This window comes from Pseudomonas sp. FDAARGOS_380, from assembly GCF_002591235.1.
Taxonomy (GTDB): domain Bacteria; phylum Pseudomonadota; class Gammaproteobacteria; order Pseudomonadales; family Pseudomonadaceae; genus Aquipseudomonas; species Aquipseudomonas salmasensis.
Genome location: NZ_CP023969.1, coordinates 1311174 through 1368844, shown reverse-complemented (window position 1 = coordinate 1368844; position 57671 = coordinate 1311174). Strand labels below are relative to the sequence as shown.

Below are 57671 nucleotides of genomic sequence, written 5' to 3'. Positions count from 1 at the left end.
CACCGCGTTGGGCCTGGGTGATACCCATGGTTCCCTGGAAGTGGGCAAGGTCGCGGACTTTGTCGCCTGGCAGATCGACCGCCCCGCCGACCTGGCCTACTGGCTGGGTGGCGAACTGGATAAACGCGTCGTGCGCCACGGCGTCGACGTCACTGTTTGAGAGGATGCTGTTGTGGATAAGGTTCTGACGTTCAAACAAGGCCGTGTACCGCTGCTGATCAGCATGCCCCACGCCGGCCTGCGCCTCACCCCTGCGGTCGAGGCCGGGTTGATCCCCGAGGCGCAAAGCCTGCCGGACACCGACTGGCATATCCCCCTGTTGTATGACTTTGCCGAAGAACTGGGCGCCAGCACCCTGGCTGCGCAGTACTCGCGGTTTGTCATCGACCTCAACCGGCCTTCCGACAACACGCCGCTGTATGCCGGCGCTACGACCGGCCTGTACCCCGAGACGCTGTTCGACGGCGTGCCGTTGTTCCGTGAAGGGCAAACGCCCTCCGACGAAGAACGGGCCAGCTACCTGCAAAAAATCTGGGGGCCGTACCACCGTCAACTGCAAGAAGAACTGGCACGCCTCAAGGCCGAGTTCGGTTATGCGTTGCTGTTCGACGCGCACTCGATCCGCTCGGTGATCCCGCACCTGTTTGACGGCAAATTGCCGGACTTCAATTTGGGTACCTTCAACGGCGCTGCGTGCGACCCGCAGCTGGCCAGCCAGCTGGAAGCCATCTGCGCCCAGCATCCGCAATACACCCATGTGCTGAATGGGCGCTTCAAGGGCGGCCATATCACCCGTCACTACGGCAACCCGGCGCAGGATATCCATGCGGTGCAGCTGGAGTTGTGCCAGAGCACCTATATGGAGGAGTTCGAGCCGTTCCGTTATCGCCATGATTTGGCCGAGCCGACGCAGGTGGTGTTGAGGCAGTTGCTGGAAGGGCTGTTGGCTTGGGGGCAGAAGCACTACCGGTAATTGTTGGTGCTGCTGCAATAGCTTTCGCGAGCAAGCCCGCTCCCACGCTTGACCGCGCTCTATCATGAGAATGCGCTCCAAATGTGGGAGCTGGCTTGCCTGCGATAACGGTGGTTCAGCAACACTTTTATCAACTGACACACCGCCATCCCGGCAAAGGGCTGGCCCACGGTTGTTTGCGGGCTCGCGGCCAGGTGCCGGAGGTGGATCGGCTGTATGACTATCTGCTTGGTTACCTGAGGCGCGAACTGCTGACACAGGTCTAAGTGCTCAAGGACATGCTCATTGCACAATTCGGGTTTATGATGCCAAACGGCAAAATAATAGACGTCCCCCCAGGGATGAACCCGACACCCTACGGAGCACGCAATGCAGACTTGGTACCCGCAGATCAAACCCTACGCCCGGCACGATCTGGCTGTCGATGACACCCACACCCTGTATGTCGATGAAAGTGGCTCCCCCGAAGGCTTGCCTGTCGTGTTCATCCATGGCGGCCCCGGCTCCGGTTGCGACGCCCAGAGCCGCTGCTATTTCGACCCGAACCTCTACCATATTGTCACCTTCGACCAGCGTGGCTGCGGCCGCTCCACGCCAAGGGCGAGCCTGGAGAACAACACCACTTGGGATCTGGTCGCCGACCTTGAACGCATCCGCGAGCACCTGGGCATCGACAAGTGGGTGCTGTTCGGCGGCTCCTGGGGCTCGACCCTGGCCCTGGCCTACGCGCAAACCCATCCCGAGCGTGTGCTCGGCCTGATCGTGCGCGGCATCTTCCTCGCCCGCCCCCAGGATATTCGCTGGTTCTACCAGGAGGGCGCGAGCCGCCTGTTCCCGGATTACTGGCAGGACTACGTGGCCCCGATCCCGGTGGAGGAGCGCCACGACATGATCGCCGCTTACCACAAGCGCCTGACCGGCAATGACCAGATCGCCCAGATGCACGCGGCCAAAGCCTGGTCGGGCTGGGAAGGCCGCATGTTGGGCCTGTGCCCGAGCCCACAGCATGTGGAGCGGTTTTCCGAGCCGCAGCGCGCCTTGTCCATCGCACGTATCGAATGCCATTACTTCACTAACAACTCCTTCCTGGAGCCCAACCAGCTGATTCGCGATATGCACAAGATCGCCCATCTGCCTGGCGTCATCATCCATGGCCGCTACGATATGATCTGCACGCTGGATAACGCCTGGGAACTGCATCAGGCCTGGCCCAACAGCGAGTTGCAGGTGATCCGCGAGGCCGGGCATGCGGCATCCGAGCCGGGTATCACCGACGCACTGGTACGTGCGACCGGCGAAATGGCCCGGCGCTTGCTCGACCTGCCGCCTGAAGAAGCATGAAGGGCCTGTTGCAGCGGGTGCGTGGCGCCCGGGTCGAGGTCGCGGGTGAGGTGGTAGGCTCGATCGACCAGGGTTTGCTGGTACTGGTGGCCGTCGAGCCTTCAGATACGCCCGAAAGCGCCGACAAACTGCTGCACAAGCTGCTTAACTATCGGGTGTTCAGTGACGAGGACGGCAAGATGAACCTGTCCCTCAAGGACATCGGCGGCGGTTTGCTGCTGGTGTCGCAGTTCACCCTGGCGGCGGATACCAAAAGCGGGCTGCGGCCCAGCTTCTCCACGGCGGCTCCACCGGCCCTGGGAGCGGCGCTTTTTGATCACTTGTTGTTACAAGCGCAACAATTGCATGGCAAGGTGGCGTCAGGGCGTTTTGGCGCGGATATGCAGGTGCACTTGGTCAATGATGGCCCTGTGACCTTCCTCTTACAGACATGAATGTATGAAAAACGACGTTAATGCCTAAAAACGCAGGGTTTCGCTACAAATACTTCGCTGCCCCTGATGCGTTGTCTCGCGGGCTACTAGATAATCGCGCGCTACGGGGATCAGCGTTGTTTGGTCCATTTTTGACTTAGGTAGAGCCTTGTCCGACAACCGCGTGGGGAATCATTTTGCCCCAGAGGAGTCGGAACATTGCTCGCCAACCTGGCATATAGATAGCTGGCAGTTGGTTTTTTGATCTGTTTTCGGCGAGGGTTGCTCGTGATTGTTAGTCCCTGTAATGCACCAAAATTGTCTGCCAAACGGTTACGAAACGCACTGGTGACGGGCTCCGCCCTGTTTTGCCTGTTCGGCGCGGGTCAACTGTGGGCGTTCAGTCTGGATGATGTGTCGGCCAAGGCAAAAGAGCTGGCTGGGCAGAAATACGAAGCTCCGCGCAGCAATTTGCCGAACGAATTCCGCGAAATGAAATTCGCTGACTACCAGAAAATTCGTTTCCGCAATGAAAAAGCCGAGTGGGCCGATCAGAACACCCCGTTCAAGCTGTCCTTCTATCACCAGGGGATGCATTTCGACACCCCGGTGAAAATCAACGAAGTCACCGCCGACAGCGTGCATGAAATCAAGTACGACCCGACGCGTTTCGATTTCGGCGATGTGAAATTTGATCCTAAAGCCACCGAACAGCTGGGTTACGCCGGTTTCCGTGTGCTTTTCCCGATCAACAAGGCCGACAAGCAAGACGAAATCATGACCATGCTCGGCGCCAGCTATTTCCGCGTCGTGGGCAAGGACCAGGTATATGGCCTGTCTGCCCGTGGCATGGCGATCGACACCGCATTGCCGTCTGGCGAAGAATTCCCGCGTTTCACCGAGTTCTGGATCGAGCGTCCAAAGCCGGGTGACAAGCACCTGGTGATCTTTGCACTGCTGGATTCGCCACGCGCCACTGGCGCTTATCGTCTGATCCTGCGCCCTGGCACCGACACCGTGGTGGACGTCAAATCCCAGATGTTCCTGCGTGACAAGGTCAGCAAGCTGGGCGTTGCGCCGTTGACCTCGATGTTCCTGTTCGGCGCCAACCAGCCGTCCAAGGTCCTCAACTACCGTCGCGAGCTCCACGATTCCAGCGGCCTGTCGATCCACGCCGGCAATGGCGAGTGGATCTGGCGCCCGCTGAACAACCCTAAACACTTGTCTGTCAGCAACTTCAGCGTCGAGAACCCGCGTGGGTTCGGCCTGTTGCAGCGTGGTCGCAACTTCAGCCACTACGAAGACCTGGACGACAACTACGACAAGCGCCCAAGCGCCTGGATCGAACCTGAAGGCGACTGGGGCAAAGGCTCTGTCGACCTGGTCGAGATCCCGACTGCCGATGAGACCAACGACAACATCGTGGCCTTCTGGAGCCCGGCCGAACTGCCGGAAGTCGGCAAGCCGCTGGACGTAGCCTACCGCCTGCACTGGACATTGGACGACGCGGCTTTCCATTCGCCGGACAGTGCCTGGGTCAAGCAGACCCTGCGTTCTACCGGTGACGTGAAGCAATCGAACCTGATCCGTCAGCCCGACGGCAGCGTGGCCTACCTGGTGGACTTCGAGGGCCCGTCCCTGAAGAAACTGCTGCCGGACGCGCCGGTACGTAGCCAGGTGAGCGTGGGCGATAACGCCGAACTGGTTGAAAACAGCGTGCGTTACAACGAACACACCAAAGGCTGGCGCCTGACCCTGCGTATGAAGATCAAGGACGCAAGCAAGCCGACCGAAATGCGTGCGGCCCTGGTGCAGGATATCGTGCAGCCTGAGCCTGAGTCGGTTTCCAACCATGTGCTCAAGGCCGACAAAGTCGTGGCCAAGCAGCATGAGAAACAGGCCAAGAAAGACGCCAAGGACAAGGAAGCCAAACAGCCTGAGGCTGCCCCAGCCACACCGGAGCCGATCAAGACCGAGCAAGTCCTGACCGAAACCTGGAGCTATCAGTTGCCTGCCGATGAGTAATTCTCAAGTCAAGCCAGAGACTCTGTCCGAGTACCTGGCGCATCTACCCATGACGGCTGAGCAGCGCGCCGAGCTGGCGGGCTGCACGTCCTTCAGCGAGTTGCACGAGCGCCTGTCATCCAAGACCTTCGACGCACCGACCGATGCTGCCCAAGCGTCGGTTGGCCGCCGCTTGACCCTCAACAGCGCCGAAGAACTGGAAGACGCCGAGATGCTGGCGCTCGATGCCAGCGGTCGCGTGTGCCTGAAGGCCACGCCGCCGATCCGTCGGACCAAAGTGGTGCCCGAGCCTTGGCGCACCAACATCCTGGTGCGCGGTTGGCGCCGGATGACCGGTCGCACCAACCCGCCCAAGCCACCCAAAGATGAGCGGGTACTGCCGGCTGCGCGCTGGCGTACCGTGGGTTCGATCCGTCGTTACATCCTGTTGGTGCTGATGCTGGGCCAGACCATCGTGGCCGGCTGGTACATGAAAGGCATCATGCCGTACCAGGGCTGGTCGCTGGTGGACTTCGACGAAATTCGCAACCAGACCCTGCTGCAAACCGCTACCCAGGTACTGCCTTACGCGCTGCAAACCAGCATCCTGATCATGTTCGGGATTCTGTTCTGCTGGGTGTCGGCCGGTTTCTGGACCGCGCTCATGGGCTTCTTGGAACTGCTGACTGGTCACGATAAGTACCGTATCTCCGGTAAAAGCGCCGGCGACGAGCCGATTCCCAAGGATGCGCGCACCGCGCTTGTGATGCCGATCTGCAACGAAGACGTGCCGCGTGTATTCGCCGGCTTGCGTGCAACGTTCGAATCGGTGGCCGCGACCGGTGACCTGGATCGCTTCGACTTCTTCGTGCTCAGCGACAGTAACGACGCCGACATCTGCATCGCCGAACAGCAAGCCTGGCTCGACGTCTGTCGCGAAGCCGGTGGTTTCGGCAAGATCTTCTATCGCCGTCGTCGCCGTCGCGTTAAGCGCAAGAGCGGCAACCTCGACGACTTCTGCCGTCGTTGGGGCGGTGACTACAAGTACATGGTCGTTCTCGACGCCGACAGCGTGATGAGCGGCGAGTGCCTGACCAGCCTGGTGCGCCTGATGGAAGCCACGCCGGATGCCGGGATTATCCAGACCGCGCCGCGTGCGTCGGGCATGGATACCCTGTATGCGCGCATGCAGCAGTTCGCTACCCGCGTATACGGCCCGCTGTTTACCGCCGGCCTGCACTTCTGGCAGTTGGGTGAATCCCACTACTGGGGCCACAACGCCATTATCCGTATGAAGCCGTTTATCGAGCACTGCGCCCTGGCGCCGTTGCCAGGTAAGGGCGCGTTTGCCGGTGCGATTCTTTCCCACGACTTCGTTGAAGCCGCGCTGATGCGCCGTGCCGGCTGGGGCGTGTGGATTGCCTACGACCTGCCGGGCAGCTACGAAGAACTGCCGCCGAACCTGCTGGATGAACTCAAGCGTGACCGCCGCTGGTGCCACGGTAACCTGATGAACTTCCGCCTGTTCCTGGTTAAAGGCATGCACCCGGTGCACCGTGCGGTGTTCCTCACCGGCGTGATGTCCTACCTGTCGGCGCCGTTGTGGTTCTTCTTTTTGGTGCTGTCCACGGCGTTGCTGGCGGTGAATACGCTGATGGAGCCGCAGTACTTCATGGCTCCGCGCCAGTTGTACCCGCTGTGGCCACAATGGCACCCGGACAAGGCGGTAGCGCTGTTCTCCACCACCATCGTGCTGTTGTTCCTGCCTAAACTGCTGAGCATCATCCTGATCTGGGCCAAAGGCGCGAAAGAGTTTGGTGGCAAGTTCAAGGTGACCCTGTCGATGCTGCTGGAGATGCTGTTCTCCATGCTGCTGGCGCCGGTGCGGATGATTTTCCACACCCGTTTCGTCCTCGCTGCGTTCCTTGGCTGGGCCGCTACCTGGAACTCGCCACAACGTGACGACGACTCCACGCCATGGAGCGAGGCGGTCAAGCGCCACGGTCCGCAAACCGTGCTGGGCTTTTTATGGGCGCTGCTGGTGGTGTGGTTGAACCCAAGCTTCCTGTGGTGGCTGGTGCCGATCGTCGGTTCGCTGATGCTGTCGATCCCGGTGTCGGTGATTTCCAGCCGGGTCAAGCTGGGCCTCAAGTCCCGCGACGAGAGCCTGTTCCTGATCCCTGAGGAATACAATCCGCCGCAAGCCCTGCTGTCGACCGAGCAGTACACCCACGAAAACCGTTGGCATGCCCTCAACGACGGCTTTGTGCGTTCGGTGGTCGACCCGCAGCAGAACGCCCTGGCCTGCGCCTTGGCGACCTCGCGGCACCGGGAGGCCGAGCCCATCGAGTACCTGCGCATGGAGCGTGTTCGCCACGCGTTGAAAGTTGGCCCGGCCGGCCTCAACAACAGCGAACGCCTGGCGCTGCTCAGCGACCCGGTGGCCTTGGCTCGCCTGCATGAGCAGGTGTGGAGCGAAGGTCATGCCGAGTGGCTCGGCGCTTGGCGTGCCTCGATCAAGGCCGATCCGCACGCGCCATTGCTGCCCCTGCAACCACAGTCGCCCCAGGCCCAACCGGCCTGATTCAGGCACCCCCGAAGGCTCACTTCGGGGGTGTTTCAAACGTTGGTCCTACAGCGTTTTTAGCCCCTTCCTTTTTATTCCTAACTCCTTGTTATTTCGAAACAAAAGACCTTTGTTCGAAGCGTATTGCCGTGCCTGCGGCTGGGTTAGGATCGCCCCCCACATTGGACTCGCCACGGGGGCATTCATGATCAAAAGGTATTGTTTGGCATTGCTGATGGGCTTTTTGCTGGGGGGACACGCGGGCCTGCTTTACGCGGGCGCGCTGGACAACGCTGTGCGCCGTGGCGTACTTAAAGTCGGCACCACCCCCAATAACGTGCCGTTCGAAATGCTCGATAGGCAGGGACGCATCGTCGGCTTTGAAATTGACTTGCTCCACGCCATGAGTCGCGCGCTGGGTGTAGAGCTGGAGTTGGTGGCGGTGCCCTACACGGAGTTGCTGCCAGGGCTGACGGCAAACAAATTTGATCTGATTGGCAGCGGCATGACGGTCACCCAGGAGCGCAACCTCAAGCTCAACTTCAGTGACTCGTTTATCGTGGTGGGCCAGACGGTGCTGCTGCATCCGCGCCTGGGCGCGAAGGTGTCCAGTATTGAAGAGCTGGACGACGCCAGTTACCGCGTCGTTACCACCCAAGGCACCACCGGTGAAGCCGCTGCGCAGCGCTTTCTCGTATCCGCTCGGCTCAGCAGTGTGGCTGACCCGGAAGAGGGCGTGCGGCAGGTGGTGGAAGGCAAGGCCGATGCTTTTATCCATGATGCGCCTTACAACCTGATCGCGATGAGTCGGCCACAGAACAGTGCCTTGTTGGCACTGGAGCAACCCTTTACCTTTGAGCCCTTGGCGTTTGGCCTGAAAAAAGGTGATTACGACAGCCTCAATTGGATCAACCACTTTCTCAATCAGATCGCCCAGGACGGCACCTACGATCGCCTGCATGACAAGTGGTTAAGGGACACGGCCTGGATCGCCGAGATCGACTGATCGTCATAACTGCTTACACATCAACCCCTGATCGAGAGGCCGCGCTGAAGCGTCTGCGCCTGCGCTTCTGCGCGCCGCTGTCAGTGTTTTCCGACACACACCGATAACATTTACCGGTGAAACCTTTGTGGCGGACAACGAGTGGGTTAGGATCGCTCCCCGAAATGGCGCAGCCCTCTCGTGCGCCCACCTTATAAGAATCGTTCAGGGGTCTTGATGATGAAAAAGTATCTTTCGATGCTGATGCTTGGCGTCACCGCGCTGGTCGCTGCCACCGTGGCACAGGCCGGCGCCATTGATGAGGCGGTCAAGCGCGGCACGTTGAAAGTCGGCATGGACCCCACCTACATGCCGTTCGAAATGACCGACAAGCGCGGTGAAATCATCGGTTTCGAAGTCGATATCCTCAAGGCCATGGCCAAGTCCATGGGCGTCAAGCTGGAGCTGGTGTCCACCGGCTACGACGGCATCATCCCGGCCTTCCTGACCGGCAAGTTCGACATGATCGGCAGCGGCATGACCCTGACCCAGGAACGCAACCTGCGTCTGAACTTCAGCGAACCCTTCATCGTGGTCGGCCAGACGCTGCTGATCCGCAAGGAACTGGAAGGGACCATCAAGTCCTACAAAGACCTGAACGACGAGAAATACCGCCTGACCTCCAAGCTCGGCACCACTGGTGAGATGGTGGCCAAGAAGTTGATCTCCAAAGCCAAGTACCACGGCTACGACAACGAGCAGGAAGGCGTGCTCGACGTGGTCAACGGCAAGGCTGATGCGTTCGTCTACGACGCACCGTACAACGTGGTGGCCGAGAAGAAAGTCGGTAACGGCAAGCTGGTGTTCCTGGACGAACCCTTCACCTTTGAACCCCTGGCGTTCGGTTTGAAGAAAGGCGATTACGACAGCATCAACTTCATCAACAACTTCCTGCACCAGATCCGTAACGACGGCACCTACGATCGCATCCATGACAAGTGGTTCAAGAGCTCCGAGTGGCTCAAGGACATGGAATAAAAGCTTGATGGTGTAGGAGCGAGCTTGCTCGCGAAAATCGTCAACGGTAACGCGGCAATCCTGACACCCAGAGGGGTTCTCGGGTTTTTCGCGAGCAAGCTCGCTCCTACAAGAGCAATACATTCGGAAAGTGAAATGAAACAGAAAAAAGCCCAATGGCCCTGGCACCTGCTGACGGTGGTCGTGCTGGTCGGCCTGGCGGGTGCCTTGTATTACGCCACCTCGTTGATGTCCTACGAATGGCGCTGGAACCGCGTCCCGCAGTACTTCGCTTATCAAGCCGAAACTTCCCAGCGCGCCGCGGATATTTCCACCGTGGTCGAGTTGGTGCGCAAAGGCGATACGGCCGAAGTCACCCTGCGCAACGACGCCGGTGTCGAGCAAAAGCTCACGGTTGCCGATAACAGCCTGCAAGTGGCGCGCGGCGACGACGTGGCTGAAGGCGATGTGGTCGGCGTGACCCGGCAATGGGCACTGGGGCCATTGATGTGGGGCTTGTGGACCACATTGTGGCTGTCGGTGGTGTCCGGCATCCTGGGTTTGGCGATTGGCTTGGCGACCGGGCTGTGCCGGCTGTCGAAAAACCCCACCTTGCGCGACCTGTCGACGATCTACGTCGAATTGGTGCGGGGTACGCCGCTGCTGGTGCAGATCTTCATTTTCTATTTCTTTATCGGCACGGTGCTCAACCTGTCCCGGGAGTTCGCCGGGATCGCCGCGCTGTCGTTGTTCACCGGTGCCTACGTGGCGGAAATCGTGCGCGCTGGCGTGCAGTCCATCACCCGTGGCCAGGACGAAGCGGCGCGCTCCCTGGGCTTGAGCGCCAGCCAGTCGATGCGCCACGTGGTACTGCCGCAGGCGTTCAAGCGCGTGCTGCCGCCCCTGGCCGGGCAATTTATCAGCCTGGTCAAGGACACCTCCCTGGTGTCGGTGATCGCGATTACCGAGTTGCTCAAGAGCGGCCGCGAAGTGATCACCACCTCGTTCTCGCCGTTTGAAATCCTGTTCTGTGTGGCGGGCTTGTACCTGCTGATCAACCTGCCGCTGTCGAAGATGGCCAGCCGGCTTGAGCGGAGGCTCGCCCAAAGTGATTGAAGTGCGCGATCTGGTAAAAGTCTTCGATACCCGTGGGCAGGTGGTGCGCGCGGTGGATCACGTCACTACCCAAGTGGCCAAGGGCGAGGTACTGGTGGTGATCGGCCCTTCGGGTTCGGGCAAGTCCACTTTCCTGCGCTGCCTTAACGGCTTGGAGGAGTTCGACTCAGGTTCGGTGAGCATCGACGGCCTGCAACTGGCCGACCCCAAGACCGATGTGAATGCCTACCGCCGTGAAGTCGGCATGGTGTTCCAGCACTTCAACCTCTTCCCCCATATGACCGTGCTGGAAAACCTGTGCCTGGCGCAAAAGGTCGTGCGCAAGCGCGGCAAGCCAGAGCGCGAGGCCAAGGCCCTGGCGCTGCTGGAAAAGGTCGGTATCGCGCAGAAGGCCCACGAGTTTCCATCGCGCCTGTCTGGCGGCCAGCAGCAGCGTGTCGCCATTGCCCGGGCCCTGGCGATGGAGCCCAAGGTGATGCTGTTTGACGAGCCCACCTCGGCCCTCGACCCGGAAATGGTCGGTGAAGTGCTGGACGTGATGAAGACCCTGGCCCTGGAAGGCATGACCATGGTGTGTGTCACCCACGAGATGGGTTTTGCCCGGGAAGTGGCAGACCGGGTGTTGTTTTTCGACCACGGCAAATTGCTGGAAGACGCCGCCCCGGCCGAGTTCTTCAATGCGCCAAAAGACCCCCGCGCCCAAGCCTTCCTGCGCCAGGTCCTATGACTGTAGGAGCGAGCTTGCTCGCGAAAAACGTCAACGATAACGCCACGCACCCTGAATGAACGCAGCGGCCTTGGGTTTTTCGCGAGCAAGCTCGCTCCTACAGGGGTGGTGTTTCAGAGCTTGAATTTGTCGACCAGGGTCTGCAAATCCAGGCTCAACCTGGTCAACTGAACACTCGCCGCCGCCGTTTCCTCGCTGGCGGCGGCGGTCTGTTCCGACACGTCCCGTACCTTCAACACACTGCGGTTGATCTCCTCGGCCACGGCGCTTTGCTGTTCGGCTGCGGCGGCGATCTGCGGGTTCATTTCCTGGATAATCGTCACCGTGCGGGCAATGGCAATCAGGGCATCACCGGCGTCGCGGGTCAGGGCGACGCTGTTGTCGGTCAGGCTGCGGCTGCTGTCCATGATGTCCGCCACCTGTTGGGTGCCGTTATGCAGGCCGAGGATCAGCCCTTCGATCTCCTCGGCCGATTCCTGAGTGCGTTGGGCCAGGCTGCGCACTTCGTCGGCGACCACCGCAAAGCCTTGGCCGGCAGTGCCCGCACGCGCCGCTTCAATGGCGGCGTTCAGGGCTAGCAGGTTGGTCTGCTGAGACACGGACTTGATCACGTCCAGCACACTGGCGATCTTCTGGCTCTCCTGTTGCAACGCGAGCATCGCGCGTCCCGACAGCGCCATTTCACTGGCCAGGTTGCCAATCTGCTCCACGGCCTGGGTGACCACTTGTTCTCCGGCGCCGGCCTGCTGGTCGGCTTCATTGGCTGCCACCGAGGCGCGTTCGGCATGGCGCGCCACTTCCTGGGCAGTGGCGAGCATTTCATTCATTGCCGTCGCCACCTGGTCGGTTTCGTCTTTCTGCTCGTTGAGACCGCTGCGAGTTTGCTCGGTGACCGTGGATAACTGTGTAGCCGCCCCGGCGATCTGCCGGGCGCTGTCGCCGATACTGCTGATCAGGCTACGCAGGCTGCGGGTCATTTGCCCGATGCTTTGCTGCAACTGGCCAAGTTCGTCACGACGGTCGACCGCCATGTCATGGCTGAGGTCGCCCTCGGCAACGCGGTGCGCGGCGCTAAGGATCTCCCGCAATGGCGCCGCAATCTGCCGGGCGATCCACCAGGCGGCCAGCGCGCCGAGTGCCAGGGCGGCCACTGTCACGCTGATCAGCAATGTACGGGTGTGGTCTGCCTCGTCGTTTCGCTTGGTGTTTTGGCTTTGGCTCAACTGGTTGCTGTTTTCGCGCAGGTCATTGAGTTGCTGTTCGAAGCGGTTTTGCACCGTCTCCACATTGATCTGGGCCTCCTTGAGCTTGACCAACTGCTCGCGATAGTTAGCCAGGTCGGTCTTGAGCAGTGCTGAGTCCACCGGCAGTGCTGTGACGGCCAGCTGCGCGATCTCCAGAGCGTCCAGCGCCTTGCCGATGGCCTCTGCATACATCGCCAGCGATTGCGCGGCCCAGGCGGGGCTCTGGGCGCGATCTTCGGCCAGCTCCATGGCCTGGCGCAGTTGCTCGATGGCATCGAGGGCCTTCTCGTCGTTCTGGTCAGGCAGGTCACTGGCAAATTGGGCGAGGGTATCGCTGGCTTGCAGAGCGATTTTTTTCAGCGCCGGGCGGATGCGCTCGCGCTGTTCGATCAAGGGTGGCAGTTGCGCCAGTGCCGCCTTGAAGTTGCTTGCAAGGCGCTTGGCTTCTTCAAGTCGCTGCAGGTCAGCTGGCTCTTTCAGGCGGTTTGAAAGGTCGGCCAGGTGCTGGTCGATCCGCTCGATTTTCGCGGCCATTTTGCCCAGGCTATCGCTGTCTGTCAGCGTGCGGTACACGATGCGGTCGGCGCGCATGGCCTCGGCGTCGACGGCCAGTTGCCCCAGGGTCGTCAGGCTGTTGGATCGGTAAAGCACGGCGTTCAAGGCTTGCCAGCCGGTGGCGGCGATCAGGAAACTGAGGATCAGCACTTGGCCAAAACCCAGGGCGAGCTTGAGGCGGACGCTGGCATTGACCAGCACGCGGGTCAGCCGAGGAAACATGGTGAACCTCCGAATCAGAAAAAGCGTTTGGCGACACCTGAAACGCTAATTCGATTCGGGCCCGTGGAGGGCTGATAACTGTGTAGGAAATTTCACAAGATGCGGCGGCTTTGGTAAGCCGCCGCGTAGGGTAATTCAGACTCGGAAGCGCCCGACCAAGGTCTGCAGGTAGATCCCCAGGCGCGCCAGTTCGGCACTGGAGGACGCGGTTTCTTCACTGGCCGACGAAGTTTGCTCGGAGATATCGCGCACATTCAACACGCTGCGGTTGATCTCTTCAGCCACGGCGCTTTGCTGCTCGGCGGCGGTGGCGATCTGCGAGTTCATCGCCTGGATGGTCGAGACGGTGCGGGTGATATTGCCCAGCGCGTGACCGGCGCGGCGCGTCAGCTCAACACTGCTCTCGGTCAGCCCGCGGCTGTTGTCCATGATGGTTGCCACCTGCTGGGTACCACTTTGCAGGCCGACGATCAGCTCTTCAATCTCTTCGGTGGACTTCTGCGTGCGCTGGGCCAGGCTGCGCACCTCGTCGGCCACCACGGCGAAGCCACGCCCGGCTTCACCGGCACGCGCGGCCTCGATGGCGGCGTTAAGGGCCAGCAGGTTGGTTTGCTGGGCCACGGATTTGATCACGTCGAGCACGCTGCCGATCTTGTCGCTTTCACGCTTGAGCTCACCCATGGCCACTGTGGAATTCCCCACTTCGGTGGCCAGGCGCTCGATCTGGGCGATGGCTTCACCCACCACCTGGTCGCCTTCACGGGCTTGCTGGTCGGCGGCCACGGCGGCTTCCGAGGCCTCTTCGGCGTTGCGCGCCACTTCCTGCACGGTGGCGGCCATCTCGTTCATGGCGGTGGCCACCTGGTCGGTCTCGACCTTCTGGCTGTTGACCCCGGCGCTGGTTTGTTCGGTCACGGCCGACAACTGTTCGGCGGCACTGGCGATCTGGGTGACACCGTCGCTGATCCCGCCGATCAACTCGCGCAGGCCCACGGTCATGCTTTGCATGGCGCGCTGCAATTGGCCCAGTTCGTCCTGGCGGCCCGATTCCAGGTTGTGGCTCAGGTCGCCGGAGGCCACGCGCTCGGCGACTGTGAGGGTCTGGTTCAGCGGGATGACGATCTGGCGGGTAATGGCCCAGGCTGCGAAGACGCCGACGATCAGCGCCAGCACGGTGGCAAGCAGCAACAGGTATTTGGCCTGCGCGGCATCTGCGTCACGCACGGCGGTCTGGGAGACGGTGAGTTTTTCACTGTGGCCCAGCAGGATGTCGCCTTGGGCGATCATGGTTTTCAGCGCTGCGGCGCTGGCGACCTGGGAATCGCGATACTGGCTGACGGCGGCACGGTAGGCTTGCAGTGATGCCCCGGCTTCTTGCAGGTTGGCCTGGTATTGCGCAGGCAACTGGCCTTGCAGCTCAGTGATTTTCTTCAGGGCGTTGTCGATGGCATCCAGGGCCGGTTGCTCGGCTTCGACCTTGCCGCTGTAGGTGTAGCCGCGTACCTGGAAGCGCGACTGCTGGATCAGCTTGCTCTGCTCGACCACGCTGTTGAACTGGGCAACGCTGTCACCTTGCAGCAGGGCTTTTTCGATTTCGTTGATCTTGGCGACGGCATTGTCGGCAGTGTCGCCGAGTTTGCTGCGCGCGCCCTCACGCTTGAGGCCCGCCTGGACCATGGCGGCGAAGGCCTTTTTGTATTGGTTCAGGGCTTCCTGCTGTTGCTCGACCAGGGCTTTATCGTCAGGTTGTTCGATCAGCTCGGCAGCGGTCTTCAGGCCACTGTCGAGGTGGGCGAGCAGGCCGTCGACCTTGTCCGTGCCTTGCTCGCCACGGCGCATGTCGAAGTCCAGGCGTGCCAGGCGCAGGTCTTTGGTCAGGCCATTGAGGCTGGAAATAAAGCCTAGCTTGTCACCGCGACTGATCACATCCCCCAGGCCGGTCCAGCCGGTAAAGGTGATCAACAGCGTCAGGAGCAACACCAGGCCAAAGCCCACGCTCAGCTTGCGGTTGACGCTTACATTCCCCAGTTTCTCGGCTAACCAACGATACATGCTGCGAACTCCCCTGGAACAAGGCTTGGACTTATTCACAGGCTATCGGCAACGCACGGGGATACTTGATCGTTCCCACGCTCTGGTGATCATTCCCACGCAGAGCGTGGGAACGATCAGTCGGGGGGTTAGAACAGGCGGGCGAGCAGGGCGGTTACGGCGGTTTCGACGCGCAAAATACGTGCACCCAACTGCACCGGCTGCAAACCGGCCTTGGCCAGCAGGTCCACTTCATAGGGAATCCAGCCGCCTTCCGGGCCGATCGCCAGGGTCACCGGTTCTTCCAGGGCTCGGGGGCAAGCCGGGTAATCGCCCGGATGGCCGATCAGGCCCAGGGTGCCAGTCGCCATGGCCGGCAGCCGGTCTTCGACAAACGGCTTGAAGCGTTTCTCGATAATGATCTCGGGCAGCACCGTGTCCCGCGCTTGCTCCAGGCCGAGGATCAGTTGCTCGCGCACCGCTTCAGGCTCCAGGAACGGGGTTTGCCAGAAGCTTTTTTCCACCCGGTAGCTGTTGACCAGTACCACCTTGGGCACGCCCATGGCCGCCACTGTTTGCAGCACCCGGCGCAGCATCTTCGGGCGGGGCAGGGCCAGCAGCAAGGTCACGGGCAGTTTGCTCGGCGGCGGCTGGTCGAAGCTCACTTGCAGTTCGGCTTCGGCGGCTTCCAGGCGCAGCAGTTGGGCATTGCCCATCAGCCCGCCAATGCGGCCCACGCGCAGGGTGTCACCGACGGCGGCGCGGTGAACCTCCTGCATATGCACCAGGCGCCGATCACGCAGCACCACGCGGTCGGCCGCGATAAAGTCGGCCTCTTCGAGCAGCAGCAGGTTCACGGCTGGGTCGCTGGTGGCTGGTCGTCGTCGGCAGGCGCGTCATCCGGGTGTTCGCCGCGCTTGCTGATCAAGCCGCTGAACAGGATGCCCACTTCGAACAGCATCCACATCGGCACCGCCAACAAGGTCTGGGAGAAGATGTCCGGCGGTGTGAGGATCATGCCAACCACGAAGCAGCCGATGATCACGTACGGGCGGATCTTCTTCAGGTACTTGACGTCGACCACGCCGATCCACACCAGCAACACCACCGCCACCGGGATTTCGAATGCCACGCCGAAAGCGAAGAACAGCGTCATCACGAAATCGAGGTAGCTGGTGATATCGGTCATCATTTCCACGCCGGCTGGGGTGGCAGCGGCAAAGAACTTGAAGATCAGCGGGAACACCAGGAAGTAGGCGAAGGCCATGCCGGTGTAGAACAGCAGGATGCTCGACACCAGCAATGGCACGGCGATGCGCTTCTCGTGCTTGTACAGGCCCGGCGCGATAAAGCCCCAGATCTGATGCAGGATCACCGGGATCGCCAGGAACAGCGAGACCATCATGGTCAGCTTCAACGGCGTCAGGAACGGCGACGACACATCGGTGGCAATCATCGTCGCGCCGGCCGGCAGGTACTGGCGCAGGGGCGTCGAGACGAAGGTGTAGATCTGCTGGGTAAAGGCGAACAGCCCGGCAAAGATGATGAAGATCGCCGCCACGCAACGCAGCAGGCGGGTACGCAGCTCGGTGAGGTGCGAGACCAGCGGCATGTGCTGGTCGTTTTCCGGTTTATCAGCGCTCATGGGGCTCGCGGCGGCAATGTAGGGTCATGGGGCGCGGGCGACGCAACGGGCGTCGGCGCAGGCGTTGTAGGGGCGGGCGCTGCCGGTGCGGCGTCGGCCACAGGGGCTGGCGCGATGCTGTGCTCGGCCACCGGCGTTACCGGCTTGGCCGGCTCTTGCACCGGGGAAAGAATCTTGCGGGCTTCCTGCTCCAACGAGAGGATATGTTCGTTGTGCAATTGCCGACGGATTTCGTCGGCACCGATTTCCCGTTCAACTTCCTGTTTGATCGCGTTGAAACTGCGTTTTAGGCGCCCGATCCACAAGCCGGCGGTGCGTGCGGCACCGGGCAGGCGTTCCGGCCCCAGTACCAGCAAGGCCACCAGGCCGACGAGCAGCAGTTCAGAGAAGCTGATACCAAACATTAGTCAGTGCTCACGAGTCTTTGCGGGTCGGCTCTTGGACCTTTTCAGCCTGCACGTCGAAGGTACGGCGCTCGGTGATCGGCTGGGTGGCCTGCGGGTGAACAGGCTGGGCCGGTGGCACCGGGTTGGCGCTTGGCTCGGCTGGCTTTTCATCATCGTTCATGGCTTTGCGAAAGCCCTTGATCGACTCGCCCACATCGGTGCCCAGGTTCTTGAGTTTCTTGGTACCGAACACCAATACCACCACCACCAGAATGACGATCCAGTGTTTCCAGTCAAAAATGCCCATGCTTCAAATCCTCAAGTCTTAGTTATTCAGGCGGACGGGCGCGAGGCCTTCTCGGCGTGCCCGGACAAGCCGAAGCGACGGTCCAGTTCATCCAGCACGGCCTGCGGGTGCTGCCCCAGTTGGGCGAGCATCACCAGGCTATGGAACCACAAGTCTGCGGTCTCATAGATTACATCGCTGTAATCACCGCTGATTTGCGCGTCCTTGGCCGCAATGATGGTCTCGACGGATTCTTCGCCGAGTTTTTCCAGAATCTTGTTCAGACCCTTGTGGTACAGGCTGGCGACGTAGGAGCTGTCGGCGTCCGCGCCTTTGCGGTCTTCCAGCACCTGGGCCACACGGTTCAGGGTATCGCTCATGTTCAGTGTCCTGCTGGGTAGATGGCGTGCGGGTCTTTGAGCACCGGCTCCACAATCTTCCATTCGCCATTCTCGAACACGCGATAGAAGCAACTGTGGCGGCCAGTGTGGCAGGCGATGCCGCCGATCTGTTCGACCTTGAGGATCACCACGTCGGCATCGCAGTCCAGGCGCAGCTCGTGCAGGGTTTGCACGTGCCCGGACTCTTCGCCCTTGCGCCACAGTTTGCCACGCGAACGTGACCAGTAGATGGCGCGCTGCTCGGCGGCGGTGAGGCTCAGGGCCTCGCGGTTCATCCAGGCCATCATCAGCACGCGCCCGGTCTTGTAGTCCTGGGCAATGGCCGGCACCAGGCCGTCACTGTCCCATTTGATCTCATCCAGCCAGTCTTTCATGTTCGGCTCCGGCAATTTGCGACAGTGTATAACCGGATTGGCTATCGACGCACGATCAGATAAACACCCACGGCGACCATAATGCCGGCTGGCCAGTGGCCCAGTTGGTTCAATGGCCCACCGATCGCCAGCATCACCCCGCCCACCAGGTGCGCGGCGCCGAGCAGGCGCAGGAACCAATCGTCCTTGCGCTTGCGCCACGGTGGCTCAGGGTCCTTGGCGTGGGGCTGGGACATGCGCTCCAGCAGGTCGCGGGTCATGTTGGCCAGGTGCGGCAGCTGTTCGAACTGGCTGTGCAGGTTGCCCAGCATGGTTTTGGGGCTCATGCGCTCGCGCATCCAGCGTTCCAGGAAGGGTTGTGCGGTGTTCCACAAATCGAGGTCCGGGTACAGCTGGCGGCCCAGGCCTTCGATGTTCAGCAGGGTTTTTTGCAACAGCACCAGTTGCGGCTGCACTTCCATATTGAAGCGCCGCGCGGTCTGGAACAGGCGCATCAGCACCTGGCCGAAGGAAATATCTTTTAACGGTTTTTCAAAGATCGGCTCACACACCGTGCGGATCGCCGCTTCGAATTCATTGAGTTTGGTTTCCGCCGGCACCCAACCCGAATCAATGTGCAACTGCGCCACACGACGGTAGTCGCGCTTGAAGAAGGCAAACAGGTTGCGCGCCAGGTAATCCTGGTCTTCGGGGGTGAGGCTGCCGACGATGCCGCAGTCGATGGCGATGTATTGCGGGCTCCACGGGTTAACGGTGCTGACGAAGATATTGCCCGGGTGCATGTCGGCGTGGAAGAAACTGTCGCGGAACACCTGGGTGAAGAAAATCTCCACACCGCGCTCGGCCAGCATCTTCATGTCGGTGCGCTGGTCGGCCAGGGTCGCAAGGTCGGTGACCTGCACGCCGTAGATACGCTCCATCACCAGCACTTTGGGCCGGCACCAGTCCCAATACACCTGCGGCACGTACAGCAGTTGCGAGCCTTCGAAGTTGCGTCGCAATTGGCTGGCGTTGGCCGCTTCGCGCAACAGGTCGAGTTCGTCGTAGATGGTTTTTTCGTAGTCGGCGACCACATCCACCGGGTGCAGCAGGCGCGCATCGGCCGAGAAGCGTTCGGCCGCGCGGGCGAGGACAAACAGCCACGCCAGGTCCTGGCCGATGATCGGCTTGAGGCCCGGGCGAATGACTTTTACCACCACTTCTTCGCCGGTCTTGAGTTGCGCGGCATGCACTTGCGCAACTGATGCCGAGGCCAGGGGCTCGACGTCGAAGCGGCTGAACACCTCGCTGATCTTCTGGCCCAGCTGTTCTTCGATCAGCGCCATCGACTGCTGCGAATCGAACGGCGGCACGCGGTCTTGCAGCAGCATCAGCTCGTCAGCAATGTCTTCGGGCAACAGGTCGCGGCGGGTGGAGAGGATCTGCCCGAACTTGATGAAGATAGGCCCCAAGTCCTGCAACGCCAGGCGCAGGCTGGCACCACGGCTCAACGGCGACAGCTTGCGCGGCAACCAGCGCCACGGCAGCACATAACGCACCGCCAGCAAAAACCACGGCAAGGGCAGGGCAAACAGCAGGTCATCGAGACGGTAGCGGATTACGACGCGCTGGATACGAAACAAACGGCGGACGGCGAGCAGCTTCATGCGTTATCGCTTGGATCAAGGGAACGGCTCAAGCGCTCGAAGCGGGCCTCGAGGCGTTCCAGGTCGATTTTGGCCTTGTCGAGCTCGCGAAAGCGCGCTTGCGCTTCCCGTTGCCCGACCAGGGTGCGCGATTCTTCGCTCAGGTATTCGGCAAGGTTCTGGTTGAGGCTGGCGAACCCTTGCTGGTACCAGCGCGAGCGGCTGCGCAGGTGCCCGCTGATCAACTGGGTGGCGACGGGGCCGATCCAGCGCGACAGTTCGTATTCCCAGTCCAGCTCCAGGTCTTGCAGCACGGCGGCCAGGTCCATCAGCACCGCGCTGTCGCCTTCCAGTTCCACCTCGGGGCTGTGGAGGATGGCAGTCTTGTTGCGGCTCAGCGCCAGGTGCAACAGGCTGGAGGCCGGCGCACGCAAGGTGCAATCGGCTTCAGCGGCCCATTGGGTGGCGAGCAGCAGGCCTTCATCGCTGGGCAGGATAAACAGCTGCAAGGCGGGGCTGCGGCAGTCGACGGCGATGACTTTGCCGGTCAGGTGCGCGAGCCGCGCCAGGGCGGTGCTGTCCAGGCGCAGTACACGGTTGAGGCCGTGCTCGACGCTGGCGAGAAGAGCTTGCAGCAGCATCAGGGCTTGATGCCGCGGTGCAGGGCGACGATGCCGGACGTCATGTTGTGGTAGGTCACGCGGTCGAAACCGGCCTCCACCATCATCGATTTCAGGGTTTCCTGGTCCGGGTGCATGCGGATCGACTCGGCCAGGTAGCGGTAGCTCTCGGCATCGTTGGTGATCAACTTGCCCATCAACGGCATGAAGGCGAAGGAGTACGTGTCGTAGACCTTGGACATCAGCGCGTTGGTCGGCTTGGAGAACTCCAGCACCAGCAGGCGGCCACCCGGCTTGAGCACGCGCAGCATCGAGCGGATCGCGTCTTCCTTGTGGGTCACGTTACGCAGGCCGAAGGCGATGGTCACGCAGTCGAAATGGTTGTCGGGGAACGGCAGCTTTTCAGCGTCGGCCTGGACGAATTCGATATTGCCGGCCACGCCTTTGTCGAGCAGGCGGTCGCGGCCAACCTTGAGCATCGAGCCGTTGATATCGGCCAATACCACCTGGCCGGTCGGGCCAACCAACTTGGAGAACTTGGCCGCCAGATCGCCGGTGCCACCGGCGATGTCCAGCACCCGGTTGCCGGTGCGTACGCCCGACAACTCGATGGTGAAGCGCTTCCACAGGCGGTGCATGCCGCCGGAGAGCACATCGTTCATCAGGTCGTACTTGGCTGCCACGGAGTGGAACACCTCAGCGACTTTTTCCGCCTTTTGGCTTTCCGGGACGTTCTTGAAGCCGAAGTGAGTGGTGGGTTCGGCATCGCTGCCTTTGCGCTGATCAGTCATATCGCTGTCACCAAAAGAGAATGCGGGACATGATAATCCCCAAGGCCTGCTTTGTCTTGGCAAGGCTGCAGGTAAGATAGGCGCTCATCGAGACCTTTTGCCGCATGGCGGGTGTTCTGAGTCGTTATAAAGAGGAGTCATTGCAATGGCCCGTATTACCGTTGAGCGTGAACATACCCTGGGAAAAGAACAGGCGCGGGCCAAGGCTGAGCAATTGGCGCGCAAACTCGAGGATAAATATGGCGTGGAGTCTTCATGGGCTGGCGACACCCTGAAGCTCAAGCGCTCGGGGGTTAAAGGCACGGTGTGGGTGGCCGATGATTCGCTGCGCATTGATGTGGAACTTGGCCTGTTGATGTCGGCCATGAGTGGCACGATCAAGTCCGAAATCGAAAAAGCCCTGGATAAGGCCCTGGCCTGATACGGCTGTGCTTAGGGTGCCGATTCTAATTTTAAACCCTACTTTGTGCCCAAGCCCTCAACTCATGCGGGCTGTCCGCCACCCAATTCTGTGTGAGGTGCACCATGGCCAAAGTTATTTTGAAGAAAAAAAACGACGTTCAGACCACCCCTCTGAGTGAGGTTAAAAGCTATGCCCGCAAGATCTGGCTGGCGGGTCTTGGTGCCTACGCCAAGGTCGGCAGCGAGGGCGGCGAGTACTTCAAGGAACTCGTTAGAAGCGGTCAACGTGTTGAAAGTAAAGGTAAAAAAGTTGTAGTTGAACAACTTGATGCGGCCAACAGTCAGATTGACCAAGTAAAGAGTAACGTCTCCGGCGTCAAAGGCCTGGTTGAAGTTCAACTGGATAAAGTTGAAAAAGCTTTTGATACTCGTGTCGCCAGTGCCTTGAATCGGATCGGCATTGCGTCTAAACATGACGTGGAGACACTCTCTGCTAAGCTCGAAGAGCTGACGGCATTGCTCGAACGTGTCGCGCGTAAACACTAAGGAGACATCGGGATGGCTGTTAAAAAGACTACTCAGAAAGAAGGCAGCTCGTGGGTCGGGAAAGTTGAAGAATATTCCCGCAAAATCTGGCTCGCTGGTTTAGGCGTGTACTCGAAGATCGACAGTGACGGCAGCAAACTCTTCGAGACCCTGGTTAAAGACGGCGAGAAAGCCGAGAAGTTGACCAAGAGCACGGTTGGTAAAAAAGTCGACGCTGCCAAGGCGAGCGCGGGTTCCGCCAAGTCGAGCATTTCGGATACCTGGGGCAAGTTGGAAGAGACTTTCGACAAACGCCTCAACAGTGCTATTTCGCGACTGGGTGTACCGAGCAAGGCTGAGTTGAAAGCGCTGCACAGCAAGGTCGATACCTTGACCAAGCAAATCGAAAAACTCACCGGCGCCAAAGCGGCTCCCGCCAAGACCGCCGCAGCCAAGCCTGCAGCAAAACCGGCGGCCAAACCAGCAGCTAAAACCGCCGCCGCAAAACCCGCCGCCAAAACTGCCGCCAAGCCTCTGGTTAAAGCTGCCGCCAAGCCGGCTGCAAAACCTGCTGCAAAAGCGCCAGCCAAAGCTGCTGCAAAACCTGCGGCCAAGCCAGCGGCTAAAACCGCTGCGGCCAAACCGGCTACCAAGCCTGCCGCTAAGCCAGTGGCCGCTAAAGCCGCCGCCAAACCTGCGGCGAAACCGGCTGCCAAACCTGCGGCTAAAACCGCTGCTGCTAAACCGGCTGCCAAGCCCGCCGCTGCGAAACCAGCGGCCAAACCTGCCGCGGCCAAAAAGCCTGCGGTAGCGAAAAAACCGGCAGCCGCCAAGCCCGCCGCGGCGGCCAAGCCAGCCACGGCGCCAGCACCGGCTGCTTCTACCGCCAATTCGGTGTCCGCACCGACGCACGCGGCAGCTACCCCGACTACAGCGCCGGCCACCCCGACGCCATCCAGTCAGTCCTGATTTCTACGGGACACAAAAAACGCCCGGTCTGCGAAGATCGGGCGTTTTTTATGCAAACCTGAAAAACGCCGCATGGCCCAATTTTGTAGGAGCGAGCTTGCTCGCGAAAAACTCAAAGACGCCGCGTTTATTCAGGAAGCCCCCGTTATCGTTGACGTTTTTCGCGAGCAAGCTCGCTCCTACATGTTTAATCCGTGTCATCCAGGTACTTCAAGGCGAACCGCTCGGTCGCCTGCCGCGCCGTCGGCAGCAGATGCGGCGCCACCAGCATCATGATCTGGTACACCACCACCCGCACCTCGCCTTCACGGTCCAGAATCCGCTGGTAATCCAACGAAAACAGCAAAGTCAGGGTGATCTGCTCCACCAGTTGCCCCAACGCCTGGGTATCACTGACCAGTTGCCCAGCCGCCTTCAACCGCGCGAGCAATGACGCCAATGTGCGCTTGAGCGCCGTGAGCAAGTGACGGATCCCCTTGGCCAGCTTAGGCAAGCGCCCGGCCAGGTTCGACAGGTCCTGGAACAGGAACCGGTAGTGGGCCATGCGCTCGACAATCAGGTGCAGGAACAGCCAGTAATCCTCGGCCTCCAGTTGCGCATCGGCGGGAGGGTCCAGCAGTGGCGCCAGCTCACACTGAAAACGCTCGAACAGCCCGAGCACCAAGGGCTCCTTGCCGTGGAAGTGGTAGTAGAGGTTGCCGGGGCTGATCCCCATTTCATTGGCCACCTCCATGGTCGACACGTTCGGTTCGCCCTTTTGGTTGAACAACTGCAAGGCACATTCAAGGATACGGTCGCGGGTCTTCATCCAGTCTTCTTAATGTTGATCGCTGAGCTCAGCGCACCCGCACGTAAGTGCCCGGCGCCGCTTCCATCGGTGGGTAATTCTGGTTGCCCAGGGCGGTGAGGGTTTCGCGTTGTACACCGGAGCGTTTTTGCACCCACTCCAGCCACTGCGGCCACCAACTGCCTTCGACGTGCTGGGCGTCGTAATACCAGGCGCGCGGGTCGCTGCTCAGCTTGGGGTTCTCGACGTAGTTGGCCTTGGGGTTGCCCGGTGGGTTGAGGATGCTCTGGATATGCCCGCTGTTGGACAGCACAAAGCGCCGCTCGCCGCCCAGCAGTTGCGTGGAGCGGTACACCGCATCCCACGGGGTGATGTGGTCGTTGATGCCGGCCACGCTGAAGCTGTCCACCGCCACCTTGCGCAAGTCGATGGGCGTGCCGCATACCTCCAGCCCACCGGGATGGCTCAGGGGGTTGTGCTTGAAAAAATCCAGCAGATCGCCGTGCAAGGCCGCGGGCAGGCGCGTGTTGTCGTTGTTCCAATACAGGATGTCGAACGCTGGCGGTTCCTTGCCCAGCAGGTAGTTGTTGATCCAGTAGTTCCAGATCAGGTCGTTGGGGCGCATCCAGGCAAACACCTTGGCCATGTCGCGACCGTCCAGCACGCCTTGCTGGTAGGAGCGGCGCTTGGCGGCTTCCAGGGTTTGTTCATCGGCGAATAACGTCGCGGGGCTGTCGATCTGGCTGTCCAGCAGGCTCACCAGGTAACTGGCGCTGGAGATGCGCCGCAGCTGGCGCTTGGCTTGCAGGTGGCCTTGCAGCGCGGCGATGGTCAGGCCGCCGGCGCAGGCGCCCATCAGGTTGACCTCGCGGGCGCCGGTGATGGCCCGGCATACGTTGAGCGCTTCTTCCAGCGCCGCCACGTAGGTGGACAGGCCCCATTCGCGATGCCGCACGTCCGGGTTACGCCAGCTGACCATAAAGGTCTGCAGGCCGTTTTTGAGCGCGTATTGCACAAAGCTGTTGGCCGGGCTCAGGTCGAAAATGTAGTACTTGTTGATTTGCGGCGGCACCACCAGCAGTGGCTTGGCGTACTGTTTTTCGCTCATGGGCTTGTATTGGATCAGCTCCAGCAGCTCATTGCGAAACACCACCGAACCGGGCGTGGTCGCCACGGTCTTGCCCACTTCAAAGGCGTGCTTGCTGACCTGGCGCGGCAAACCGTTGTTGTGCAGCAGGTCTTCGAACAAATTACTTACGCCGCGCACTACGCTGTTGCCGCCGGAGTTGAGCAACTCCTTGATCGCCAGCGGGTTGAGCAGGGTGTTGGAAGGGGACACGGCATCGTTGAGCAGGGCGAAGGCGAACTGCGCGCGGGCGCGATCATCGTCACTGAGGGCGCTGTCATCGATCCACTGCCGTGTCTGTTTTTGCCAGCTCAGATAGGCTTGCAAGCTGCGCCGGTACAGCGGGTTGAGCTTCCAGGTGGGGTCGCTGAAGCGATGGTCCCTGGGGTTGGGTTCGTGCACGGTCTCACCCAGCAGCACGCGGCCCAGCTGGCCGCCCAGCGCCAGGGCGTGGCGGGCGGTGTGCACCGGGTTGCGCAGGCCATGCGCGGCCACGGTACGCAGGGTCGACAGCAAGTCCCGGCCACGCAGGCCGGTGATCGCATTTTGTGCGTTGATGAACGTAGCGGGGGTGGGCGCCGGGTTCGTCACGGGTCTTTCTCGCATGAGCCAACACTCCTTCGTCAAGACATCAAGCAGGCACGCCAATCCAGAACCATAGTCGGTTCCTGGCAAGTTGCGCGGTGGTGTGTTCCTTCACACCGCCGGTCGCGGATGTATCACGGCGCGCAGGCGCTCCTCCTCCAGAAACTTCATGATGATCGGCGCCACGGCTTCGGCCCGGGTGATCAGGAACAGGTGGCCATCATCGATGATGTGCAACTGTGCATTGGGGATGCGCCAGGCGAGCATGCGCATGTTGACCAGCGGGATCAGCGGGTCATCGTCCCCGGCCAGCACCAGGGTGGGCTGGCGGATCTTGTGCAGCCAGTGAATGCTGGTCCAGCCCAGCCCCGCGAACAGCTGCCAGTAGTAGCCTAGCTTGCCGGCCGAGCGCACTTTGCTCGCGTGCTCGGCGGCCAGTTTGGAATCACGGCGGAACGAGCCGCCATAAATCATCGGTGCAATGCGCACCACGTGGGACGGTTGGATATAACGCCTGGGGCTTGCCATCAGCCACAAGACTTTCGGTTTGCCCGGCACCATGAATGCCCCGGCCGCCGTGGCCGCCAGGATCAATTTCTTGCAGCGCTCGGGATAGTCATAGGCAAATTGCTGGGCCAGCGCTCCGCCCCAGGACACGCCCACGGCGTTCACTTGGCCGTAGTCCAGGTAATCGAGCATGCGCGCGGTGAGCTTGGCCAGGCCGGGAAAGCGGTAGGGCCGGTTCGGCGTCGAGGAACCGCCCACGCCGGGCACGTCGAAAGCGATCACTTCCAGGTCCGGGTCCAGGGCCTGGACGAACGGAAACACCAGCTCAAGGTTGGCGCCGATGCCGTTGAAGATCAGCAGCGGGGTCAAGTGCGGCTTGCCCGGGCGCACCGCCGTGCGGATGGTCTGGCCATCCAGGTCGATGGTACGGAAGATGAACGGTTGCGGCATGCTCAAGCCCTGTGAAATGGTGCTATTGGACTGTAGGAACTCGGTCAGTGTGGGAGCTGGCTTGCCTGCGATTGCATTCTGTCAGTCAGCGATTAGTTAGCAGGCCCATCGCTATCGCAGGCAAGCCAGCTCCCACATTGATCTCATTTCAATTACAAAAAATGCCTAGCGTTCATGTACATAGGTACCCGGCGCCGCTTCGGCGGCGGCATAGGTTTTATTGCCTAATGTCGTCGGGGCTTTTTTCAGTTTCCCTGCCCGTTCCGCCTGCCACACCTGCCAATGCAGCCACCACGAGTCAGTGTGCTTGGTCGCATTCTCCTGCCACTCCAGCGCACTGCCGGCCAGGCCCTCGCTGGTCTGGTAGCGCGCCTTGGGGTTGCCCGGCGGGTTGAGGATGCTCTGGATATGCCCACTGCTGGACAGCACAAACTCGACCTTGCCACCGAACAACTGCGCTGACTTGTAGCAGGACTGCCACGGCGTGATGTGGTCGTTGGTGCCGGCCAAGGAGTAGATATCGGCGGTGACCTGCTTGAGGTCGATAGGCGTGCCGCACACTTCCAGAGCGTTGGGGCGTACCAATGGGTTGTTCTTGAACAGTTCGATCAGGTCGCCATGGAACGCCGCCGGCAAGCGGGTGGTGTCGTTGTTCCAGAACAGGATGTCGAACACCGGCGGCTCGTTGCCCAGCAGGTAGTTGTTGACCCAATAGTTCCAGATCAGGTCGTTGGGGCGCATCCAGGCAAAGACCTTGGCCATGTCGCGGCCTTCCAGTACGCCGGCCTGGTAAGAGTGGCGCTTGGCCGCTTCCAGGGTCTGCTCATCCACAAACAGCGCCACCTGGGTGTCCAGAGTGGTATCCAGCACGCTCACCAGCAGGGTCAGGGCGTTGACCTTCTTCTGCCCCAGCGCCGCGTAGTGGCCCAACAGCGCCGTGCAGGTGATGCCGCCGGAGCAGGCGCCGAGCATATTCACGTCTTTGCTGCCGGTAATCGCCGTGACCACATCCACCGCTTCCTTCAGCGCCTCGATATAGGTGGACAGCCCCCATTCGCGCTGGGCCTTGGTGGGGTTGCGCCAACTGACGATAAAGGTCTGCTGGCCATTGCGCAGGCAGAAGCGCGCCAGGCTTTTATCCGGGCACAGGTCGAAGACGTAGAATTTGTTGATCTGCGGCGGCACCACCAGCAGCGGGCGTTCGTGTACCTGTTCGGTGATGGGCTTGTACTGGATCAGCTCCAGTACGTCATTGCGAAACACCACCGCGCCTTCGCTGGTGCCCAGGGTCTTGCCGACTTCAAAGGCGCCCATGTTGACCTGGCTGGGCATACCGCCGTTATGCACCATGTCTTTGGCCAGGTGTGACAGGCCGTCGAGCAGGCTTTTGCCGCCGGTTTCAAAGAAGCGTTTGACCGCTGCCGGGTTGGCCGCGCTGTTGGTGGGGGCCATGGCTTCGGTCATCAGGTTGATCACGAAATGGCCGCGGCTGATGTCTTGTGCCGACAGGTTGCTGTCGTCGATCCAGTCGTGAAGTTCTTTGCGCCACGCCAGGTAAGTCTGCAAATAACGTTTGTAGAGCGGGTTCTGGCTCCAGGCCGGGTCGTTGAAGCGACGGTCGTCGCCTTCGGGCACCAGGGGGGACTTGCCAAACATCACGTTCTTCAATTCAACGCCAAAGTGGGCGACGTGCTTGACGCTGTGCAACGGTTGCTTGATGGCTTGGGTCAGCACCATCTTGGCCGAGGCCAATAAATCCTTTTTGCGTAACGCGATGATCGGGTTCAACCCCAGGGTGTTTTCCGAGGCCTGGCGTTTCAAGTCATCGTTATTCTTGTTACTCATCTACGACGCTCCATTGTCCGAAAGACGAGTACCGGCGATTGCTGCGCACCCAATTTCGATACACGACACCAGCCTGGTACTGCGACTCGGGTGACCGTTGATACCGCATCGTCAAATGCAGGGAACTTGCCAGCTCCATTGGTTACCCGAGTTTATTTTTTTTCGCAAGCGGGCCAATCGTTGGCCACGCGACAGGGCATTCAAGCAGATGAAATTAGAAAATGCGCTCTAAACAGCAAGACCCTTGGGCTAGAGCATCAGCCGCACGACCGACTCACTCGGATCGCGGGTTTTTCCAGCGGCTTTGAGCTCAGCCAGGTAGTCGGCCCACAAAGCGTCCTGACGTACGGCCAACTGATAGAGGTAGTCCCAGGTGAACAGTCCGCTGTCATGACCATCGTCGAAGGTCAATTTCAGTGCGTACTGGCCGGCGGGTTCCAGCTTGATCAACCGGACGTTGAGCTTGCCGAATTGCAGGATGGGTTTGCCGTGGCCCTGGACCTCGGCGGAAGGCGAGTGCACCCGCAGGAATTCGGCGGGCAACTGATAGGTTTCATCCGGCCCGTAGGTCAGGCCGAGGGTGTTGGAGGTTTTGTGCAGGTTTACAGCAGTCGGAAACTTGGCCATTGGAGATAATCCTGAAGGAACCGGCTTCAACCTGTGGGAGCGGGCTTGCTCGCGAAGGCGGTGTGTCAGCCAGCACATCTGGTACTGATATACCGCCTTCGCGAGCAAGCCCGCTCCCACATTGAAGCAACGCGGTTGCGCGTTAAGGCTTACAGGATATAACGAGACAGATCTTCGTTCTGCGCCAATTCGCCCAGGTGGCTGTTGACGTAATCAGCATCGATTTTGATCGCTTCGCCATTCTGCGCACCGGCCATGTCGCCGGCGCTGAAAGACACTTCCTCCAGCAGGCGCTCAAGCAAGGTATGCAGGCGACGGGCACCGATGTTCTCGGTCTTCTCGTTGACCTGCCAGGCGATCTCCGCCAGGCGCTTGATGCCGTCTGCCTGGAATTCGATACCCAGCCCTTCGGTTTTCAGCAGCTCGCGGTACTGCTCGGTGAGCGAGGCATGCGGCTCGCTGAGGATGCGCTCGAAGTCGCCCGGCGTCAGCGCCTTGAGCTCCACCCGAATCGGCAAACGGCCTTGCAGCTCGGGCACCAGGTCGCTGGGCTTGCTCAGGTGGAAGGCACCGGAGGCGATAAACAGGATGTGGTCAGTCTTGACCATGCCCAGCTTGGTGTTGACCGTGCAGCCCTCGATCAGCGGCAGCAAATCGCGCTGCACGCCTTCACGGGACACATCCACGCCGCCGGAGTTGCCGCGCTTGGCCACTTTGTCGATCTCGTCGATAAACACGATGCCATGTTGCTCGACCGCTTCCAGGGCCTTGGCCTTGAGTTCTTCCTCATTGACCAGGCGCCCGGCTTCTTCGTCGCGCACCAGCTTGAGCGCTTCTTTGACCTTGAGCTTGCGGCTTTTCTTCTTGCCCTTGCCCATGTTGGCGAACAGGTTCTGCAACTGGCTGGTCATTTCTTCCATGCCAGGCGGGGCAGAGATATCCACGCCGGACACTTCAGCCACTTCGATCTCGATTTCCTTGTCATCCAGCTGGCCTTCGCGCAGGCGCTTGCGGAATAGCTGACGGGTGTTGGAATCCGACGAAGGTGCGGCGTCTTCGTTGAAACCCATGCGTGCCGGTGGCAACAGGGCGTCGAGGATGCGCTCTTCAGCGGCGTCTTCGGCGCGGTGGCTGACCTTGGTCACTTCCTGTTCGCGCAGCATCTTCAGGGCGGCGTCAGCCAGGTCACGAATGATCGACTCGACATCGCGGCCCACATAGCCGACTTCGGTGAACTTGGTCGCTTCGACCTTGATGAACGGGGCATTGGCCAGTTTGGCCAGGCGCCGGGCGATCTCGGTTTTACCGACGCCGGTGGGGCCGATCATCAGGATGTTCTTGGGCGTTACTTCAACGCGCAGTTCTTCCGGCAGTTGCATCCGGCGCCAGCGGTTACGCAGCGCAATGGCAACGGCGCGCTTGGCATCGTCCTGGCCGATGATATGGCGGTTGAGTTCATGGACGATTTCGCGGGGAGTCATGGACATAGTGTTTGGCGGCCTCAAGCCTGAATAAGCCCAGGGCTTATTCGGCGAGGTCCTGCTCCTCAATGGTCTGGTTGTGGTTGGTGAACACGCAGATATCGCCAGCGATACCCAAGGCGGTCTCGACGATTTCACGGGCCGACAGGTCGGTTTTCTTCAGCAGCGCGCTGGCCGCAGCCTGGGCGTAGCCGCCGCCGGAACCCATGGCGATCAGGCCATGCTCGGGTTCAACCACGTCGCCGTTGCCGGTGATGATCAGGGAAGCGTCTTTGTTCGCAACCGCGAGCATGGCCTCCAGGCGGCTGAGGGAGCGGTCGGTGCGCCATTCTTTGGCGAGTTCCACAGCGGCGCGCACCAAGTGGCCCTGGTGTTTCTCAAGCTGGCCTTCGAAACGCTCGAACAGGGTAAAGGCGTCGGCGGTAGCGCCTGCGAAGCCGGCAAGCACCTGGCCGTGGTACAGGCGGCGCACTTTCTTGGCGTTGCCTTTCATCACGGTGTTGCCCAGGGAAACCTGGCCGTCGCCGCCCATGACAACTTTGCCGTGGCGACGTACTGAAACGATGGTGGTCAAGGGGAGAGTCTCCACGCAGCGGGGCGAAAATGCCCTGATGGAAACTCATATGGGGGTGGCGAGGGGGATTTCAACCGTAGGAAGGCAGGGCGGACGAGTGGTGATCGTTCCCACGCTCCGCGTGGTAATGCCGCCTTGGGCGCTCTGCGCCTGCTCTGTGACGCAGAGCGTCAAGGGACACGTTCCCACGCGGAGCGTGGGAACGATCAGTGGGTATGCGTCAGCGGCTCTGGCGTTGTTGTAACAACAGGTTGCTAAACCCTGCGCCGGCCAATTGCTTTTGCGCCACGGTCAGCTGTTCACGGTTGCTGAACGGCCCCACCAATACGCGATACCAGGTCGCGTCCTTCACCGTGCCAGACTCAACCGATACCGACTGGCCCAACAGAATGATCTGCGCACGTACACGGTCCGCATCCGCCTGTTTCGGGAACGAACCCGCTTGCAGGAAGAACTTGGTCACCGGCGCGGCCTTGGTGGCTGCCACTGGCGGTGCTGGCGGCGGCGTGATGCCGGCCAGCGCGGCCTGGGCGCGGGCGGTATCGATTTTCGCCGCTTCTGCTGGGGTTACCGGCGTGGTTGGCACTTGTGGCGTCGGCAGGGTTTTTTCCGGCACGGCGTCAGGCGGCACGATCACTTCCGATTCCGGCAGCAGCGTGTAGAAGTCGTACTTGGGCTTTACCGGTGCAGTCGGGCTCGGCGCGGTCTTGTTGGCTTCGGCGATTTTCGTGGCTTTTTGCTGCTCCTGTTTGACGCGCTTGACGTCATCGCCCTGGCCGGGCTCCAGCTTCATCAGAAACACGATAAATGCGCCGACCGTAAGGCCGATGGCCATCCACAGCCAACCCGGAATCGGTTGCTTCGCCGGGGCCTGGTAGCGGCTGGCGCCGCGCTTGGGTGCAGGTTTTTTCTTGGCAGCCAACTTACATACGCTCCAGAGTTTCCAGGCCCAAGAGTTCCAGGCCTTGCTTGAGGGTGCGTCCAGCCAATGCGGCAAGGCGCAGGCGACTTTGTTTCTGGGCTTCGTCGTCGGCGGTCAGGATCGGGCAGTTCTCGTAGAAGCTGGAGAACAGGCCGGCCACTTCGTACAAATAGGTGCACAGGATGTGCGGCGTGCCTTTTTCGCCAACGCTGTTGAGCACTTCGCCAAATTGCGCGAGCTTGGCCGCCAGTTCCTGTTCATGGGCGGCGTCCAGCGCGATCTGGCCTTCGACTTCGCTGAAGTCCTTGCCCAGTTTGCGAAATACCCCGGCCACGCGGGTGTAGGCGTACAGCAGGTACGGTGCGGTGTTGCCTTCGAAGTTGAGCATCAGGTCGAAGTTGAAGCTGTAGTCGCTGGTGCGGTGCTTGGACAGGTCGGCGTATTTCACCGCGCCAATGCCCACCACGCGGGCGATGTTGCGCAGGTCGGCCTCGGCCAGCTCCGGGTTCTTTTCCTTCACCAGGTTGTAGGCACGTTCCTGGGCTTCGGTCAGCAGGTCGATCAGCTTCACGGTGCCGCCGTCACGGGTCTTGAACGGGCGGCCATCGGCGCCGTTCATGGTGCCAAAGCCCATGTGCTCCATGTGCATCGGGTGGGTGACGAAACCAGCGCGGCGCGCTACTTCGAACACCTGCTGGAAGTGCAGGGCCTGGCGCTGGTCGACGAAGTACAGCGCACGGTCAGCCTTGAGCACGCCACTGCGGTAACGCACGGCGGCCAGGTCAGTGGTGGCGTAGAGGTAGCCGCCATCGGCCTTGACGATGATCACCGGCAGCGGCTCGCCGTCGGCGGTCTTGAATTCTTCGAGGAACACGCACTGGGCGCCGTTGCTCTCGACCAGCAGGCCCTTGGCCTTGAGGTCGTTGACCACGTTGATCAGGTCGTCGTTATAGGCGCTTTCGCCCATCACGTCGGACATGGTCAGTTTCACATTGAGCAGCTCGTAGATTTCCTGGCAGTGAGACAGGGAAATTTCACGGAAGCGGTTCCACAGCGCCAGGCACTCTTCGTCGCCGGCCTGCAGTTTGACCACCAGGCCACGGGCGCGGTCGGCGAATTCTTCAGACTCGTCAAACCGCTTTTTGGCGGCCCGATAGAAGTTTTCCAGGTCGGCCAGCTCGTTGCTGGTGATCGGGTTTTCCTGCAGGTAGGCCATCAGCATGCCGAACTGGGTGCCCCAGTCGCCCACGTGGTTCTGGCGGATCACGGTGTCGCCGAGAAATTCCAGCACCCGTGCCACGCCGTCGCCAATGATGGTGGAGCGCAGATGGCCCACGTGCATTTCCTTGGCCAGGTTCGGCGCCGACAGGTCAATGACCACGCGCTGGCTGTCGCCGGCCTTGCGTGCACCGATGCGGGCATCGGCCAGGGCGGCATCCAGGCGTGACGCCAGGGCCTGGGTGTTCTGGAAGAAGTTGATAAAGCCTGGGCCGGCAATTTCGGCCTTGGTGACACTGGCGTCAGCCGGCAGGGCGGCGATGATTTTTTCGGCCAGGTCGCGCGGTTTCATGCCGGCCGGCTTGGACAGCATCATCGCGATGTTGCTGGCGAAGTCGCCGTGGGTCTTGTCGCGGGTGTTCTCCACCTGGATCGCCGGCGACAGGCCTTCAGGCAACACACCTTCGTTGACGAGTTGGGTGAGGGCTTGTTGGATCAGCTGGCGAATGGTGTCTTTCATGGTGTTCTCTTTCGACCGCAAGCGGCGGCGCGCGATGCGCAGGTGGAAAAACTGGGCATTATCCGTGGCGAGGGCGGGCTTGCCAACCGTTCCGGACCTGTGGAGCGTTTTGTAGGAGCGAGCGTGCTCGCGAAAATCGTGAACGATAACGCGGGCTTCCTGATTTAACGCGGTGTTCTTGAGTTTTTCGCGAGCAAGCTCGCTCCTACAGTGGTGGGTGGATCAATACAAATCTACCGGGTCTACATCCAACGACCATCGCACCTGCCGGCCGCTGGGCAGTTGCTCCAGCTCAAGCATCCAGCGACTTAATAGCCGATGCAGCGGCGCGCGGGAGGTTGCCTGCAAGAGTAGCTGAGCCCGATAACGTCCGGCGCGCCGCTCCATGGGCGCTGGCACCGGGCCGAGTAATTCGATGCCACTGAGGGCCAGTTCGCCCAGTAAACGTTCGGCGGCGCTGCACGCCTCATCAAGAAAGCCTTCGGCCTGCCCGGGTTTGTGGGCTTCGGCACGCAGCAGCGCCAGGTGTGCAAAAGGCGGCAGGCCGGCGGCGCGGCGTTCGCTCAAGGCTTGCTCGGCGAAGGCAAAGTAGCCTTGTTCCGTCAGTTGAATCAGCAGCGGGTGGTCGGCCAGGTGCGTCTGGATAATCACCCGGCCTGGCTCTTCGGCCCGCCCGGCGCGCCCCGCCACCTGCACGATCAGCTGCGCCATGCGTTCGCTGGCGCGAAAATCCCCGGAGAACAGCCCGCCATCGGCATCCAGGATCGACACCAGGGTCACCCGTGGGAAGTGATGCCCTTTGGCAAGCATTTGCGTACCCACCAGGATGCACGGTTGGCCCTTGTGGATGGTGGTGAACAGTTGATTCATGGCGTCTTTGCGCGACGTGCTGTCGCGGTCGACCCGCAGTACCGGGTAGTCCGGGAACAGAATGCCCAGGCGTTCTTCGGCGCGCTCGGTGCCGGCGCCCACGGGCCGCAGGTCCACCTTGCCGCACTGCGGGCAATGGCGCGGTACCCGTTCCACATGGCCGCAGTGATGGCAGCGCAACTCGCCGTGGCGCTGGTGCACGGTCATGCGCGCATCGCAGCGCTCGCACCCGGACATCCAGCCGCAGTCATGGCACAGCAGCGTGGGGGCAAAGCCGCGGCGGTTGAGAAACACCAATACCTGCTGGCCGGCGGCGAGGGTTTGGCCGATAGCCTGTTGCATCGGGCCGGAAATGCCGCTGTCCAGCGGGCGGCTTTTCACGTCCAGGCGCAGGAAGCGCGGTTGTTTGGCGCCACCGGCGCGCTCGTTCAAGCGCAGCAGCCCGTAACGGCCGGTGTAGGCGTTGTGCAGGCTTTCCAGGGAAGGTGTGGCCGAACCCAGCACAATCGGGATGTCTTCCTGGCGTGCGCGCACCAGCGCCAGGTCGCGGGCGTGGTAGCGCAAACCTTCCTGCTGTTTATAGGAGCCGTCGTGCTCCTCGTCGACGATGATCAGCCCGGGGTTTTTCATCGGCGTGAACAGCGCCGAGCGCGTGCCGATAATAATGTCGGCCTCGCCGTCTCGCGCTGCCAGCCACGACTCCAGGCGTTCACGGTCATTGACCGCCGAGTGCACCAGGGCGATGCGGGCATTGAAGCGTTGCTCGAACCGCGCCACGGTCTGCGGGCCCAGGTTGATCTCCGGGATCAATACCAGTGCCTGCTTGCCGGCCTGCAGGGTCTCGCGGATCAGTTGCAAATACACTTCGGTCTTGCCACTGCCAGTGACGCCGGCCAACAGGAACGCGTGAAAACTGTCGAAACCGGCGCGAATCGCCTCATACGCGGCGCGTTGCTCGGCGTTCAGCGGCAACTCCGGTTGGGCCAGCCAGTGTTCGTGGCGCGGGTCCGGGGCGTGCTTGCGGATTTCCACCTGCACCAGGCCCTTGGCCAGCAGCAGGTCGAGGCTGTCTTTGCTCAGCATCAGCTTGCTTAATAGCTGATGGGCCACGCCGTGGGGGTGCTGCGCCAAGGTGGCCAGAGCCTCACGTTGGCGCGGGGCGCGGGCGATGCGCGGGTCATCGAGGCGTGCGCCGGGCACCATCGACCAGAAACGCTCCTGGCGCGCTTCGGCCAGTTCGCCCTGGCGCAGCAGCACAGGCAGCGCCCAGCTCAAGGTATCGCCCAGGCTGTGTTGGTAATACTGCGCGGTCCACAGGCACAGCTTGAACAGTGCGGGCGGCAGAGGCGGCGTGGCGTCGAGCAAGGCAATCGCCGGCTTGAGCTTTTCGGCAGGCACTTCGCTGTGGTCGGCGATTTCCACCAGAATACCGATCATTTCCCGGCGCCCGAACGGCACGCGCACGCGCATGCCCGGCTGCAACTGTGCACGCGACACGCCGGGCGGGGCCCGGTAATCGAACAGGCGGCGCAGGGGCGAGGGCAGGGCTAGGCGCAAAATGGCGTCGGGCACGCGAGGAGTCTCATCTATATAGGCAAGCGGTGGCGCAGGGGCGAGAGCCTAGCAGACCGGGGGTGTCACGTCTCCAGTACTGGGTTCGGATCTTGTGGGAGCTGGCTTGCCGCAATCGCCTACCGTAGGAGCGAGCGTGCTCGCGAAAAACGTCAACGATAACGCGTGCTTCCTGAATCAACGCGGCGCCTGTGAGTTTCTCGCGAGCAAGCTCGCCCCTACAAAAAGCCCTTGACTGACTGGCATTGGGGCAAGCCCGGTTCCCACATTGATGGCGCAGTGCCAGGGTTTTCTGATGAAAGGTGTTTTTTGGCCATTGCCGTCGCTTGCGCGATTAAAAAGGTCTGGTAGAATCCGCGGCCTAATTACGTGCGGTATTCGACAATAGTGTCGAGTGGCGGCACGCTAGCCTGAGGAAGTGCCATGAAAGCCGATATCCATCCAGCGTACGAAACCATCGTAGTTACCTGCAGCTGCGGCAACAAGTTCGAAACTCGTTCGAACCTGTGCAAGCCACTGGGTACTGACGTATGCAACGAGTGCCACCCGTTCTACACCGGTAAGCAGAAAACTCTGGACACCGGCGGCCGCGTACAGCGCTTCGCAGATCGCTTTGGTGCTTTCGGCAAGAAGCCTGCTACTCCAGCAGAGTAAGGTTCAAGAGCCTTATGGGCTTTTACCCGCTGTTGAAAAAGGCGTCCCTTGTGGGCGCCTTTTTTGTGCCTGGGATTTGGCTGGCGACCGCTCAGGCCGACGCCTTCTGCCCCGCCCCGGCGGCCATCGCCAGGGTCGAGGTTCAGCGTGTGGTGGATGGCGACACGGTGCGGCTCAAGGATGGTCGCAGCGTACGCATGATCGGCCTCAATGCGCCGGAAACCGGCAAGAAGGGCCGCCCTGACGAGCCATTCGCCGTCGCCGCGCGCCAGCGCCTGCAGGCGTTGGTCAAGGCCAGTGATGGGCATCTCGGCCTGGTGCCGGGGCGTGAAGCCAAAGACCATTATGGGCGCACCCTGGCTCACCTCTACGGCGCCAATGGCGAGAACCTGGAGGCGCAACTGCTGGCCGAGGGCCTGGGGTACCAAGTGGGTGTGGCGCCGAATGTGGACCTGGTTGCCTGCCAGCAGGCCGCCGAAAACAGCGCCCGCCAGGCACGGCTCGGCCTGTGGCGCCAATCGCCAGTGCAAAGCGTGGCGAATCTCAAGCGCTCCGGGTTTGCGCTGGTGGCTGGTCGGGTCAGTAAGGTTGAGCGAAATCGTGGCGGAATCTGGATTGAACTGCAGGGTTCACTGGTATTACGCATTGCGCCCGAGCTGATCAGCCAATTCGATACGGCCACGCTCAATGGTCTGCAAGGCCGTACCCTGGAGGCGCGTGGCTGGGTGCAGGATCGTTCCCGCCGTGGCGGCCTGAAAAAAGGCCAAGCACGCTGGTTGTTGCCAATAACCGACCCCGGCATGCTGAAATCGACGCTTTGAATAAAAAATTGTAGACATTTTTTATTTCGATTGTGAACAGTTGAGCCCTTGTATCCCGTGGCTCTTGGCCAAAAGTCGTAGCCCAGGGCCCTTGACACCTGTGACTGCCCAGTCTTGTAGGGACTTTACGACACGCGTATCCTCGGCGGTCCGTCGACCAACAGTAAAAGCGGAATGCCGATATGTCTGATTTGAAAACTGCCGCTCTCGAATACCATGCCAATCCTCGTCCAGGAAAGCTGAGTGTAGAGCTCACCAAAGCCACTGCCACTGCCCGCGACCTGTCGCTGGCCTACAGCCCTGGTGTTGCCGAACCCGTACGTGAAATCGCCCGTGACCCAGAGCTGGCGTACAAGTACACCGGCAAAGGCAACCTGGTTGCAGTGATTTCCGATGGCACCGCGATTCTGGGCCTGGGTAACCTCGGCCCGTTGGCTTCCAAGCCAGTCATGGAAGGTAAGGGCGTGCTGTTCAAGCGCTTTGCCGGCATCGACGTGTTCGACATCGAAGTCGACTCCGAAAGCCCGCAGGCGTTCATCGACACCGTCAAGCGCATTTCCATCACCTTCGGTGGCATCAACCTGGAAGACATCAAGGCACCTGAGTGCTTCGAGATCGAAAAGGCCCTGATCGAGCAGTGCGACATTCCGGTATTCCACGATGACCAACACGGCACCGCGATCGTTACCGCAGCCGGCATGATCAACGCCCTGGAAATCGCTGGCAAAACCCTGAGCGAGGCGAAAATCGTCTGCCTGGGCGCCGGTGCCGCGGCCATTTCCTGCATGAAGCTGATCATCAGCATGGGCGCCAAGCTGGAAAACATCTACATGGTCGACAGCAAGGGCGTGATCCAGTCCGAGCGTACCGACCTGAACCAGTACAAGGCGATGTTTGCCCACCCGTCCTCCAAGCGCACCCTGGCTGACGCCCTCGACGGTGCCGACGTGTTCGTTGGCCTGTCCGGCCCGAACCTGCTGAGCGCTGAAGGCCTCAAATCCATGGCGCCGAACCCTATCGTGTTCGCCTGCTCCAACCCGGACCCGGAAATCGCGCCTGAGCTGGCCCACGCCACCCGCAGCGACGTGATCATGGCCACCGGCCGTTCGGACTACCCGAACCAGGTCAACAACGTATTGGGCTTCCCATTCATCTTCCGTGGTGCCCTGGACGTTCGCGCCAAGCGCATCAACGAAGAAATGAAAGTGGCTGCTGCCAACGCCCTGCGTGAACTGGCCAAGCTGCCGGTACCTCAGGACGTGTGCGACGCCTACGGTGGCGCCAAGCTGGAATTCGGTCGTGAGTACATCATTCCCAAACCAATGGACAAGCGCCTGATCACCCTGATCTCCGATGCCGTGGCCAAGGCCGCTATCGAGACCGGTGTGGCCACCCTGCCGTATCCGAAGAACTACCCGCTGCAAAGCGTGGATGATGTGTTCAACGGCTAAGCTGTTGTAGCGCACCAACAAAAAGCCCCGGCTGAGTGATCAGTCGGGGCTTTTTTGTGGCTGATCGTTCCCACGCTCTGCGTGGGAATGCCGCCCCGGACGCTCCGCGTCTGCGTCTGCGTTCAAACCCGTCAGAACAGGTCGATCGGCGCGCCTTCATCCGCCGGCAGCGGGCTGCCCGGCACTACGCCGTTGCCCAGTTCGTTGACCGACGGCGGCGTGTCTTCGCTCTTGAACAGCTCGAAGTACGCATTCGGCGTGCTCGGCGAAGCCGCACGGCCACTGATCGGATCGATGCGCAGGCTAAGGATGCCTTCCGGTTCCGGCTGGGTGTGCAGCGGCTTGTCCTTGAGCGCTGCGCCCATGTAGCTCATCCAGATCGGTAGGGCGACGGTGCCACCAAACTCGCGGCGGCCCAGGCTTTCAGGCTGGTCATAGCCGGTCCACACGGTGGTCACGTAGTCGCCGTTGTAGCCGGAGAACCAGGCGTCCTTGGATTCGTTGGTGGTACCGGTCTTGCCGGCGATATCCGCACGGCCCAGGGCCAGTGCGCGGCGGCCGGTGCCCTTCTTGATCACGTCTTGCAGGATGCTGTTGAGGATATAGGTGGTACGGCCATCCACGATGCGCTCGGCAACTGCTGGCGCTTGCGGCTCAGCGGGTGCGTCGGCGTTTGCGGCCGCTGGCGTGCCTGGCGTCGGCTCGATGGTGATACCGCCGTTGCTCGGTGCTGCGAGCCCGTCGGTGGCGGCCACGCCATTGACCACATCGCCAGGTACCCGTGGCGGGTTGGCGGTGAACAGGGTGTCGCCATTGCGGCTTTCGATCTTGTCGATCAGGTACGGCGCGATCTTGTAGCCGCCGTTGGCAAAGGTGCTCCAGCCGGTGGCGATTTCCATCGGCGTGAGGGTCGCGGTACCCAGGGCCAGGGACAGGTTCGGTGGCAGGTCGGACTTGGCAAAGCCAAAGCGCGTCATGTAGTCGATGGTCTTGCCTACGCCCATCGCCTGCAACAGGCGAATCGACACCAGGTTACGCGACTTGTACAGCGCCTCGCGGATACGGATCGGGCCAAGGAAAGTGTTGGTGTCGTTCTTCGGGCGCCAGACCTTGTCCAGGTATTCATCGACAAACACGATGGGCGCGTCGTTCACCAGGCTGGCAGCGGTGTAGCCGTTGTCCAGCGCGGCACTGTAGACGAATGGCTTGAAGCTGGAGCCCGGCTGGCGCTTGGCTTGGGTGGCGCGGTTGTAGTTGCTCTGCTCGAAGGCAAAACCGCCGACCAGCGCGCGAATTGCACCGTTCTGCGGGTCCAGGGACACCAGGGCGCCCTGGGCGAGCGGCACCTGGCTGAATTTGAGGCTGTCATCCTTCTGGCGTTGCACGCGGATCAAGTCACCCACCTGGGCCACGTCGGAGGGCTGCTTGGGCATCGGGCCCATGCTGTTGGTGTTCAGGAACGGACGCGCCCACTTCATGCTGTCCCAGGCTACATGGGCTTCGCCAGAGCGGGTCAGCACTTGGATACCGTCTTTGGATACCTGGGTAACGATGGCCGGGTCCAGGCCGCTGATCGAACGCTGTTTGCCCAACTCGGTGGTCCAGGCACTCAGGGTCTTGCCTGGCAGGCGCGACTCGGGGCCGCGGTAGCCGTGGCGCTGGTCGTAAGTGATCAGGCCTTCATGTACCGAATGGTTGGCGATTTCCTGCAAGTTGCTCGGCACCGTCGTGGTAACGCGGAAACCTTCGGTGTAGGCCTCGCTGCCATAACGGCCCACCATCTCGGCGCGGGCCATTTCGGCGATATAGGGTGCATTCACTTCCGGCGTCGGCACGTGATAGCTGGCGTTCAGCGGCTCGGCCACGGCGCTTTCATAAGCGGCCTGGTCGATCTTGCCCAGCTTGTACATGCGGCCCAGGATCCAGTCGCGGCGTTCTTTACTGCGCGCCGGGTTGGCCAGCGGGTTGAAGCGCGACGGCGCCTTGGGCAGGCCAGCAATCATGGCCATCTGCGCCAGGCTGGCGTCACGAATCGACTTGCCGTAGTAGACCTGGGACGCGGCCTCGATGCCGTAAGCGCGGTTGCCCAAGTAGATCTTGTTGACGTACAGCTCGAGGATTTCATCCTTGGTCAACTGGCGTTCGATCTGCAGCGCCAGCAGGATTTCGGTGGCCTTGCGGGAAAAGCTGCGCTCGCTGGTAAGGAAGAAGTTCTTCGCCACCTGCATGGTGATGGTGCTGCCGCCGGATTGAATGTGTCCGCTTTTTACCAATTGCGTGGCTGCACGCACCAGGCTGCTGGGGTCTACGCCGTAGTGGTTGGCGAAATTATCGTCTTCGGCAGACAGCAAAGCGCTGATGAAATTGGGCGGAATGTCGGCAAAACGGATCGGTGTGCGGCGCATTTCGCCGAACTCCGCGATCAGTTTTTCATCGCTGCTGTAGACCCGCAAAGGAATCTGCAACTGGATACTTCTGAGGGCCTCTACGGAGGGCAAACCCGGACTAAGGTAGAGGTAGGCCCCGCTGAATACGAGCAGCAGCCCGCAGACGATGGCGACAATGGAGTACCCGAAAAACTTCAGCAGACGAATCAAGGCTTTTGGATTTCCAGAGAAAAGAAAGAGTTACGCGTCGGGGCATGCATGGCAAACGATGGATCGACCCGGGCAGCAGATAAAAAGCGGGAAAAAACGCTGGGCATTAAAGCATTTTTCGGCTTGGGGCGTCATTCGCGAGCCTTGAACAAGCCGACCGAATGCAAGGTGCCTGGCAGCAATCAGGCGAGATGACAGCCGGTATGACAGGGAAAGTTTTGGGGAGTTTTATGGGAAAGGGATTTTTCAGGCGAAAAGTCGACACGGTGTTGGGGGGCGATATCAATGACAGCGGTATCAAGCTGATCGAACTGGGCCGTTCATCCGGCGGTTTCAGCGTCCAGGGCTACGTCACCCAAGTGCTGCCGCCCCACGCGGTGGTCGATGGCACCCTGCTGGACCTTGAAACCGTGGGGCGGGTGCTGCAACAGGCGCTGTCGCGCTTGGATACTTCGGCCCGGTACGCCGCTGTGGCGGTGGCGGGCCCGTCGGTGATTACCCGGCTGATTGACATGGACGCCGGCCTGAGCGACGAGGAAATGGCCTGGAAGATCCAGATGGAAGCCGACCAGTTCATCCCTTATCCATTGGATGAAGTGGCCATCGACTTTCAGGTTCAAGGGCCATCGGTTCAAGGCCCGCAGTGGGTAGAGGTGATGCTGGCGGCGTGCCTGCGCGAGCAGGTCGAAGCGCGCGAGGCGGTTTTGGCCATGGCGGGGCTGGTGCCGCGAGTGGTCGATGTAGAAGGGTTTGCATTGCAGCGCGCTTGCCTTCAGGATTTTGCCAGCTTCACGCCGGGTCATAGAGTCGATGGTGCACAATGGGCCTTGGATGCCCAAGGGATGGGAGTAGCTTGCGGGCTGGCCCTGAGGAGTTTCGCTGGATGACACGAATCAATCTTTTGCCTTGGCGCCAGGCGCTGGCGGAGCGCAGGCGCAAATACCTGTTGGTGCTATTGCTGGCGTTTGCCTGCGTGGCGCTCGCGGCATTGTGGTTGGCTGATCAAGTGATCGACCAGGCGATAGACCGGCAGGTCAGCCGCAACAGCCGCCTGGAAGAGCACATCGCCACCCAGGACTCGCGCATCAAGACCATCGACGATCTTCAGGAGCGAAGCCAGCAACTGGCCGAACGCATGAAGGTGGTTCAGGACCTGCACGATGCCCGCTCTTCAGGGGCCCGATTGTTCGAGCAATTGGCTCGTGCGGTGCCCGAAGGTGTTCATCTGCATGAGGTGGTTGCGAACGGCGACACCATCAGCATCCGCGGCACAGCTGAAAGCAACCAGGATATCGCCCGTTTGATGCAGCAGCTCAAGCCAGCCCAGGGCTCCAGTTCGACCCGTCTGCAGCGCGTGCAGGCCGAAGGTGCGCGCGGCGAAAGTGAATTCCAATTGATGGTTCGCCAGGGGGAATCCAGCGAGGCGCAACCATGAGCCTGCCCAGGCTCGATTTTTCCACGCTCTCTGACAACGCTGCTAAATGGTCCCTGCCGGGCAAGGTGCTGCTTGGCTGTGCGCTGGCCGGCCTGGTGCTGGCGATAGGCGAGGTTTCGCATGGCGGGCCGCAGCGGGAGCGATTGCACGGGCTTGAGGCGCGGGAGCAGGCGCTGCAGCAGCAACTCACAGAAAAGACCGGCTTGGCCGCCAGCCTTGAGCTGCGCACCCAGCAGGTGCGGAGTATGGAAGACAACGTTGCCAGCCTTCTCGGGCAATTGCCCGGCGAGTCCGAGGTGCCTGCCGTGCTGGAAGACCTGGCCCGGCTGGCGGCTGCCCATGGGGTGTGGGTTGAAGGCATCAATGTGCTGGATGAAATGCCTCGCCAGCTCTATGTCGAACAACCCATGCAGATAAGCGCCTCCGGGGCTTACCACGACCTGGCGACGTTTGTCAGTGCCTTGGGTGGGTTGCCTCGGGTAGTCACCGTGCAGGACGTTACGCTTGGGCATCAGGGCGCCTTGCTGCGTCTGGACATGCTCGCCAAGACCTATCGCAGCGCCCAGCAAAACGGCAAGGCCCGTCAGGTACTCGATCTCGGGCCGCCATTTGTCTACGCCCCGTCGTCCCTGCGCGACCCGTTCAAGCCGCCTGCCTTGCAAGCAGTCCATGTGCCCGGCCGGCCCGCTCTTGCACCGGATTTCACCCGGCCACGTGGGCTGTTGGAGGGTATGCGGCTGGAGCAGTTCGAAATGGTCGGCACGCTGTCCAGGGGTGTGCAGGCTTTCGCCTTGCTGCGCGCTGGAGCCAGGGTGTATCGACTGGCGGTGGGTGATTATCTGGGGCCGGATCATGGCCAGGTCACGGCCATTCAAGACGCGGCTGTCGAGCTGGTGGAGCTGTTTCCCGATGGACAGGGCGCTTGGTTGCAACGCCCGCGAACCCTTGTGCTGAACGTCAACTCATAACGGAATCAAACAATGAAAAGGACCTTCTCGTCCTTCGGTGTGGCGCTATGGATAGCGTTCACGGCACCGATGGCTACTGCTGTGCCCAATCGCCTGGAGCTGATCCAGCTGCCGCCGCCCGACAGTGCCTCGTCGGTCAGCTATACAGGCGCCAAACTGACTCTGAACTTCCAGGACATCGCCCTGCGCGCGGTATTGCAGCAAATCGCCGATGTCGCCGGGCTCAACCTGGTGACCAGCGATGAGGTGCAGGGCTCGATCACCTTGCGGCTCAAGGATGTGCCCTGGGACCAGGCGCTGGACCTGGTGCTGCAAACCAAGGGCTTGGACAAGCGGGTCAAGGCGGGCGTGTTGCTGGTGGCGCCCGCCGATGAGTTGGCTGCTCGCGAGCTGTTGATACTGGAGTCGCGCAAGCAGATGGCTGAGCTCGCGCCCTTGCGTCGGGAGCTGCTGCAGGTCAATTACGCCAAGGCTGCCGACCTGGCCAAGTTGTTTCAGTCGGTCACCGGCTTTGAGGGCGCCACCGATGAGCGCGGTTCGGTGGCGGTGGATGACCGCACCAACAACATCATTGCCTACCAGACTGGCGAGCGGCTCGAAGAACTGCGGCGCATCGTGGCGCAACTGGATATCCCCGTACGCCAGGTCATGATCGAGGCGCGGATTGTGGAGGCCAATGTCGACTACGACAAAAGCCTGGGTGTGCGCTGGGGCGGGCGGCTCACCCGTGGCAGTGGCGGCGTTGGCGGTATTGCCAAGCCGCAGGCAGACGGCGCCGAGCCGCCGCAAAACCCGCCCAGTTCACCCTTTGTCGACTTGGGGTCGCTGGCCGGAACCTCCGGCCTGGGGATCGCCTACATCACCGACAACCTGTTGTTGGACCTTGAGCTGACCGCCATGGAAAAAACCGGCAACGGTGAAATCGTCTCGCAACCCAAAGTCGTCACCTCCGACAAAGAGACGGCGCGCATCCTCAAAGGCACCGAAATTCCTTATCAGGAATCCACCTCCCAGGGCGCCACCTCGGTGTCGTTCAAGGAGGCTTCGCTGTCGCTGGAGGTCACGCCGCAAATCACCCCCGACGACCATGTGATCATGGCGGTCAAGGTCACCAAGGATGAGCCCGATTACCTGAACCGGCTCAATGATGTGCCGCCGATCAAGAAAAACGAGGTCAACGCCAAGGTTCTGGTCAGGGATGGCGAGACCATCGTCATTGGCGGGGTTTTCTCCAATACCCAAAGCAAAGTGGTAGATAAAGTGCCATTTTTGGGCGATGTGCCGTATCTTGGCCGCCTTTTCCGGCGCGATGTGCTGGCGGAGAAAAAATCCGAGCTGCTGGTATTCCTGACTCCGCGTATCATGAATAACCAGGCGATTGCTGTGAGTCGTTGATTCTGTGCGAAATTTGATTCTTGTAGGGCCGATGGGGGCTGGAAAAAGCACCATCGGCCGTTTGCTGGCCAAAGAGCTGCGCCTGCCGTTCAAAGATTCCGACAAGGAAATTGAATTGCGCACGGGTGCCAATATCCCATGGATCTTCGATAAAGAAGGCGAACTGGGCTTTCGTGACCGCGAGCAGGCGATGATTGCCGAGCTGTGCGGCTGCGATGGCGTGGTATTGGCGACCGGCGGTGGCGCCGTCATGCGCGATGAAAACCGTCGGGCGCTGCATGCGGGTGGTCGCGTGGTGTATTTGCACGCATCGGTCGAACAGCAGGTGGGCCGTACCGCCCGTGATCGCAATCGCCCGTTGCTGCGCACTGCCGACCCGGCCAAAACTCTTCGTGACCTGCTGGCGCTGCGCGATCCGCTGTATCGGGAAATCGCCGATCTGGTGGTAGAAACCGATGAGCGGCCACCTCGGATGGTCGTACTCGACATCCTTGAGCGCCTGCAACGGTTGCCACCCCGTTAAAGCCTGGCCCGAAATGCGCTATTCTCGGCGGCGCGCCATCACCTTGTAAGGTATGGCGTAGAGCCACCAGGCGGTGTCGAGGTATCGACAGTGCCGGTCGTCACTCCATCTTCAACGCGGGGACACATGCAGACACTTAAGGTCGATCTAGGCGAGCGCAGCTACCCGATCCACATTGGCGCAGGTCTGTTGGACCAGCCCGAACTGCTAGCGCCGCATATTGCCGGCCGGCAGGTGGCGATCATCTCCAACGAAACGGTCGCGCCGCTGTATCTTGAGCGTTTGAGCCGCAGCCTGGCGGCATACTCGGTGATCTCCGTGGTGTTGCCTGACGGCGAAGCCCACAAAAACTGGGAAACCCTGCAACTGATCTTTGATGGCCTGCTGACCGCGCGCCATGACCGTCGAACCACCGTGGTCGCTCTGGGCGGCGGTGTGATTGGCGATATGGCCGGTTTTGCTGCGGCCTGCTACCAGCGCGGCGTGGACTTTATCCAGGTGCCGACCACCTTGCTGTCCCAGGTCGACTCGTCGGTAGGCGGCAAGACCGGTATCAACCACCCGCTGGGCAAGAATATGGTCGGCGCGTTCTACCAGCCCCAAGCTGTGTTGATCGACACGGCCACCCTCAACACCTTGCCGCCGCGGGAGTTGTCGGCGGGCCTGGCGGAAGTCATCAAGTACGGGCTGATCTGCGATGAGCCGTTCCTGACCTGGCTGGAAGAGCACATGGACGCCTTGCGCGGCCTCGATCAGGTAGCGCTCACCGAAGCGATTTCCCGCTCCTGCACGGCCAAGGCGCTGGTGGTCAACGCCGACGAGCGTGAGTCTGGCGTGCGGGCCACGCTGAACCTGGGCCACACCTTCGGCCATGCGATCGAAACGCACATGGGCTATGGTGTGTGGTTGCATGGGGAAGCCGTAGCGGCTGGCACCGTGATGGCATTGGAGATGTCGCAGCGCCTGGGCTGGATCAGCGCCCAAGAGCGTGATCGCGGTATCCGCCTGTTCCAACGTGCCGGTTTGCCGGTTGTTCCGCCTGCGGAGATGACCGAGGCGGATTTCCTTGAACATATGGCGATAGACAAGAAAGTGATCGACGGTCGACTTCGACTGGTACTGCTGCGCCACATGGGCGAAGCCGTGGTGACCGACGATTATCCAAAAGAGATTCTACAGGCCACGCTGGGAGCGGATTACCGCGCCCTGGCCCAGCTCAAAGGTTAATAAGACCCGATGACTAGTTTGCATGCCGACGAGGCGTTCCTCGGCCATTACCACTTGAGCCACGACCCCTTTGCTCCACGGGTGCCGGGTTTCAAATTCTTCCCCGCCCAGCGCAAGCCGGTGCTTGGGCAGTTGCATCACCTCGCGCGCTACAGCCAGTTGCTGCTGGTGGTTACCGGCCCTCTGGGCAGCGGCAAGACCTTGCTGCGCCAGGCGCTGGTGGCCAGCACCAACAAACAGTCGGTGCAGAGCGTGGTGGTATCGGCCCGCGGTGCCGGTGATGCGGCTGGCGTACTGCGCCAGGTAGCACAGGCGTTGGACGTCTCCAATGCCGAGCCGAACGCGATTCTCAAGCAGGTGGTGCAGCTGGGCCTGACCGGCCAGGAAGTCTACCTGCTGGTAGATGACGCCGAGCAGCTCGACGAATCCGCCCTGGAAGCGCTGCTGGCGCTGGCGGCGGGCACGCCGGAAGGTCGCCCGCATGTGTTCCTGTTCGGTGAGTCTTCGCTGATCGCCGATCTGGAGCAGATCAGCGGTGAGCAGGAGCTGTTTCACGTCATCGAGTTGCAGCCGTACGAAGAGGAAGAAACCCGCGAATACCTGGCACAACGCCTTGAAGGCGCCGGGGCGGGTATCGAACTTTTCACCGCTGCGCAGATCTCTGATATTCACGAAAGCTCCGATGGCTGGCCTGGAAACATCAACCAGGTTGCCCGCGATGCCATGATCGAAGCCATGATTGCCAGCCGCTCTGCGGTCAAGCGTCCAAAGATGGGGTTCACTATGCCTAAGAAGCACGTATTGGCTATTTCCGCCGTTGTCGTGGTCGCTGTTGCCGCCGCCTGGTTGATCCCGGGCCGCAACAAAGCACCGACAACCACCGGCGCGCCAACCGAACAGGCGCAGTTGCCACTGGGCAAACCCACGCCAAACGTCGAATTTGCCAACTCCGGCCAACCGACCAACCTGCCGATGGTCGGCCAACCTGTGATGCGTGGCCCTCTGGCCGAAGAAGCCGGTGGCATCTCCGAAGGCGACGACGGTGTGCCGGTGGAAGGCTCCAGCGCTACGCCGCCAACCGTGACCACCACCGCGCCACCTGCAGGCGTACCGGCCGGTGTGCCAGCGACGCCGGTTGCTCCGGTCGCCAAGCCTGCTCCGACGCCGGCGCCGACCGTTGCTACCGCCAAGCCTGCTCCGGTGACCAAGCCTGTTGCACCGGCGCCGGCCGCCAAACCAGCGCCAGCCGCCAAGCCTGCGGAAAAACCAGCCGCCACCGTTGCCAAGGCCGGCGCTGCTGGCAGCAGCTGGTACAGCAGCCAGCCTACCGGCAATTTTGTGGTGCAGATTCTCGGCACCAGCTCCGAAGCCAACGCCCAGGCGTTCGTCAAGGAGCAGGGCGGCCAGTACCGTTATTTCAAGAAAGTGCTCAACGGCAAGCCTCTCTACGTGATCACCTACGGCAGCTTCCCAAGCCGCGCCGCAGCCGATTCTGCCATCAAAGCCTTGCCAGCGAAGGTTCAGGCTGGTAAACCTTGGCCTCGCACTGTTGCCAGCGTTCAACAAGAACTGGCAGCAACTCGCTGAAGATCCGGCGGCCTTACCCAGGCCGCCCTCCCGGCACCTCAAAAAAATCCGCAAGTGCGTGCAGTCTCCCGAGACCGCGCGCTTTGTGGTGTCTGCGTCACAGTGGCTTTTGAGTCGTAGCGGTCAAAATTAAAAAAGTTTTGACTAGCACAGCATATCGCTTTAAACCTTTCATAAATGCGACATAGATTTGCGACATTTCGTCGCTAAATTTGTGAGCGTCTGTGTCGGTGTGTACAATGACCTCCCTTTTGCCCCCGCTAAGCCGGCGTACGTTCGGCGTGGAAGGTAACCGGTTGAATTGAAAAGAAATTTGCCTCGGTAAAAGAGGCAGCCTGGTGAGAAAGTGTCTATGAAAGCAGGTCTGTACCAACCCGATGAATTCAAGGATAACTGCGGTTTCGGCCTGATAGCCCACATGCAGGGCGAACCCAGTCATACCCTTTTGCAAACGGCCATCGAGGCCCTGACCTGCATGACCCACCGCGGTGGGATCAACGCCGACGGCAAGACCGGTGACGGCTGTGGCTTGCTGATTCAAAAGCCCGACCAGTTCCTGCGCGCTGTCGCCCAAGAGCAATTTGCGGTCGAACTGCCCAAGCAGTACGCCGTGGGCATGGTGTTTTTCAACCAGGACCCGGTAAAGGCCGAAGCCGCTCGCGAGAACATGAACCGCGAGATCGCCGCCGCCGGCCTGCACATCGTCGGCTGGCGCAAAGTGCCCATCGACACCAGCGTGCTCGGCCGCCTGGCCCTGGAGCGCCTGCCGCAGATCGAACAAGTGTTCATCGCAGGCGATGGCCTGAGCGACCAGGACATGGCGATCAAGCTGTTCACGTCCCGTCGTCGTTCGTCGGTGCTCAACGCCGCCGACACCGACCACTACATCTGCAGCTTTTCCCACAAGACCATCATTTATAAAGGCCTGATGATGCCGGCGGACCTCACCGCCTTCTATCCAGACCTGAGCGATGAGCGCCTGCAAACCGCGATCTGCGTGTTCCACCAGCGCTTCTCCACCAACACCCTGCCGAAATGGCCGCTGGCCCAGCCATTCCGCTTCCTCGCCCACAACGGCGAGATCAACACCATTACCGGCAACCGCAACTGGGCCCAGGCCCGGCGCACCAAGTTCGCCAACGATTTGATGGACCTCGAAGAGCTCGGCCCGCTGGTCAACCGCGTGGGTTCCGACTCCTCCAGCATGGACAACATGCTCGAACTGATGGTCACCGGCGGCATCGACCTGTTCCGTGGCGTGCGCATGATCATTCCGCCTGCGTGGCAGAACGTCGAGACCATGGACCCGGACCTGCGTGCGTTCTACGAGTACAACTCGATGCACATGGAACCGTGGGACGGCCCGGCCGGCGTGGTCATGACCGACGGCCGCTACGCGGTGTGCCTGCTTGACCGTAACGGCCTGCGCCCGGCGCGTTGGGTGACCACCACCAACGGTTTCATCACCCTCGCCTCGGAAATCGGCGTGTGGGACTACAAGCCAGAAGACGTGATCGCCAAAGGCCGTGTCGGCCCTGGCCAGATCCTGGCGGTAGACACCGAAACCGGGCAGATCCTCGACACCGATGCCATCGACAACCGTTTGAAGTCGCGTCACCCATACAAGCAATGGCTGCGCAAGAACGCCCTGCGCATCCAGGCGACCATGGAAGACAACGACCACGGTTCGGCTTTCTACGACGTCGACCAGCTCAAGCAATACATGAAGATGTACCAGGTCACGTTCGAAGAGCGCGACCAGGTGCTGCGCCCGCTCGGTGAGCAAGGCTACGAGGCCGTCGGCTCCATGGGCGATGACACGCCAATGGCCGTGCTGTCCCAGCGCGTGCGCACGCCGTACGACTATTTCCGCCAGCAGTTCGCGCAGGTGACCAACCCGCCGATCGACCCGCTGCGTGAAGCCATCGTGATGTCCCTGGAAGTGTGCCTCGGTGCCGAGCGCAACATCTTCCAGGAATCGCCTGAGCATGCGTCCCGCGTGATCCTCAGCTCGCCGGTCATTTCCCCGGCCAAATGGCGTTCGCTGATGACCCTGGAGCGTCCGGGCTTCGACCGCCAGATCATCGACCTGAACTACGACGAGAGCCTGGGCCTTGAAGCCGCGGTGCGTAACGTTGCTGACCAGGCTGAAGAGGCCGTGCGTGCCGGTCGTACCCAGATCGTACTCACCGACCGCCACATCGCGCCTGGCAAGTTGCCGATCCACGCATCCCTGGCGACCGGCGCGGTGCACCACCGCTTGACCGAAAAAGGCCTGCGCTGCGACTCCAACATCCTCGTGGAAACCGCCACCGCCCGCGACCCGCATCACTTTGCGGTGCTGATCGGTTTCGGCGCCTCGGCGGTGTACCCGTTCCTCGCGTACGAAGTGCTGGGTGACCTGATCCGTACCGGTGAAGTGCTGGGCGACCTCTACGAGGTGTTCAAGAACTACCGCAAGGGCATCACCAAGGGCCTGCTGAAGATCCTGTCGAAGATGGGCATCTCCACGGTCACCTCGTACCGTGGCGCGCAGTTGTTCGAAGCCATCGGCCTGTCCGAAGAAGTCTGCGAGCTGAGTTTCCGTGGCGTGCCAAGCCGCATCAAGGGTGCGCGTTTCGTCGACATCGAAGCCGAACAGAAAGCCCTGGCCTTGGAGGCCTGGAGCGCGCGCAAGCCGATCCAGCAAGGTGGCCTGCTCAAGTTCGTGCACGGTGGCGAATACCACGCCTACAACCCGGACGTGGTCAACACCCTGCAAGCCGCTGTGCAGCAGGGCGACTACGCCAAGTTCAAGGAATACACGAGCCTGGTGGATAACCGCCCGGTGTCGATGATCCGTGACCTGTTCAAGGTGAAAACCCTGGACACGCCGATGGACATCAGCCAGGTCGAGCCGCTGGAGTCGATCCTCAAGCGCTTCGACTCCGCCGGTATTTCCCTGGGCGCCTTGTCGCCGGAAGCTCACGAAGCCCTGGCCGAAGCCATGAACCGCCTGGGTGCGCGTTCCAACTCCGGCGAAGGCGGCGAAGACCCGGCGCGCTACGGCACGCTCAAAAGCTCGAAGATCAAGCAAGTGGCCACCGGCCGTTTCGGTGTGACTCCGGAGTACCTGGTCAACGCCGAAGTGCTGCAGATCAAGGTTGCCCAAGGCGCCAAGCCGGGTGAGGGCGGGCAACTGCCAGGCGGCAAGGTCAACGGCCTGATCGCCAAGCTGCGTTACGCCGTACCGGGCGTGACCCTGATTTCGCCACCGCCGCACCACGACATCTACTCGATTGAAGACTTGTCGCAGCTGATCTTCGACCTCAAACAAGTCAACCCGCAGGCTCTGGTCTCGGTGAAACTAGTGGCAGAAGCCGGCGTCGGCACCATCGCCGCCGGTGTGGCCAAGGCCTATGCCGACCTGATCACCATCTCCGGCTACGACGGCGGCACCGGCGCTTCGCCGCTGACCTCGATCAAGTACGCCGGCGCACCCTGGGAGCTCGGCCTGGCCGAAACCCACCAGACCCTGCGCGGCAACGACCTGCGCGGCAAGGTGCGGGTACAGACCGACGGCGGCCTGAAAACCGGCCTCGATGTGATCAAGGCCGCAATCCTCGGCGCCGAAAGCTTCGGCTTCGGCACCGCGCCCATGATCGCCCTAGGCTGCAAATACCTGCGCATCTGCCACCTGAACAACTGCGCCACCGGCGTGGCGACTCAGAACGAAAAACTGCGCAAGGATCACTACATCGGCACCGTCGACATGGTGGTGAATTTCTTCACCTACGTCGCCGAGGAAACCCGTGAGTGGCTGGCCAAGCTGGGCGTGCGCTCGCTGGAAGAGCTGATTGGTCGCACCGACCTGTTGGACATCCTCGAAGGCCAGACTGCCAAGCAACAACATCTGGACCTCACGCCGTTGTTGGGCAGCGATCACATCCCGGCAGACAAGCCACAATTCTGCCAGGTGGACCGCAACCCACCGTTCGACAAAGGCCTGCTGGCCGAGAAAATGGTCGAAATGGCCGGCTCCTCGATCAACGACGCCAGCGGTGGCGAATTCGCCCTGGATATCTGCAACTGCGACCGTTCCATCGGCGCACGCATCTCCGGCGAAATCGCGCGCAAGCACGGCAACCAGGGCATGGCGAAAGCGCCGATCACCTTCCGCTTCAAGGGCACTGCGGGCCAGAGCTTCGGCGTGTGGAACGCCGGTGGCCTGCACATGTACCTGGAAGGCGACGCCAACGACTACGTGGGCAAGGGCATGACCGGCGGCAAGCTGGTCATCGTTCCGCCGGCTGGTAGCGTGTACAAGACCCAGGACAGTGCCATCATCGGCAACACCTGCCTGTACGGCGCCACCGGTGGCAAGCTGTTTGCCGCAGGTACCGCCGGTGAGCGTTTCGCCGTGCGTAACTCCGGTGCCCACACCGTGGTGGAAGGCACTGGCGATCACTGCTGCGAGTACATGACCGGAGGCTTTGTCGCAGTACTGGGCAAGACCGGTTACAACTTCGGTTCGGGCATGACCGGCGGTTTCGCCTACGTGCTCGACCAGGACAACACCTTCGTCGACAAGGTCAACCACGAGTTGGTCGAGATCCAGCGCATCAGCGGCGAAGCCATGGAATCCTACCGGAACCACTTGCAGCACGTGCTGGACGAGTACGTCGAGGAAACCGGCAGCGAATGGGGTCGTAACCTCGCCGAAAACCTCGATGATTACCTGCGTCGTTTCTGGCTGGTCAAGCCCAAGGCTGCCAACCTGAAATCGTTGCTTTCCAGCATCCGTGCCAACCCGCAGTGATATGCGCCTGAACAGTTTGATGAGGTTTTAACATGGCTGAACGTCTGAATAACGACTTCCAGTTCATCGATGTCGGGCGCAAAGATCCGAAGAAGAAACTGTTGCGTCAACGCAAGAAAGAGTTCGTGGAGATCTACGAACCCTTCAAACCCCAGCACTCGGCCGACCAGGCCCACCGCTGCCTGGGGTGCGGTAACCCGTATTGCGAATGGAAGTGCCCGGTGCACAACTTCATTCCCAACTGGCTCAAACTGGTGGCCGAAGGCAACATCCTCGCCGCCGCCGAGCTGTCGCACCAGACCAACACCCTGCCGGAAGTCTGCGGCCGGGTGTGCCCGCAAGACCGCTTGTGTGAAGGTGCCTGCACCCTCAACGACGGTTTCGGCGCGGTAACCATCGGTTCGGTGGAGAAGTACATCACCGACACCGCGTTCGCCATGGGCTGGCGCCCGGACATGTCCAAGGTCAAGCCGACCGGCAAGCGCGTCGCGATCATCGGCGCAGGCCCGGCGGGCCTTGGGTGTGCCGACGTGTTGGTGCGTGGCGGCGTGACCCCGGTGGTGTTCGACAAGAACCCGGAAATCGGTGGCTTGCTGACCTTCGGTATTCCTGAGTTCAAGCTGGAAAAAACCGTACTGAGCCACCGTCGTGAAGTGTTCACCGGCATGGGTATCGAGTTCCGCCTCAATACCGAAATCGGCAAAGACATCACCATGGAGCAATTGCTCGCTGAATACGATGCCGTGTTCATGGGCATGGGCACCTACACCTACATGAAGGGCGGCTTTGCCGGTGAGGACTTGCCGGGGGTGTATGACGCGCTCGACTTCCTGATCGCCAACGTCAACCGCAACCTGGGCTTTGAAAAGTCGCCGGAAGATTTCGTCGACATGAAGGGCAAGAAGGTCGTGGTACTGGGCGGTGGCGACACCGCGATGGACTGCAACCGCACGTCGATCCGCCAGGGCGCCAAGTCGGTGACCTGTGCTTATCGCCGTGACGAAGCCAACATGCCCGGCTCGCGCAAAGAGGTGAAGAACGCCAAGGAAGAAGGCGTGAAGTTCCTCTACAACCGCCAGCCGATCGCCATTGTCGGTGAAGACCGTGTGGAAGGCGTGAAGGTGGTCGAGACTCGTCTTGGCGAACCGGATGCCCGTGGGCGTCGCAGCCCCGAGCCGATTCCGGGTTCCGAAGAGATCATCCCGGCCGACGCCGTGGTCATCGCCTTCGGCTTCCGCCCAAGCCCGGCGCCGTGGTTCGTGCAGTTCGAAATCCAGACCGACAGCCAGGGCCGCGTTGTAGCCCCGGAACAAGGCCAGTACAAGCACCAGACCAGCAACCCGAAAATCTTCGCCGGTGGCGACATGGTGCGCGGGTCTGACCTGGTAGTAACCGCGATCTTCGAAGGCCGTAACGCCGCCGAAGGTATCCTGGACTACCTGCAAGTCTGATTTGAAACAGGGTCAACTGTGGGAGCTGGCTTGCCTGCGATGGCGGCGGTGAATTCACTATTGCTATCGCAGGCAAGCCAGCTCCCACATAAACCTCGTTTCACATTGAGATGTGTAATGCCAGCCGCCGCGACAAATTGACCCGATAGACAAAAGGCACGGTGCATTCCGTGCCTTTTGCGTCGCGCTCTGAGAAAATGCCCGCACTTTTTTTGCGGATGCCGACATGACTGCCCTCAAGAACGACCGTTTCCTTCGTGCCCTGCTCAAGCAACCCGTAGACGTCACCCCGGTGTGGATGATGCGTCAAGCTGGTCGCTACCTGCCGGAATACCGCGCCAGTCGCGCCAATGCGGGCGATTTCATGAGCCTGTGCATGAACCCGGAGTTCGCCTGCGAAGTCACGATGCAGCCGCTGGACCGCTACCCACAACTGGACGCGGCCATCCTCTTCTCCGATATCCTCACCATCCCCGACGCCATGGGCCAAGGCCTGTACTTCGAAACCGGCGAAGGCCCGCGTTTCAAGAAAGTCGTCAGCACCCTGGCCGATATCGAAGCCCTGCCGATCCCTGATCCACACAAAGACCTGGGCTACGTGATGGACGCCGTGAGCACCATCCGCCGCGAGCTCAACGGCCGCGTGCCGCTGATCGGCTTCTCCGGCAGCCCATGGACCCTGGCTACCTACATGGTTGAAGGCGGCTCGTCGAAAGACTTCCGCAAGACCAAAGCCATGCTCTACGACAACCCGCAAGCCATGCACCTGTTGCTGGACAAGCTGGCGCAGTCGGTCACGTCCTACCTCAACGGCCAGATCATGGCCGGTGCGCAAGCGGTGCAGATCTTCGACACCTGGGGCGGCAACCTGTCGGCGGCGGCGTACCAGGAGTTCTCCCTGGCCTACATGCGCAAAATCGTCAGCGGCCTGATCCGCGAACACGAAGGCCGCAAGGTGCCGGTGATCATGTTCACCAAGGGCGGTGGCCTGTGGCTGGAAAGCATCGCTGACGCGGGCGCCGATGCACTGGGCCTGGACTGGACCTGCGACCTCGGCGAAGCGCGCCGTCGCGTTGGCAACCAGGTTGCGCTGCAAGGCAACATGGACCCGACCGTGCTGTACGCCAAGCCAGAAGCGATCCGTGCCGAGGTAGGTCGCATCCTCGCCAGCTATGGCAAGGGCACCGGGCACGTGTTCAACCTTGGCCACGGCATCACCCCGGAAGTGAACCCGGAGCATGCCGGTGCGTTCCTGCGCGCAGTGCACGAACTGTCGGCGCAATACCACGAATGACGAAAAAGCCCGGTTTGAAGCCGGGCTTTTTCATGGATGAACACAAAACAAATGTGGGAGCGAGCTTGCTCGCGAATGCGCAGTGTCAGTCGACAAATTCGTCACTGGACCACCGCATTCGCGAGCAAGCCCGCTCCCACATAAAGCAAATTGCGTCAGGTCCGCATATTTCCCAGTGGCGGCAACTTCGCCAGCTTCAACGCCACCAGCAACGCGCCAATCAGCAGCGCGACGATAAACCCGCCAATCCCGTTCCACCCGGCAAAGTGCCAGAAAAACCCACCCGCCGTCCCGGCAATGCTCGACCCCACGTAATAGCAGAACAGGTACAGCGACGACGCCTGCCCCTTGGCTTTCACTGCGCGGCGGCCGATCCAGCTGCTGGCGACTGAGTGGGCGCCGAAGAACCCGAAGGTGAACACCAGCATGCCCGGCACCACCAGCCACAAAGGCGTGAACAGCGTCAGGGCCATGCCGGCGAGCATCAGCACGATGGTGCCCCACAGCACGCGGCGGCGGCCGAGGCGGTCGGCCAGGGAGCCGATCTTGGCCGAGCTGTAGATGCCCGAGAGGTACACCAGCGACAGCAGGCCCACCACCGCCTGGCTCAGCTCATAGGGTGAGGCCAGCAGGCGATAGCCGATGTAGTTGAACATCGTCACGAAGGCGCCCATCAGCAGGAAGGCTTCAAGGAACAGCCACGGCAGGCCGGCGTCCTTGAAGTGCATGACAAAGCCGTCCACCAGGCTGCGCGGCTTGAGGCTGCTGGCGCGGAAGTTGCGCGATTCGGGGAGGATCTTCCAGAACACCGTGGCTGCGATCAACGCCAGAGCGCCGATGATCAGCATTGCGGTGTGCCAGCTGACAAAATCGATCAACACGCCGATGATCAGGCGCCCGCTCATGCCGCCAATCGCGTTGCCGCCGATGTACAGGCCCATGGCCAGGCCGATGTGCTGCGGGTGGATCTCTTCGCTGAGGTAGGTCATGGCCACGGCGGCCAGGCCGCTCAAGGACAGGCCCACCAGTGCGCGCATCAACAGAATGCCTTCCCAGCTCGGCATCAAGCCGCTGGCGATGGTGGCCAGCGCCGCACAGAACAACGCGGCAACCATCACCGGCTTGCGCCCCAGCCTGTCGGAGATCGGCCCGGTGATCAGCAGGCCGC

General features: G+C 61.2%; 48 protein-coding genes and 4 pseudogenes (2 of these 52 cut by a window edge). 28 read left to right on the top strand and 24 right to left on the bottom strand.

Features of this window, described 5'->3' with window-relative positions; translation table 11 throughout:
* The 11 genes and pseudogenes from hutI to CRN80_RS06495 all read left to right on the top strand — a co-directional run.
* Positions 1-160, top strand: the 3' end of a protein-coding gene (hutI, locus tag CRN80_RS06545) for an imidazolonepropionase (protein ID WP_098949790.1). Its footprint begins 1046 nt before the window's first position; 160 of the gene's 1206 nt are visible here — the last part of the coding sequence; the start codon falls outside the window, past its left edge; its stop codon occupies positions 158-160.
* Between the two features lie 12 nt (positions 161-172).
* Positions 173-973, top strand: coding sequence for an N-formylglutamate deformylase (gene hutG / locus CRN80_RS06540; RefSeq protein WP_032893991.1), 801 nt, complete (start codon positions 173-175; stop codon positions 971-973).
* Positions 974-1119: 146 nt separating this feature from the next.
* Positions 1120-1239, top strand: a pseudogene (locus CRN80_RS31515) (alpha/beta hydrolase); the annotation flags it as partial.
* A gap of 103 nt (positions 1240-1342) precedes the next feature.
* Complete coding sequence (gene pip, locus CRN80_RS06530) at positions 1343-2314, top strand: prolyl aminopeptidase (RefSeq protein WP_014716544.1); 972 nt, start codon at positions 1343-1345, stop codon at positions 2312-2314.
* Positions 2311-2748 carry a D-aminoacyl-tRNA deacylase gene (dtd, locus tag CRN80_RS06525; protein ID WP_032893990.1) on the top strand — a complete coding sequence of 146 codons (438 nt, stop codon included), beginning with the start codon at positions 2311-2313 and terminating at the stop codon, positions 2746-2748. Before pip ends, dtd begins: the two co-directional genes overlap by 4 nt.
* A 267-nt stretch (positions 2749-3015) precedes the next feature.
* Positions 3016-4752: a glucan biosynthesis protein G gene (locus CRN80_RS06520; RefSeq protein WP_032897635.1), complete on the top strand. Its 1737-nt coding sequence runs from the start codon at positions 3016-3018 to the stop codon at positions 4750-4752.
* Positions 4745-7323, top strand: a pseudogene (mdoH, locus tag CRN80_RS06515) (glucans biosynthesis glucosyltransferase MdoH); the annotation flags it as partial. The gene CRN80_RS06520 and the pseudogene mdoH, both read left to right, overlap by 8 nt.
* Positions 7324-7502: 179 nt before the next feature.
* Complete coding sequence (locus tag CRN80_RS06510) at positions 7503-8303, top strand: transporter substrate-binding domain-containing protein (RefSeq protein WP_032893987.1); 801 nt, start codon at positions 7503-7505, stop codon at positions 8301-8303.
* A gap of 219 nt (positions 8304-8522) precedes the next feature.
* The gene (locus CRN80_RS06505; protein WP_032893985.1) at positions 8523-9320 is read left to right on the top strand and encodes a transporter substrate-binding domain-containing protein; all 798 of its coding nucleotides are present in this window, start codon (positions 8523-8525) and stop codon (positions 9318-9320) included.
* Positions 9321-9455: 135 nt separating this feature from the next.
* Positions 9456-10415, top strand: coding sequence for an amino acid ABC transporter permease (locus tag CRN80_RS06500; RefSeq protein ID WP_032893984.1), 960 nt, complete (start codon positions 9456-9458; stop codon positions 10413-10415).
* On the top strand, positions 10408-11142 hold the full coding sequence (locus CRN80_RS06495) for an amino acid ABC transporter ATP-binding protein (protein ID WP_032893983.1): 735 nt from the start codon (positions 10408-10410) through the stop codon (positions 11140-11142). Before CRN80_RS06500 ends, CRN80_RS06495 begins: the two co-directional genes overlap by 8 nt.
* Positions 11143-11255: 113 nt before the next feature.
* On the opposite strand, the gene CRN80_RS06490 is transcribed toward CRN80_RS06495, so the two are convergent.
* The 12 genes and pseudogenes from CRN80_RS06490 to ubiE all read right to left on the bottom strand — a co-directional run bounded on the left by CRN80_RS06490 (position 11256) and on the right by ubiE (position 21322).
* Positions 11256-13163, bottom strand: coding sequence for a methyl-accepting chemotaxis protein (locus CRN80_RS06490; RefSeq protein WP_032893982.1), 1908 nt, complete (start codon positions 13161-13163; stop codon positions 11256-11258).
* Positions 13164-13298: 135 nt separating this feature from the next.
* Entirely contained in the window at positions 13299-14003 is a 705-nt protein-coding gene (locus CRN80_RS32080; protein WP_371861811.1) for a methyl-accepting chemotaxis protein, read from the bottom strand.
* A 201-nt stretch (positions 14004-14204) separates the two neighbouring features.
* Positions 14205-15215 (bottom strand): annotated as a pseudogene (locus CRN80_RS32075) (methyl-accepting chemotaxis protein); the annotation flags it as partial.
* Between the two features lie 128 nt (positions 15216-15343).
* The gene (locus tag CRN80_RS06480) at positions 15344-16051 is read right to left on the bottom strand and encodes a 16S rRNA (uracil(1498)-N(3))-methyltransferase (protein ID WP_098949788.1); all 708 of its coding nucleotides are present in this window, start codon (positions 16049-16051) and stop codon (positions 15344-15346) included.
* Positions 16048-16839 carry a twin-arginine translocase subunit TatC gene (gene tatC / locus CRN80_RS06475; protein ID WP_034125559.1) on the bottom strand — a complete coding sequence of 264 codons (792 nt, stop codon included), beginning with the start codon at positions 16837-16839 and terminating at the stop codon, positions 16048-16050. Before tatC ends, CRN80_RS06480 begins: the two co-directional genes overlap by 4 nt.
* Complete coding sequence (gene tatB, locus CRN80_RS06470) at positions 16836-17243, bottom strand: Sec-independent protein translocase protein TatB (protein ID WP_003187876.1); 408 nt, start codon at positions 17241-17243, stop codon at positions 16836-16838. Before tatB ends, tatC begins: the two co-directional genes overlap by 4 nt.
* A 10-nt stretch (positions 17244-17253) precedes the next feature.
* Positions 17254-17532, bottom strand: a complete 279-nt coding sequence (locus tag CRN80_RS06465) for a twin-arginine translocase TatA/TatE family subunit (protein ID WP_003187877.1) — start codon at positions 17530-17532, stop codon at positions 17254-17256.
* Between the two features lie 26 nt (positions 17533-17558).
* Positions 17559-17891, bottom strand: coding sequence for a phosphoribosyl-ATP diphosphatase (locus CRN80_RS06460; RefSeq protein WP_003187881.1), 333 nt, complete (start codon positions 17889-17891; stop codon positions 17559-17561).
* Between the two features lie 2 nt (positions 17892-17893).
* Positions 17894-18286, bottom strand: a complete 393-nt coding sequence (gene hisI, locus CRN80_RS06455) for a phosphoribosyl-AMP cyclohydrolase (RefSeq protein ID WP_032893977.1) — start codon at positions 18284-18286, stop codon at positions 17894-17896.
* 41 nt (positions 18287-18327) lie between these two features.
* Positions 18328-19932: a ubiquinone biosynthesis regulatory protein kinase UbiB gene (gene ubiB, locus CRN80_RS06450; protein WP_098949787.1), complete on the bottom strand. Its 1605-nt coding sequence runs from the start codon at positions 19930-19932 to the stop codon at positions 18328-18330.
* Entirely contained in the window at positions 19929-20552 is a 624-nt protein-coding gene (locus CRN80_RS06445; RefSeq protein ID WP_098949786.1) for an SCP2 domain-containing protein, read from the bottom strand. The genes ubiB and CRN80_RS06445 overlap by 4 nt, the downstream gene beginning before the upstream one ends.
* Entirely contained in the window at positions 20552-21322 is a 771-nt protein-coding gene (ubiE, locus tag CRN80_RS06440) for a bifunctional demethylmenaquinone methyltransferase/2-methoxy-6-polyprenyl-1,4-benzoquinol methylase UbiE (protein WP_003171186.1), read from the bottom strand. Before ubiE ends, CRN80_RS06445 begins: the two co-directional genes overlap by 1 nt.
* Positions 21323-21467: 145 nt before the next feature.
* On the opposite strand from ubiE, the gene CRN80_RS06435 reads away from it, so the two are divergent.
* The 3 genes from CRN80_RS06435 to CRN80_RS06425 all read left to right on the top strand — a co-directional run bounded on the left by CRN80_RS06435 (position 21468) and on the right by CRN80_RS06425 (position 23218).
* Positions 21468-21743, top strand: coding sequence for a polyhydroxyalkanoic acid system family protein (locus CRN80_RS06435; RefSeq protein WP_032893975.1), 276 nt, complete (start codon positions 21468-21470; stop codon positions 21741-21743).
* Positions 21744-21847: 104 nt separating this feature from the next.
* Positions 21848-22270, top strand: coding sequence for a phasin family protein (locus CRN80_RS06430; protein WP_098949785.1), 423 nt, complete (start codon positions 21848-21850; stop codon positions 22268-22270).
* 12 nt (positions 22271-22282) lie between these two features.
* Positions 22283-23218, top strand: coding sequence for a phasin family protein (locus tag CRN80_RS06425; protein WP_098949784.1), 936 nt, complete (start codon positions 22283-22285; stop codon positions 23216-23218).
* A gap of 187 nt (positions 23219-23405) precedes the next feature.
* On the opposite strand, the gene CRN80_RS06420 is transcribed toward CRN80_RS06425, so the two are convergent.
* From CRN80_RS06420 to argS, 9 genes are all read right to left on the bottom strand, one after another.
* Positions 23406-24026: a TetR/AcrR family transcriptional regulator gene (locus CRN80_RS06420; protein ID WP_098949783.1), complete on the bottom strand. Its 621-nt coding sequence runs from the start codon at positions 24024-24026 to the stop codon at positions 23406-23408.
* 28 nt (positions 24027-24054) lie between these two features.
* Positions 24055-25737, bottom strand: a complete 1683-nt coding sequence (gene phaC, locus CRN80_RS06415) for a class II poly(R)-hydroxyalkanoic acid synthase (RefSeq protein WP_047712391.1) — start codon at positions 25735-25737, stop codon at positions 24055-24057.
* A gap of 90 nt (positions 25738-25827) precedes the next feature.
* Complete coding sequence (phaZ, locus tag CRN80_RS06410; protein ID WP_003171205.1) at positions 25828-26673, bottom strand: poly(3-hydroxyalkanoate) depolymerase; 846 nt, start codon at positions 26671-26673, stop codon at positions 25828-25830.
* 165 nt (positions 26674-26838) lie between these two features.
* Positions 26839-28518, bottom strand: a complete 1680-nt coding sequence (gene phaC / locus CRN80_RS06405) for a class II poly(R)-hydroxyalkanoic acid synthase (RefSeq protein WP_098949782.1) — start codon at positions 28516-28518, stop codon at positions 26839-26841.
* A 249-nt stretch (positions 28519-28767) separates the two neighbouring features.
* Positions 28768-29145 (bottom strand): gamma-butyrobetaine hydroxylase-like domain-containing protein, encoded by a 378-nt coding sequence (locus CRN80_RS06400; protein ID WP_032893968.1) that lies wholly within the window; start codon positions 29143-29145, stop codon positions 28768-28770.
* A gap of 149 nt (positions 29146-29294) precedes the next feature.
* Positions 29295-30632, bottom strand: a complete 1338-nt coding sequence (gene hslU / locus CRN80_RS06395) for an ATP-dependent protease ATPase subunit HslU (RefSeq protein WP_003171208.1) — start codon at positions 30630-30632, stop codon at positions 29295-29297.
* 37 nt (positions 30633-30669) lie between these two features.
* On the bottom strand, positions 30670-31200 hold the full coding sequence (gene hslV, locus CRN80_RS06390; RefSeq protein WP_003171209.1) for an ATP-dependent protease subunit HslV: 531 nt from the start codon (positions 31198-31200) through the stop codon (positions 30670-30672).
* A 220-nt stretch (positions 31201-31420) separates the two neighbouring features.
* Positions 31421-32122, bottom strand: coding sequence for an SPOR domain-containing protein (locus CRN80_RS06385; RefSeq protein ID WP_003187899.1), 702 nt, complete (start codon positions 32120-32122; stop codon positions 31421-31423).
* A 1-nt stretch (position 32123) separates the two neighbouring features.
* The gene (argS, locus tag CRN80_RS06380) at positions 32124-33860 is read right to left on the bottom strand and encodes an arginine--tRNA ligase (RefSeq protein ID WP_032893963.1); all 1737 of its coding nucleotides are present in this window, start codon (positions 33858-33860) and stop codon (positions 32124-32126) included.
* On the opposite strand from argS, the gene CRN80_RS30470 reads away from it, so the two are divergent.
* Positions 33828-34028 (top strand): hypothetical protein, encoded by a 201-nt coding sequence (locus CRN80_RS30470; RefSeq protein ID WP_138183499.1) that lies wholly within the window; start codon positions 33828-33830, stop codon positions 34026-34028. The genes argS and CRN80_RS30470 overlap by 33 nt on opposite strands.
* 54 nt (positions 34029-34082) lie before the next feature.
* On the opposite strand, the gene CRN80_RS06375 is transcribed toward CRN80_RS30470, so the two are convergent.
* Positions 34083-36302: a primosomal protein N' gene (locus tag CRN80_RS06375; RefSeq protein ID WP_098949781.1), complete on the bottom strand. Its 2220-nt coding sequence runs from the start codon at positions 36300-36302 to the stop codon at positions 34083-34085.
* A gap of 423 nt (positions 36303-36725) precedes the next feature.
* Between CRN80_RS06375 and rpmE the strand changes: the two genes are divergently transcribed.
* The 3 genes from rpmE to CRN80_RS06360 all read left to right on the top strand — a co-directional run bounded on the left by rpmE (position 36726) and on the right by CRN80_RS06360 (position 39228).
* Positions 36726-36956: a 50S ribosomal protein L31 gene (gene rpmE / locus CRN80_RS06370; protein WP_003187904.1), complete on the top strand. Its 231-nt coding sequence runs from the start codon at positions 36726-36728 to the stop codon at positions 36954-36956.
* 14 nt (positions 36957-36970) lie between these two features.
* On the top strand, positions 36971-37777 hold the full coding sequence (locus CRN80_RS06365) for a thermonuclease family protein (RefSeq protein ID WP_098949780.1): 807 nt from the start codon (positions 36971-36973) through the stop codon (positions 37775-37777).
* Positions 37778-37959: 182 nt separating this feature from the next.
* Positions 37960-39228 carry a malic enzyme-like NAD(P)-binding protein gene (locus CRN80_RS06360; protein ID WP_098949779.1) on the top strand — a complete coding sequence of 423 codons (1269 nt, stop codon included), beginning with the start codon at positions 37960-37962 and terminating at the stop codon, positions 39226-39228.
* Between the two features lie 131 nt (positions 39229-39359).
* On the opposite strand, the gene CRN80_RS06355 is transcribed toward CRN80_RS06360, so the two are convergent.
* Entirely contained in the window at positions 39360-41822 is a 2463-nt protein-coding gene (locus CRN80_RS06355) for a penicillin-binding protein 1A (RefSeq protein WP_371861810.1), read from the bottom strand.
* Between the two features lie 233 nt (positions 41823-42055).
* Between CRN80_RS06355 and pilM the strand changes: the two genes are divergently transcribed.
* From pilM to hemE, 10 genes and pseudogenes are all read left to right on the top strand, one after another.
* A complete protein-coding gene (gene pilM / locus CRN80_RS06350; RefSeq protein WP_098949777.1) occupies positions 42056-42712 on the top strand; it encodes a type IV pilus biogenesis protein PilM in 657 nt (218 codons plus the stop codon).
* Positions 42709-43260, top strand: coding sequence for a PilN domain-containing protein (locus tag CRN80_RS06345; protein WP_056782692.1), 552 nt, complete (start codon positions 42709-42711; stop codon positions 43258-43260). Before pilM ends, CRN80_RS06345 begins: the two co-directional genes overlap by 4 nt.
* The gene (locus tag CRN80_RS06340) at positions 43257-44228 is read left to right on the top strand and encodes a pilus assembly protein PilP (protein ID WP_098949776.1); all 972 of its coding nucleotides are present in this window, start codon (positions 43257-43259) and stop codon (positions 44226-44228) included. Before CRN80_RS06345 ends, CRN80_RS06340 begins: the two co-directional genes overlap by 4 nt.
* 141 nt (positions 44229-44369) lie before the next feature.
* Positions 44370-45623, top strand: a pseudogene (locus CRN80_RS06335) (type IV pilus secretin PilQ); the annotation flags it as partial.
* A 4-nt stretch (positions 45624-45627) separates the two neighbouring features.
* Entirely contained in the window at positions 45628-46146 is a 519-nt protein-coding gene (gene aroK / locus CRN80_RS06330) for a shikimate kinase AroK (protein WP_003187914.1), read from the top strand.
* Positions 46147-46272: 126 nt separating this feature from the next.
* Positions 46273-47373: a 3-dehydroquinate synthase gene (gene aroB, locus CRN80_RS06325; RefSeq protein ID WP_098949774.1), complete on the top strand. Its 1101-nt coding sequence runs from the start codon at positions 46273-46275 to the stop codon at positions 47371-47373.
* A 9-nt stretch (positions 47374-47382) separates the two neighbouring features.
* Positions 47383-48960, top strand: a complete 1578-nt coding sequence (locus CRN80_RS06320) for an SPOR domain-containing protein (protein WP_057709582.1) — start codon at positions 47383-47385, stop codon at positions 48958-48960.
* 352 nt (positions 48961-49312) lie between these two features.
* A complete protein-coding gene (gene gltB / locus CRN80_RS06310) occupies positions 49313-53758 on the top strand; it encodes a glutamate synthase large subunit (protein WP_047712401.1) in 4446 nt (1481 codons plus the stop codon).
* Positions 53759-53790: 32 nt separating this feature from the next.
* Positions 53791-55209, top strand: a complete 1419-nt coding sequence (locus CRN80_RS06305; RefSeq protein WP_098949773.1) for an FAD-dependent oxidoreductase — start codon at positions 53791-53793, stop codon at positions 55207-55209.
* A 226-nt stretch (positions 55210-55435) separates the two neighbouring features.
* Complete coding sequence (gene hemE / locus CRN80_RS06300; RefSeq protein ID WP_098949772.1) at positions 55436-56503, top strand: uroporphyrinogen decarboxylase; 1068 nt, start codon at positions 55436-55438, stop codon at positions 56501-56503.
* Between the two features lie 155 nt (positions 56504-56658).
* Here hemE and CRN80_RS06295 read toward each other — a convergent pair whose 3' ends face one another.
* Positions 56659-57671: the 3' portion of an MFS transporter gene (locus tag CRN80_RS06295; protein WP_371861809.1), read on the bottom strand. The gene runs 205 nt beyond the window's last position; only the last 1013 of its 1218 coding nucleotides appear in the window; its start codon lies off the right edge, out of view; it ends in the stop codon at positions 56659-56661.

Coding starts and splice junctions, on each gene's coding strand:
- pip (WP_014716544.1), top strand. CDS start 1,343: ATGCAGACTTGGTACCCGCAGATCAAACCCTACGCCCGGCACGATCTG.
- dtd (WP_032893990.1), top strand. CDS start 2,311: ATGAAGGGCCTGTTGCAGCGGGTGCGTGGCGCCCGGGTCGAGGTCGCG.
- CRN80_RS06510 (WP_032893987.1), top strand. CDS start 7,503: ATGATCAAAAGGTATTGTTTGGCATTGCTGATGGGCTTTTTGCTGGGG.
- CRN80_RS06505 (WP_032893985.1), top strand. CDS start 8,523: ATGAAAAAGTATCTTTCGATGCTGATGCTTGGCGTCACCGCGCTGGTC.
- CRN80_RS06500 (WP_032893984.1), top strand. CDS start 9,456: ATGAAACAGAAAAAAGCCCAATGGCCCTGGCACCTGCTGACGGTGGTC.
- CRN80_RS06490 (WP_032893982.1), bottom strand. CDS start 13,163: ATGTTTCCTCGGCTGACCCGCGTGCTGGTCAATGCCAGCGTCCGCCTC.
- CRN80_RS32080 (WP_371861811.1), bottom strand. CDS start 14,003: ATGGCCGCCACCGTGCAGGAAGTGGCGCGCAACGCCGAAGAGGCCTCG.
- tatC (WP_034125559.1), bottom strand. CDS start 16,839: ATGAGCGCTGATAAACCGGAAAACGACCAGCACATGCCGCTGGTCTCG.
- tatB (WP_003187876.1), bottom strand. CDS start 17,243: ATGTTTGGTATCAGCTTCTCTGAACTGCTGCTCGTCGGCCTGGTGGCC.
- CRN80_RS06465 (WP_003187877.1), bottom strand. CDS start 17,532: ATGGGCATTTTTGACTGGAAACACTGGATCGTCATTCTGGTGGTGGTG.
- CRN80_RS06460 (WP_003187881.1), bottom strand. CDS start 17,891: ATGAGCGATACCCTGAACCGTGTGGCCCAGGTGCTGGAAGACCGCAAA.
- hisI (WP_032893977.1), bottom strand. CDS start 18,286: ATGAAAGACTGGCTGGATGAGATCAAATGGGACAGTGACGGCCTGGTG.
- ubiB (WP_098949787.1), bottom strand. CDS start 19,932: ATGAAGCTGCTCGCCGTCCGCCGTTTGTTTCGTATCCAGCGCGTCGTA.
- CRN80_RS06445 (WP_098949786.1), bottom strand. CDS start 20,552: ATGCTGCTGCAAGCTCTTCTCGCCAGCGTCGAGCACGGCCTCAACCGT.
- ubiE (WP_003171186.1), bottom strand. CDS start 21,322: ATGACTGATCAGCGCAAAGGCAGCGATGCCGAACCCACCACTCACTTC.
- CRN80_RS06435 (WP_032893975.1), top strand. CDS start 21,468: ATGGCCCGTATTACCGTTGAGCGTGAACATACCCTGGGAAAAGAACAG.
- CRN80_RS06430 (WP_098949785.1), top strand. CDS start 21,848: ATGGCCAAAGTTATTTTGAAGAAAAAAAACGACGTTCAGACCACCCCT.
- CRN80_RS06425 (WP_098949784.1), top strand. CDS start 22,283: ATGGCTGTTAAAAAGACTACTCAGAAAGAAGGCAGCTCGTGGGTCGGG.
- CRN80_RS06420 (WP_098949783.1), bottom strand. CDS start 24,026: ATGAAGACCCGCGACCGTATCCTTGAATGTGCCTTGCAGTTGTTCAAC.
- phaC (WP_047712391.1), bottom strand. CDS start 25,737: ATGCGAGAAAGACCCGTGACGAACCCGGCGCCCACCCCCGCTACGTTC.
- phaZ (WP_003171205.1), bottom strand. CDS start 26,673: ATGCCGCAACCGTTCATCTTCCGTACCATCGACCTGGATGGCCAGACC.
- phaC (WP_098949782.1), bottom strand. CDS start 28,518: ATGAGTAACAAGAATAACGATGACTTGAAACGCCAGGCCTCGGAAAAC.
- CRN80_RS06400 (WP_032893968.1), bottom strand. CDS start 29,145: ATGGCCAAGTTTCCGACTGCTGTAAACCTGCACAAAACCTCCAACACC.
- hslU (WP_003171208.1), bottom strand. CDS start 30,632: ATGTCCATGACTCCCCGCGAAATCGTCCATGAACTCAACCGCCATATC.
- argS (WP_032893963.1), bottom strand. CDS start 33,860: ATGAAAGACACCATTCGCCAGCTGATCCAACAAGCCCTCACCCAACTC.
- rpmE (WP_003187904.1), top strand. CDS start 36,726: ATGAAAGCCGATATCCATCCAGCGTACGAAACCATCGTAGTTACCTGC.
- CRN80_RS06365 (WP_098949780.1), top strand. CDS start 36,971: ATGGGCTTTTACCCGCTGTTGAAAAAGGCGTCCCTTGTGGGCGCCTTT.
- CRN80_RS06360 (WP_098949779.1), top strand. CDS start 37,960: ATGTCTGATTTGAAAACTGCCGCTCTCGAATACCATGCCAATCCTCGT.
- pilM (WP_098949777.1), top strand. CDS start 42,056: ATGGGAAAGGGATTTTTCAGGCGAAAAGTCGACACGGTGTTGGGGGGC.
- CRN80_RS06345 (WP_056782692.1), top strand. CDS start 42,709: ATGACACGAATCAATCTTTTGCCTTGGCGCCAGGCGCTGGCGGAGCGC.
- CRN80_RS06340 (WP_098949776.1), top strand. CDS start 43,257: ATGAGCCTGCCCAGGCTCGATTTTTCCACGCTCTCTGACAACGCTGCT.
- aroB (WP_098949774.1), top strand. CDS start 46,273: ATGCAGACACTTAAGGTCGATCTAGGCGAGCGCAGCTACCCGATCCAC.
- CRN80_RS06320 (WP_057709582.1), top strand. CDS start 47,383: ATGACTAGTTTGCATGCCGACGAGGCGTTCCTCGGCCATTACCACTTG.
- gltB (WP_047712401.1), top strand. CDS start 49,313: ATGAAAGCAGGTCTGTACCAACCCGATGAATTCAAGGATAACTGCGGT.
- CRN80_RS06305 (WP_098949773.1), top strand. CDS start 53,791: ATGGCTGAACGTCTGAATAACGACTTCCAGTTCATCGATGTCGGGCGC.
- hemE (WP_098949772.1), top strand. CDS start 55,436: ATGACTGCCCTCAAGAACGACCGTTTCCTTCGTGCCCTGCTCAAGCAA.